Source organism: Streptosporangium sp. NPDC050148 (genome assembly GCF_055586505.1).
Genome location: NZ_JBVJIA010000006.1, coordinates 271,562 through 329,232, shown reverse-complemented (window position 1 = coordinate 329,232; position 57,671 = coordinate 271,562). Strand labels below are relative to the sequence as shown.

General features: G+C 72.4%; 48 protein-coding genes, 2 tRNA genes and 1 pseudogene (2 of these 51 running past the window's edge). 13 read left to right on the top strand and 38 right to left on the bottom strand.

What is annotated here, in order from left to right:
• From ACZ6RT_RS09310 to ACZ6RT_RS09280, 7 genes are all read right to left on the bottom strand, one after another.
• Nucleotides 1-86, bottom strand: the beginning of a protein-coding gene (locus ACZ6RT_RS09310; protein ID WP_470152744.1) for a PH domain-containing protein. 343 nt of this gene lie to the left of the window's left edge; only the first 86 of its 429 coding nucleotides appear in the window; the start codon lies at nt 84-86; the stop codon falls past the left edge of the window.
• 224 nt (nt 87-310) lie between these two features.
• A tRNA-Met gene (locus ACZ6RT_RS09305) sits at nt 311-387 on the bottom strand.
• 243 nt (nt 388-630) lie between these two features.
• Nucleotides 631-704: transfer RNA gene (locus ACZ6RT_RS09300), tRNA-Met, on the bottom strand.
• Between the two features lie 74 nt (nt 705-778).
• The gene (locus ACZ6RT_RS09295) at nt 779-3,730 is read right to left on the bottom strand and encodes a UPF0182 family membrane protein (protein ID WP_470152743.1); all 2,952 of its coding nucleotides are present in this window, start codon (nt 3,728-3,730) and stop codon (nt 779-781) included.
• A gap of 327 nt (nt 3,731-4,057) precedes the next feature.
• The gene (locus tag ACZ6RT_RS09290) at nt 4,058-5,104 is read right to left on the bottom strand and encodes a YlbL family protein (RefSeq protein WP_470152742.1); all 1,047 of its coding nucleotides are present in this window, start codon (nt 5,102-5,104) and stop codon (nt 4,058-4,060) included.
• 92 nt (nt 5,105-5,196) lie between these two features.
• Complete coding sequence (locus ACZ6RT_RS09285) at nt 5,197-5,622, bottom strand: molybdenum cofactor biosynthesis protein MoaE (protein ID WP_399187781.1); 426 nt, start codon at nt 5,620-5,622, stop codon at nt 5,197-5,199.
• 176 nt (nt 5,623-5,798) lie between these two features.
• Nucleotides 5,799-6,887 (bottom strand): NAD-dependent epimerase/dehydratase family protein, encoded by a 1,089-nt coding sequence (locus tag ACZ6RT_RS09280; RefSeq protein ID WP_470152741.1) that lies wholly within the window; start codon nt 6,885-6,887, stop codon nt 5,799-5,801.
• A gap of 130 nt (nt 6,888-7,017) precedes the next feature.
• On the opposite strand from ACZ6RT_RS09280, the gene ACZ6RT_RS09275 reads away from it, so the two are divergent.
• The 3 genes from ACZ6RT_RS09275 (at nt 7,018) to ACZ6RT_RS09265 (ending at nt 10,051) form a co-directional block, all read left to right on the top strand.
• A complete protein-coding gene (locus tag ACZ6RT_RS09275; RefSeq protein ID WP_470152751.1) occupies nt 7,018-8,304 on the top strand; it encodes a zinc-dependent metalloprotease in 1,287 nt (428 codons plus the stop codon).
• The gene (locus ACZ6RT_RS09270; protein ID WP_470152740.1) at nt 8,301-8,846 is read left to right on the top strand and encodes an NUDIX hydrolase; all 546 of its coding nucleotides are present in this window, start codon (nt 8,301-8,303) and stop codon (nt 8,844-8,846) included. Before ACZ6RT_RS09275 ends, ACZ6RT_RS09270 begins: the two co-directional genes overlap by 4 nt.
• 182 nt (nt 8,847-9,028) lie before the next feature.
• Nucleotides 9,029-10,051: an endonuclease/exonuclease/phosphatase family protein gene (locus ACZ6RT_RS09265; protein ID WP_470152739.1), complete on the top strand. Its 1,023-nt coding sequence runs from the start codon at nt 9,029-9,031 to the stop codon at nt 10,049-10,051.
• Between the two features lie 142 nt (nt 10,052-10,193).
• On the opposite strand, the gene ACZ6RT_RS09260 is transcribed toward ACZ6RT_RS09265, so the two are convergent.
• The 3 genes from ACZ6RT_RS09260 to ACZ6RT_RS09250 all read right to left on the bottom strand — a co-directional run bounded on the left by ACZ6RT_RS09260 (nt 10,194) and on the right by ACZ6RT_RS09250 (nt 12,250).
• Nucleotides 10,194-10,793, bottom strand: coding sequence for a DUF2064 domain-containing protein (locus ACZ6RT_RS09260; RefSeq protein ID WP_470152738.1), 600 nt, complete (start codon nt 10,791-10,793; stop codon nt 10,194-10,196).
• Nucleotides 10,790-11,323, bottom strand: a complete 534-nt coding sequence (locus ACZ6RT_RS09255; RefSeq protein WP_399187792.1) for a M48 family metallopeptidase — start codon at nt 11,321-11,323, stop codon at nt 10,790-10,792. The genes ACZ6RT_RS09260 and ACZ6RT_RS09255 overlap by 4 nt, the downstream gene beginning before the upstream one ends.
• A gap of 141 nt (nt 11,324-11,464) precedes the next feature.
• Nucleotides 11,465-12,250: an enoyl-CoA hydratase/isomerase family protein gene (locus ACZ6RT_RS09250; RefSeq protein ID WP_470152737.1), complete on the bottom strand. Its 786-nt coding sequence runs from the start codon at nt 12,248-12,250 to the stop codon at nt 11,465-11,467.
• Between the two features lie 259 nt (nt 12,251-12,509).
• Between ACZ6RT_RS09250 and ACZ6RT_RS09245 the strand changes: the two genes are divergently transcribed.
• Together ACZ6RT_RS09245 and ACZ6RT_RS09240 are read left to right on the top strand one after the other, a co-directional pair.
• Nucleotides 12,510-13,610: a ThiF family adenylyltransferase gene (locus ACZ6RT_RS09245; protein ID WP_399187796.1), complete on the top strand. Its 1,101-nt coding sequence runs from the start codon at nt 12,510-12,512 to the stop codon at nt 13,608-13,610.
• Between the two features lie 62 nt (nt 13,611-13,672).
• Complete coding sequence (locus tag ACZ6RT_RS09240) at nt 13,673-15,007, top strand: ABC1 kinase family protein (RefSeq protein ID WP_470152736.1); 1,335 nt, start codon at nt 13,673-13,675, stop codon at nt 15,005-15,007.
• A gap of 562 nt (nt 15,008-15,569) precedes the next feature.
• Here the strand turns inward: ACZ6RT_RS09240 and ACZ6RT_RS09235 are convergent.
• The 5 genes from ACZ6RT_RS09235 to ACZ6RT_RS09215 all read right to left on the bottom strand — a co-directional run bounded on the left by ACZ6RT_RS09235 (nt 15,570) and on the right by ACZ6RT_RS09215 (nt 19,626).
• The gene (locus tag ACZ6RT_RS09235) at nt 15,570-15,764 is read right to left on the bottom strand and encodes a hypothetical protein (RefSeq protein ID WP_399187800.1); all 195 of its coding nucleotides are present in this window, start codon (nt 15,762-15,764) and stop codon (nt 15,570-15,572) included.
• A 74-nt stretch (nt 15,765-15,838) separates the two neighbouring features.
• Nucleotides 15,839-16,108 (bottom strand): WhiB family transcriptional regulator, encoded by a 270-nt coding sequence (locus ACZ6RT_RS09230; protein ID WP_329085648.1) that lies wholly within the window; start codon nt 16,106-16,108, stop codon nt 15,839-15,841.
• A gap of 128 nt (nt 16,109-16,236) precedes the next feature.
• Complete coding sequence (locus tag ACZ6RT_RS09225) at nt 16,237-16,566, bottom strand: hypothetical protein (RefSeq protein ID WP_399187802.1); 330 nt, start codon at nt 16,564-16,566, stop codon at nt 16,237-16,239.
• Nucleotides 16,567-16,681: 115 nt separating this feature from the next.
• Nucleotides 16,682-17,548, bottom strand: coding sequence for an acyl-CoA thioesterase II (tesB, locus tag ACZ6RT_RS09220; RefSeq protein ID WP_470152735.1), 867 nt, complete (start codon nt 17,546-17,548; stop codon nt 16,682-16,684).
• On the bottom strand, nt 17,545-19,626 hold the full coding sequence (locus ACZ6RT_RS09215) for an ATP-dependent DNA helicase UvrD2 (protein ID WP_470152734.1): 2,082 nt from the start codon (nt 19,624-19,626) through the stop codon (nt 17,545-17,547). The genes tesB and ACZ6RT_RS09215 overlap by 4 nt, the downstream gene beginning before the upstream one ends.
• Nucleotides 19,627-19,815: 189 nt before the next feature.
• Between ACZ6RT_RS09215 and ACZ6RT_RS09210 the strand changes: the two genes are divergently transcribed.
• Both ACZ6RT_RS09210 and ACZ6RT_RS09205 read left to right on the top strand, forming a co-directional pair.
• Nucleotides 19,816-20,997, top strand: coding sequence for an alpha/beta hydrolase (locus tag ACZ6RT_RS09210; RefSeq protein WP_470152733.1), 1,182 nt, complete (start codon nt 19,816-19,818; stop codon nt 20,995-20,997).
• A gap of 57 nt (nt 20,998-21,054) precedes the next feature.
• A complete protein-coding gene (locus ACZ6RT_RS09205) occupies nt 21,055-21,309 on the top strand; it encodes a glutaredoxin family protein (RefSeq protein ID WP_344902224.1) in 255 nt (84 codons plus the stop codon).
• 145 nt (nt 21,310-21,454) lie between these two features.
• Here the strand turns inward: ACZ6RT_RS09205 and nudC are convergent, their stop codons facing one another.
• Nucleotides 21,455-22,423: an NAD(+) diphosphatase gene (nudC, locus tag ACZ6RT_RS09200; RefSeq protein WP_399187810.1), complete on the bottom strand. Its 969-nt coding sequence runs from the start codon at nt 22,421-22,423 to the stop codon at nt 21,455-21,457.
• Between the two features lie 379 nt (nt 22,424-22,802).
• Here nudC and ACZ6RT_RS09195 point away from each other — a divergent pair, with 379 nt between their 5' ends.
• Genes ACZ6RT_RS09195 through ACZ6RT_RS09185 form a run of 3 tightly spaced genes read left to right on the top strand, consistent with a single transcriptional unit; the run spans nt 22,803 to nt 27,537 of the window.
• Nucleotides 22,803-23,960, top strand: coding sequence for a siderophore biosynthesis protein (locus ACZ6RT_RS09195; RefSeq protein WP_470152732.1), 1,158 nt, complete (start codon nt 22,803-22,805; stop codon nt 23,958-23,960).
• On the top strand, nt 23,957-25,909 hold the full coding sequence (locus ACZ6RT_RS09190; RefSeq protein ID WP_470152731.1) for an IucA/IucC family protein: 1,953 nt from the start codon (nt 23,957-23,959) through the stop codon (nt 25,907-25,909). The genes ACZ6RT_RS09195 and ACZ6RT_RS09190 overlap by 4 nt, the downstream gene beginning before the upstream one ends.
• The gene (locus ACZ6RT_RS09185; protein WP_470152730.1) at nt 25,906-27,537 is read left to right on the top strand and encodes an IucA/IucC family protein; all 1,632 of its coding nucleotides are present in this window, start codon (nt 25,906-25,908) and stop codon (nt 27,535-27,537) included. The genes ACZ6RT_RS09190 and ACZ6RT_RS09185 overlap by 4 nt, the downstream gene beginning before the upstream one ends.
• A gap of 223 nt (nt 27,538-27,760) precedes the next feature.
• On the opposite strand, the gene ACZ6RT_RS09180 is transcribed toward ACZ6RT_RS09185, so the two are convergent.
• The 11 genes and pseudogenes from ACZ6RT_RS09180 to ACZ6RT_RS09130 form a co-directional block, all read right to left on the bottom strand.
• Complete coding sequence (locus tag ACZ6RT_RS09180; protein WP_470152729.1) at nt 27,761-31,072, bottom strand: penicillin acylase family protein; 3,312 nt, start codon at nt 31,070-31,072, stop codon at nt 27,761-27,763.
• A 230-nt stretch (nt 31,073-31,302) separates the two neighbouring features.
• Nucleotides 31,303-32,097: an SAM-dependent methyltransferase gene (locus ACZ6RT_RS09175; protein WP_399187820.1), complete on the bottom strand. Its 795-nt coding sequence runs from the start codon at nt 32,095-32,097 to the stop codon at nt 31,303-31,305.
• A 77-nt stretch (nt 32,098-32,174) separates the two neighbouring features.
• A complete protein-coding gene (locus ACZ6RT_RS09170) occupies nt 32,175-32,816 on the bottom strand; it encodes a hypothetical protein (RefSeq protein WP_470152728.1) in 642 nt (213 codons plus the stop codon).
• Between the two features lie 45 nt (nt 32,817-32,861).
• Nucleotides 32,862-34,058: a cytochrome P450 gene (locus tag ACZ6RT_RS09165; protein ID WP_470152727.1), complete on the bottom strand. Its 1,197-nt coding sequence runs from the start codon at nt 34,056-34,058 to the stop codon at nt 32,862-32,864.
• A 31-nt stretch (nt 34,059-34,089) separates the two neighbouring features.
• Nucleotides 34,090-34,782, bottom strand: coding sequence for a TetR/AcrR family transcriptional regulator (locus tag ACZ6RT_RS09160; RefSeq protein WP_470152726.1), 693 nt, complete (start codon nt 34,780-34,782; stop codon nt 34,090-34,092).
• 243 nt (nt 34,783-35,025) lie between these two features.
• Nucleotides 35,026-35,403 (bottom strand): hypothetical protein, encoded by a 378-nt coding sequence (locus ACZ6RT_RS09155; protein ID WP_470152725.1) that lies wholly within the window; start codon nt 35,401-35,403, stop codon nt 35,026-35,028.
• A gap of 71 nt (nt 35,404-35,474) precedes the next feature.
• Nucleotides 35,475-36,233 (bottom strand): annotated as a pseudogene (locus tag ACZ6RT_RS09150) (IS5 family transposase).
• A 74-nt stretch (nt 36,234-36,307) separates the two neighbouring features.
• The gene (locus ACZ6RT_RS09145) at nt 36,308-36,736 is read right to left on the bottom strand and encodes a DUF6941 family protein (RefSeq protein ID WP_470152724.1); all 429 of its coding nucleotides are present in this window, start codon (nt 36,734-36,736) and stop codon (nt 36,308-36,310) included.
• Nucleotides 36,736-36,930 carry a hypothetical protein gene (locus tag ACZ6RT_RS09140; protein WP_399187829.1) on the bottom strand — a complete coding sequence of 65 codons (195 nt, stop codon included), beginning with the start codon at nt 36,928-36,930 and terminating at the stop codon, nt 36,736-36,738. The genes ACZ6RT_RS09145 and ACZ6RT_RS09140 overlap by 1 nt, the downstream gene beginning before the upstream one ends.
• Nucleotides 36,931-36,963: 33 nt before the next feature.
• Nucleotides 36,964-37,230 carry a hypothetical protein gene (locus ACZ6RT_RS09135; protein WP_470152723.1) on the bottom strand — a complete coding sequence of 89 codons (267 nt, stop codon included), beginning with the start codon at nt 37,228-37,230 and terminating at the stop codon, nt 36,964-36,966.
• A gap of 198 nt (nt 37,231-37,428) precedes the next feature.
• Nucleotides 37,429-38,376 carry an EamA family transporter gene (locus ACZ6RT_RS09130; protein ID WP_399187833.1) on the bottom strand — a complete coding sequence of 316 codons (948 nt, stop codon included), beginning with the start codon at nt 38,374-38,376 and terminating at the stop codon, nt 37,429-37,431.
• A 35-nt stretch (nt 38,377-38,411) separates the two neighbouring features.
• Between ACZ6RT_RS09130 and ACZ6RT_RS09125 the strand changes: the two genes are divergently transcribed.
• Complete coding sequence (locus ACZ6RT_RS09125; protein WP_399187835.1) at nt 38,412-38,894, top strand: Lrp/AsnC family transcriptional regulator; 483 nt, start codon at nt 38,412-38,414, stop codon at nt 38,892-38,894.
• Between the two features lie 76 nt (nt 38,895-38,970).
• On the opposite strand, the gene ACZ6RT_RS09120 is transcribed toward ACZ6RT_RS09125, so the two are convergent.
• From ACZ6RT_RS09120 to ACZ6RT_RS09080, 9 genes are all read right to left on the bottom strand, one after another.
• On the bottom strand, nt 38,971-42,834 hold the full coding sequence (locus ACZ6RT_RS09120; protein WP_470152722.1) for an ATP-dependent helicase: 3,864 nt from the start codon (nt 42,832-42,834) through the stop codon (nt 38,971-38,973).
• Between the two features lie 28 nt (nt 42,835-42,862).
• Nucleotides 42,863-46,303 carry an ATP-dependent helicase gene (locus ACZ6RT_RS09115; protein WP_470152721.1) on the bottom strand — a complete coding sequence of 1,147 codons (3,441 nt, stop codon included), beginning with the start codon at nt 46,301-46,303 and terminating at the stop codon, nt 42,863-42,865.
• Nucleotides 46,304-46,581: 278 nt separating this feature from the next.
• Nucleotides 46,582-49,485, bottom strand: a complete 2,904-nt coding sequence (locus ACZ6RT_RS09110; protein ID WP_470152720.1) for a CDP-glycerol glycerophosphotransferase family protein — start codon at nt 49,483-49,485, stop codon at nt 46,582-46,584.
• 113 nt (nt 49,486-49,598) lie between these two features.
• Nucleotides 49,599-49,907, bottom strand: a complete 309-nt coding sequence (locus ACZ6RT_RS09105; protein ID WP_344902269.1) for an MGMT family protein — start codon at nt 49,905-49,907, stop codon at nt 49,599-49,601.
• Entirely contained in the window at nt 49,895-50,263 is a 369-nt protein-coding gene (locus ACZ6RT_RS09100; RefSeq protein ID WP_399187843.1) for a hypothetical protein, read from the bottom strand. Before ACZ6RT_RS09100 ends, ACZ6RT_RS09105 begins: the two co-directional genes overlap by 13 nt.
• A 111-nt stretch (nt 50,264-50,374) precedes the next feature.
• Nucleotides 50,375-51,856, bottom strand: a complete 1,482-nt coding sequence (locus ACZ6RT_RS09095; RefSeq protein WP_470152719.1) for a S8 family serine peptidase — start codon at nt 51,854-51,856, stop codon at nt 50,375-50,377.
• On the bottom strand, nt 51,850-52,647 hold the full coding sequence (locus ACZ6RT_RS09090) for a hypothetical protein (RefSeq protein ID WP_470152718.1): 798 nt from the start codon (nt 52,645-52,647) through the stop codon (nt 51,850-51,852). The genes ACZ6RT_RS09095 and ACZ6RT_RS09090 overlap by 7 nt, the downstream gene beginning before the upstream one ends.
• A gap of 320 nt (nt 52,648-52,967) precedes the next feature.
• Nucleotides 52,968-54,260 (bottom strand): S8 family serine peptidase, encoded by a 1,293-nt coding sequence (locus ACZ6RT_RS09085; protein WP_399187849.1) that lies wholly within the window; start codon nt 54,258-54,260, stop codon nt 52,968-52,970.
• Nucleotides 54,254-54,988 carry a hypothetical protein gene (locus ACZ6RT_RS09080; protein ID WP_399187851.1) on the bottom strand — a complete coding sequence of 245 codons (735 nt, stop codon included), beginning with the start codon at nt 54,986-54,988 and terminating at the stop codon, nt 54,254-54,256. The genes ACZ6RT_RS09085 and ACZ6RT_RS09080 overlap by 7 nt, the downstream gene beginning before the upstream one ends.
• Before the next feature lie 129 nt (nt 54,989-55,117).
• Between ACZ6RT_RS09080 and ACZ6RT_RS09075 the strand changes: the two genes are divergently transcribed.
• Entirely contained in the window at nt 55,118-55,600 is a 483-nt protein-coding gene (locus ACZ6RT_RS09075) for a hypothetical protein (protein WP_470152717.1), read from the top strand.
• Complete coding sequence (locus tag ACZ6RT_RS09070) at nt 55,597-55,902, top strand: winged helix-turn-helix domain-containing protein (RefSeq protein WP_344902289.1); 306 nt, start codon at nt 55,597-55,599, stop codon at nt 55,900-55,902. The genes ACZ6RT_RS09075 and ACZ6RT_RS09070 overlap by 4 nt, the downstream gene beginning before the upstream one ends.
• 178 nt (nt 55,903-56,080) lie before the next feature.
• On the opposite strand, the gene moeZ is transcribed toward ACZ6RT_RS09070, so the two are convergent.
• Together moeZ and ACZ6RT_RS09060 are read right to left on the bottom strand one after the other, a co-directional pair.
• Entirely contained in the window at nt 56,081-57,262 is a 1,182-nt protein-coding gene (gene moeZ, locus ACZ6RT_RS09065; protein ID WP_399187855.1) for an adenylyltransferase/sulfurtransferase MoeZ, read from the bottom strand.
• A gap of 88 nt (nt 57,263-57,350) precedes the next feature.
• Nucleotides 57,351-57,671: the 3' portion of an alpha/beta fold hydrolase gene (locus ACZ6RT_RS09060; RefSeq protein WP_399187857.1), read on the bottom strand. It continues 591 nt past the right edge of the window; only the last 321 of its 912 coding nucleotides appear in the window; its start codon lies beyond the right edge, outside the window — the gene reads right to left on this strand; it ends in the stop codon at nt 57,351-57,353.

The window sequence follows — 57,671 nt, the reverse complement described above, 5'->3', positions numbered from 1 at the left end:
GCCAGGGCGAGCGCGGCGGCGGCCTTGATGATGAGGAGATCGCGGCGTACGCGCCAGCGCAGGACCGGTCCGGACGTTTCACTCACAGCGGCACGCTACCTCTCGGCCACCCGCCGCGTGCCGTCCCGGAGCGGTCGGCGCCCGCATGATCCGTGTCCGGCGCCGGGACGGTCGGGGGTGGGGCTCCCGCCGGCACGCGGGAGAGACCTGTATGCCTGAAGCGGGGCCGGGTGTCCGTAGGTGCCGACAGGGCAGGATAGGGGTGGAAAAACCGAGAGGCCCGGATCTCTGTGAGATCCGGGCCTCTCTCTGGTAGCGGGGACAGGATTTGAACCTGCGACCTCTGGGTTATGAGCCCAGCGAGCTACCGAACTGCTCCACCCCGCGTCGGTGTGTTCAAAGACTATCCGTAATTCGGTCGCGACGGCAAATCGGAGCGGGAACGAGCGCGCCGGAAGAGGCGCCGGGAAGAAACCGCGAGCCCAGGGCCCGACGGGAACGTGGAGCCCGGCACGCACAGGGGCGGCCGGCCGCGGAACGGGGCACTGTCACGATTGACCGGAAGTGCGGGAAAAGACCAGGAAATGCAGAGACCCCGGTCGCCGTTTCCGGCGACCGGGGTCTCGTTCGTAGCGGGGACAGGATTTGAACCTGCGACCTCTGGGTTATGAGCCCAGCGAGCTACCGAACTGCTCCACCCCGCGTCGGTGTATGCCTGAAGCTTACCCGGCTTTGGGGGTGGACGCGAATCAGATGACGCCCGGCCCGATGACCTCCGCTAACTCGGTGACGGTGAGGGTGTCACCGAGGGAGCGGGGGGCGCGGACGGGGACACCGACGGGGACGCCGAGGGCGCGGGTGTCCCGGACGTCGGTGACGGCGTGGGGGTCGCTCCCGCCGCCGCGGCGCGGCCCTTGAGCCTCTCCAGGGCCGCCTGGAGCTCCTTCTGGGCGGTGCCGTACTCGACCCAGTTCGGCGGGTCCTCCTTGAGAGCGTTCTGTGCCTTGTCGTAGGCCTTCTGCACCTCGTCGATGGCCACGGCGAGCTCGCCCGTGGGCTTGGTCTCCGCCTGCTGGTTCTCGTTGGGCTTGGTCTCCTGCGGCACGGTCTGGGTGCCGCCCCCGAAGACCTGTTCGAGCGCGCCCTTGAGCGTGTCGGCCGAGCCGACCTTGCCGCCGTAGGCCACCAGGACCCGGCGCAGGATCGGGTACGGCTCCTGGCCGGAGGCGGCCGCGATCTCCACGTAGACCGGTTCGACGTAGACCAGGCCGTCGGCGAAGGGCAGGGTCAGCAGGTTGCCGTAGCGGACCTTCGCCTGGCCCAGTCCGAGCAGGTTGAGCTCGCCGGAGAACTTGTTCTGGAAGTTGTTCTGCACCTGGCCGGGACCCGGGATCGTGGTGTTGGAGGGCATGCGCAGGATGCGCAGCTTTCCGTAGTCGGGCCCGGGAGTGGCGTCCACGGCCATGAACGCCGCCAGGTTGGGTCCCTGGCGCGGCACGAACGTGGTCGTCAGGGAGAACGACGGTGCCGCGGTGTTCGGCATCTTGACCGACAGGTAGTACGGCGGCTGCTTGACGTTCTGCTCGCCCGAGGAGGGGTCGTTCGGGACGTTCCAGAAGTCCTGGCCGCTGTAGAAGGCGTTCGGGTCGGCGATGTGGTACTGGGAGAGCACGTCACGCTGGACCTTGAACAGCGCCTCCGGGTAGCGCAGGTGCTGCTTGAGCTCGGTGGACATCTGCGTCTGCGGCTTGATGACGCCCGGGAAGGCCTTGCGCCAGGTCTGCAGGATGGGGTCCTTCTCGTCCCAGGCGTACAGGCTGACGGTGCCGTCGTAGGCGTCGACCACGGCCTTCACCGAGTTGCGCATGTAGTTGATCTGGTCGCGCGGCTGCGGCACCACCAGGCGCGGGTCGGTGATGGTGTCCCGCGTCATCGCCTCCAGGCTCTTGCTCTGGGAGTACGGGTAGGCGTTGGACGTGGTGTACGCGTCGGCGATCCACACGACCCTGCCGCCGACGATGGCCGGGTAGGGGTTGTCGTCCAGGCTCAGGAACGGCGCCACCTTGGCGATCCGCTCCTGCGGGTTGCGCTCGTAAAGGATCTTGGAGTTCACGTTGACGTCGCCCGAGAGCAGCAGGTTGATCTCGCTGTACTTGGCGGCGTAGAGCATCCGGTTGAGGAACGAGCCGACCGGGACGCCGCCCTTGCCGTCGTAGGTGGTGTTCTTCTGGCCGGTGCCGCCGCTCTCTGGGTAGTCGAGCTCCTGCTTCTGCTGGCCGGTGCCGCCGACGATGACGTACTCGGTGGAGCCGGGCGCCTCGCCGAAGTAGATCCGCGACTCGGTGAGCTTGGTCCGCTCCACCAGGGCGCCGGTGACCGGCATGTCCTTGGCGTCGAAGTTGGGCAGGCCCTCGCTGTCGACCTCGTTGCCGGGCGCGGCCACGAAGCCGTTGCCGTGGGTGTAGACGAGGTGCCGGTTGATCCAGTTGTTCTGCTCGGCCGGGGGGCCGGTGAGCTCTCGCACGGCCACGACGGTGTCGCGCATGGTGCCGTCCGCGTCGGGGTAGCGGTCGACGTCGAGCGGCTCGTGGAAGTCGTAGTAACCGCGGATCCGCTGCTTCTGCTGGTAGGTCTTGGCGACCAGGCTGGGGTCGAGCAGGCGCACGCCGGAGATGGAGCTGTCGGCGGTGACGTTGACCTTGCTCGGGTCGCCCTGAGCCGTGTAGTCGATCACCTCGGCGCCGTTGACGCCGTAGGCTTTTCGTGTCGCGTCGATGTTGCGCTTGATGAACTCCTGCTCCTTGCCCTGCTGGTTCGGCTTGACCTGGAACTGCTCGACCAGGGCCGGGTAGACCCCGCCGATCAGGACGGCCGAGAGCACCAGCAGGCCGAAGCCGACCCCGGGCAGCATGCCACCGGGCCGCACGACCCCTGCGAAGAACAGGACGGCGCAGATCAGGGCGATGATCGCCAGAATGGTCTTGGCGGGCAGGACCGCGTTCACGTCGGTGTACGACGCGCCGTGCCTGAATCCCCGGTCGGAGAAGACCAGCCCGTACCGGTCGACCCAGTAGGCGACCGCCTTCAGCAGCACGAAGACGCCCAGCAGCACCGACAGGTGCGCCCGGGCGCCGCGCGAGGCGTGCACCCCGGGCGACTGGAGCCGGAACCCGCCGTACAGGTAGTGGACGACCGCCGCCAGCAGGGCCGACAGCACCACCGCGACGAACAGGAAGTTCAGCACCATCCGGATGAAGGGATAGGTGAACATGAAGAAGGAGATGTCCCACTTGAACAGCGCGTCGGTCTCGCCGAACGGCGTCGCGTTGACGAACTCCAGCCAGGTCTTCCACTGACTCGAGAACGTGGATCCCGAGAACAGGCCGAGCATCGCCACGCCGATCAGGAAGATCAGCTTGCGGTGCGGGTCGAGGGCCATCCGGTACCGGTCGGCGCCGCTGGCGCCGCCGAACATCCCGGGCCCGAACATCGGCCGCATCCGGTACGCCAGCAGCATGTTGCCGCCGACGATGCCGACCATCAGCAGGGCACCGACCACGAACAGCAGGATCTGCGTGACGATCACACCGGAGAAGACGGTCGTGTAGTCGACCGAGTCGTACCAGAGGTAATCAGTGAAGATACCGGCGAAAAGGAAGAACAACGCCACTATCGCGACCAGCGCGATCGCGACGGGAAGCAGCAGTCGCGGCCGGCGGGGCAAGCGCATTGCCCTGCCGGCTCCGGGGGTCCGGAAGCTCAAGGCCAACCCCTTGTCGTAAGAGCACGGTCCGTGTCTGGCAACCTACACCGGCGGGAGTTGGGGCGGGCTCAGCCTCTCGGGCACGGTCCGGCCACAACCCCCGCACGGTCTCGGGTCCACCGGTCCCAACGTACGAGGGGCCCGATGAGTGCCCCGTGGCGCGCTTCGGAATGAAGCCGTGCCTTCCGGGGGGCCGACGGACCTGCCGCGCGGGTCGCCGCGGCGGAGCGGACACGAGACCGGAGGGGGCGGCGGCCGGAGAGGTCCGGCAGGGCGGACGCGGGACGGGAAAGGTCAGCCGGCCGGGCAACTCGGCACGGTGCCCGTGCCGGTGCGGATCGCCTCGACCGCCCGTACGGCCTCGTGGAGGGTGTCGACCTTGACCAGCCTGAGCCCGTCCGGGATCGCCCTGACGGCCTCGGCGCAGTTGTCGGCGGGGGTGAGGAAGACCGTCGCGCCGGCCTTCCTGGCGCCGACCATCTTCTGCTGGATGCCGCCGATGGCCCCGACGTCGCCCTCGGAGGTGATCGTCCCGGTCCCGGCGATGGAGGTGCCGCCGGTCATCGACCCGGGGGTGAGCTTGTCCACGATGCCCAGGGAGAACATCATCCCCGCGCTCGGCCCGCCCACGTCACCGACGTTGATCTTGACGGTGAAGGGGAAGCGGTACCCGACGCGCATGGTGATGCCCACGATGGGCGTGCCGTCCTTGCCGGCCGTGGTCGGGACGTCGACGGTCACGTTCCGCCCGCCGCGCCTGACGACGAAGGAGACCTGCTCGCCGGGCTTGTGGCGGCGGACCGTGGTGGAGACGGTCTCCCGTTCGGCCACCTGCGTGCCGTCCACCGAGACGATCTCGTCCCCGTTCTTGAACCGGCCGTCGGCCGGCAGTCCCTTCTCGATCGAGTTCACCGTCACCACCGAGGTGTAGGGGATCTTCAGCTCGGTCAGCGCCGCCGCGGTGGCGTCGTCCTGGGAGCCGGTCATCTCCTGGGTGTTCTGCTCCTCGACCTCCTTCGCGGTGGTCGCCGGAGGAAAGATCGTCTCCTCCGGCACGACCGCGATGGTGGGGTCGATCCATCCGCGCAGCGCGCTGAACAGGTCGATCCTGGTGCCCGGCCCGCCCTGGTAGGCGACGGTGACGAGGCTGAGCTTGCCGTCGGTCGGGTACGTCGGGCGCCCCTCGATGCTGATCACCGGCTTGCCGCCGAACTCGCCGATGGTGTTCTCCGTCGGCCCCGGGCTCAGCACCACGTACGGCACCGGCAACAAGGCGCCGACCAGCGCGAGCGTGAGTGTGAGGAAGCCCGCCACCATCAGGGTCAGCGCTCGTCGGGACATGGACAAAGCCTATGCCGTACGACAGGTCCGGACACCGCACCCGCGCACCGCCGCGCCGAAGGCCGCGAACCCGGCGGATCCGGTGGACGATCTCACTCGCAGGCCCCCACCCACTCCGAGGATCCGTCGGTGAAGAGCTGGTTCTTCCAGATGGGGACCTGGGCCTTGAGGTCGTCGATCAGCCTGCGGGAGGCCTCGAACGCCTCGCCCCGGTGGGGGGCGGCCACGGCGACCACCACCGCTATGTCACCGAGCCTGAGGTCGCCGACCCGGTGCACGGCGGCCAGGGCGGTCACCGGGAAGTCCGCGGCGATCTTCTCGGCCACCCGGCGCAGCTCGTCGGTGGCGCTCGGGTGGGCCGAGTAGGACAGGGCCGTGACGGGCCTGCCGTGGTCCTGGTCCCGCACCGTGCCGATGAAGACGGCCGTGCCGCCCGCGGCGTGGTCGCCGACGGCGGCGAGCACCTCGTCCACGGAGAGCGCGTCGTCGCGAATGTCGAGCAGCCGGATGACGTCCACGTCCCAAAGCGTACCGCCCCGGAGAAACGGCCCCCGGTAGCGCATCCTGCCCCTATCCCCTCCCGGGGCGGCCTTCCGGGCACCGCCGCCTTTCTCGCCGGCCGCGTCCCCGGCGCTCCCCCGTGACCTTGCCCCGCGTTCGTCCCGACCGCCCGTGCCGCCCTGCTCCGCGGCCGTCAGGTGCGGCGCTTCTTGCGGGCGGCGCGGACGATCGCCGCGGTGCCCAGGACGGCGACGGTGGCGCCGGCCGCGGTGAGCGTGGCCTCCTTGCCCGACAGCCTGCGGCCCACCACCGTGTGCCTGCCGCCGCGCAGCTCCAGGAGCTGCTTGAACGTGGCCTCGTTGGTCCACAGCGGTCTCCAGCCGGCCTCGCGCAGCGCAGCGCAGTCGACCACCCACGGGTAGACCACATAGTGCAGGTCGGTGGCCGGGGCCGGGGTGACGCCGATGCGGTGCAGGCGCTGGGCGGTGCCGAAGGTCAGCCCGGCGGGCAGCTCCAGCCGGCGCAGCCCGGAGATCTCCTCGACCTGCTCCTGCTCCAGCCAGCCGTCGCCGCCGACGGCCACCACGCCGGAGACCGTGCCGAGCGCGGCCATCTCCAGCGCCGATACCAGGTCGTCCACGTGGCAGAACTGCCAGCGGGGGGTGCATCCCTTGACCGTCAGCAGCCGGGGGGACTCGAAATGGCGGGTCAGCACGCTGTCGATGCCGGGGCCGACGACGGTGGCGGGCCGGATCACGGTCACGTCGAGACCCGGATGGCTGCGCAGGGAGCGCCGGACCAGCGCCTCGATCTCCAGGTGATCGCCGACCACGCCGGTGTCGGACTCGGCGGCGACCGCCGAGTCCTCCGGCAGTGGGACGGGGTTGTCGGGAGCGGCCCCGTACACCATGGCGCTGGTGACGAGGACGACCCGCCGCACCCGGGCGGCGGCGCTGGCGGTGAGCACCGTCTGGGCGGCCCGCAGGTTGTAGGCGCGCCGTTCGGCCGGGTCGGCGCCGAGGGTGTAGTCGACCGAGAGATGGACGAGGACGTCGATGTCAGATATGCGGTTCGCCAAGAGCGGATCTCGGACGTCGATCACCCGCCACGTGACGTCGGGCACGTCGCCGCGCTGCTCGTCGATGGCCACGACCCTGCGGAAATCCGCAGACGAGGCGACCTTCGTGAGGAATGCGCGGCCTAGGCCCGAGGCCGCGCCGGTGACGGCGACGACGGGGGGCCGGGAGCGTTTCGAGGTAGGCACCGGGTCCTCACTTTGCACTGACCCGCCATGAGACGGATAACGTGGCGGATGTGGACTTCCTCCATCGTCCATCCTCCATCCTGCACGAGGTAGAGCGGTGACTGACTTGCCAGGTCGGGAAAACGACCCCAACGAGAACCCGTTCGCCATGTTCGGCGACCCGGAGCAGATCGCGGCGGCGATGCGCCAGTTCGCCGACATGCTCTCCGCCCCGCCGAGCTCAGGTCCCGTCAACTGGGACATGGCGAAGAACGTCGCACGGCACGTCGTGGTCGCCGAGGGCGATCCCAGTGTCATGGAGGGCGAGCGACGGCAGATCGTCGACGCCCTCAACCTGGCCGATCTATGGCTGAACGAGGCCACGGCCCTGCCGAGCGGGGTGAACAACCCGCAGGCGTGGAGCCGTTCGGAGTGGATCGAGAAGACCGTCCCGGTCTGGCAGAAGCTCTGCGACCCGATCGCCGCCCGCATGGTCGAGACCATGAGCGGCACGCTCGGCGCCGCGGGCCTGCCCGCCGAGGCCCAGGCCATGGCCGGGCCGCTGATGGGCATGATGAAGCAGATGGGCGGCATGATGGTCGGCCAGCAGATCGGCCAGGCCGTCGGCTCGCTCGCGCTCGAGGTGATCGGCTCCACCGACATCGGCCTGCCGCTCTCCGACAGCGCCGCCCTGCTTCCCGGGGGTGTCGCGGCCTTCAGCCAGGGGCTGGAGACGCCCGCGGAGGAGATCCGGCTCTACCTCGCCCTGCGCGAGGCGGCCCACCACCGGCTGTTCCAGCACGTGCCGTGGCTGCGCGCGCACCTGCTCGGCGCCGTGGAGGAGTACGCCAGGGGCATCACGGTCGACGCCTCCGCGCTGGAGGAGCAGCTCCGCGGCCTGGACATCAACAACCCCGAGCAGCTCCAGCAGGCGCTGAGCGGCGGGAATCTGCTCAAGCCTGAGGAGACCGAGCGGCAGAAGGCCGCCCTGTCCCGGCTGGAGACCATGCTGGCCCTGGTCGAGGGCTGGGTCGGCACGGTCGTGGACGGGGCCGCGGAGGGCAAGCTCCCCTCGGCGACGGCCCTGGCCGAGACCGTACGGCGCCGCAGGGCGACCGGCGGTCCCGCGGAGCAGACCTTCGCCACGCTCGTCGGCCTGGAGCTGCGGCCCCGGCGGCTGCGCGAGGCCGCCGTCCTGTGGCAGGCCCTGGAGGCCGACCGGGGCGTGGACGGCCGGGACGCGGTCTGGGACCACCCCGACCTGATGCCCACCGCCGACGACCTGGAGGCCCCCGAGCGGTTCGTCCGGGGCGAGCCCGAGCTGGACCTGTCGTCCCTCGAGGCGTCCCTGCGGGACGGCGAGGACGCCACCGGGGACCGGACCGGCAAGGCCGACGACGAGGACGGCAAGGGCGGCGACGAGGACGAGGACGGCCGGAGGGACGGCGGCGCGTGAGCCTGCGCACCGGAGCGCGTGACCTGCTCACCGGCTGGGCGGCTCCCACCGCGGAGGAGGAGATCCTCCGCAAGGAGTTCCTCGATCACCTGGACGCCAACGAGGACGCGATGTGGCGCGAGTGCGTCAGCGGCCACCTGACGGCCACGACCGCGGTGCTCTCCCACGACGGTGAGCGGGTCCTGCTGACGCTGCACCCCAAGGCCGGGATGTGGCTGCCGATGGGAGGCCACTGCGAGCGCGCCGACGCCTCCCTGGAGGCGGTGGCGCTGCGGGAGGCGGTCGAGGAGTCCGGTATCGCGGGGCTGCGGCTGCTGCCCGGCCCGCTGGCGCTCGACCGTCACGTGGTCTGGTGTCACCCCCCGCACACCTACCACCTGGACGTGGAGTACGGGGCGGTCGCGCCGGCGGACGTGGAGGCGGTGATCAGCGCCGAGTCGCTCGACCTGCGCTGGTTCCCGGTGGAGGAGATCCCCGAGCTCTCGGACGAGGCGACCCGGCGTCTGGTCCGCCGTACCCGCGAGGTCCTGCGCTCCGGCTGAGCCTCGGCCGGGCCCAGGGCTCGGGCTGAGCCTCGGCCGGGCCCAGGGCTCGGGACCGGAGCAGGTGCGGGCCGGTTTCGGGGATGTGCCGGGCTTCCGCCGGTCTTGGACCGTTTTACGCTTGTCTCACCCTGTGCTGGATATCTTCGTTCCGTCAGCCGGGCGTAGTGGATCGGGGCACCGTGAGCGTGGACATCGTGGCCGACAGGGGTGTCGGGAAGACCAAGGGCCCCGTCCCGGGAAGCCCCCGGCGGCGCTGGCGGATCTCCAGTGCCCTGGCGTGGGCCGCGGTGACGCCGTTCGCCGCCTGGGCGGTGGCCCGGGTCGCCGGGCTCGAACGCGACTCGCTGACCACCCAGCTCATGACGGGCACCCCGTACGTGGCGGCGGGTTCGCTGCTGCCGCTGCTGCTGGCCGCGCTGTCCCGCAACCGGGCGGCGACCGCGGTCGCGCTGATCACCACCACGGCGCTCGGTCTCAGCGTCCTGCCCCGGGCCTTCCGCTCCGCCGAGCCGGTGGCCGGGACGCCCCTGCGGGTCCTGACGATCAACACGCTGTTCGGGCGCGCCGAGACCGACGCGGTGATGGACCTGGTCAGGAGGCTGCGGCCCGACGTGCTCAGCACCCAGGAGCTGACCCCGGGGATGGTCGAGAAGCTGGACGCGGCCGGGCTGGGCGAGATCATGCCGTACCGGGTGCTGGAACCGGAGTGGAGCGCCGGGGGCAGCGGCCTGTACGCCCGGTATCCGCTCACCGCCAGGAAGGGCCTGTTCGAGGCGATCGGGCACAACATGCCCGCCGCCCTGATGACCGTTCCCGGCGCCCCGCCCGTCGAGGTCGTCGACGTGCACCCCTTCCCGCCGCTGGGCAGGCAGGTGTACGACTGGACCGCGGCGCTGGACGCGCTGCCGTCGGCCGTCCCCGGCACGATCCGCATCCTGGCCGGCGACTTCAACGCCAGCCTCGACCACGCGGCGATGCGGCGTTTCCTGGGCCGTGGCTACCTGGACGCGGCCGACGGCGCCGGGGAGGGGCTCACCCCCACGTGGCCGGTGAACGACCGCGTCCCGCCGCTGATCACGATCGACCACGTGGTGGTGGACCGGCGGGTGGGCGTGAACGAGGTCAGCGTGCACACCGTCCCCGGCACCGATCATCGGGCCGTCTTCGCCGACCTGCGGCTCCCCCGTCCCGAGGCGTCCTGACGAGCCCTGACGGGCGCTGACGGGCGCTGACGTCCGTGGACGGCGCAGGCCGGGGCTTCTGCGCCATGGCGAGCCACGAGGCGTTCGCGGGCTTCGTGGCGCGCGTATGGTCCTGCCTTCGTCCCGGCGGCCCCGGGAGGGCTCAGGCGGACAGCAGGGCCCGGGTGTTGTCCCAGCCCTCGAGGCCCGGATCGAGGAGGCCGATGTCGGCGGGGGTGCGCAGCCGGTGCCAGCCGGGCCCCTTGGCGACCATGCGCCTTCCGGGCGCCGAGGCACGGAGCGTGGTGACCGGATCGGGGTCGTCGAGGCCGGCCTCGGCCCAGGCCGGGTAGGGCAGGTGGGCGGCCAGCGCCACGGCGCCGCCCCCCGCGGCCGGGCAGACCGCGATCCGGGCCCGGCCGAGCTCGCGGAAGAGCTTGCCGATGAGCAGCGGCGGCAGGTCGGGCGCGTCCGCGCTCAGCAGCACCGCCTGCTCGCCGTGGGGCAGGGCCGCGAAGGCGGCCCGGACCAGGGCGCCCCCGGACAGGTCGGGGATCCGCACGACCGGCGTGCCCGGCCAGACGATCTCCTCCATGCCCGGGACGCTGCTGACGACGACCGGGGAGACGAAGTCGAGCCCGGCGACCAGCTCGTAGGCGTCCTCGGCGACCGCCGTCAGGAAGGCGGCGGCGTCGACACCGGGAGGGGCCGCGGCCGCGGCCGAGGGCGTGACCAGGACGGCCACCACCCGATCCTCCGTCACCACTCCTCCGGGGAGCCGTGCTCCTCCTGGAAGCCGTGGGTCGCGGTGGAGAACCCCTCCAGGAAGCCCCGGGCCCGCTCGGCCCTGGGATAACGTTCCACCAGCGCCCAGAACCGGGGGCCGTGACTCGGCACCAGCAGGTGGACGAGCTCATGCATGATCACGTAGTCGACCACCCACGCCGGCATGCCCCGCAGCCGGGTGGAGATCCTGATGGTCCCGTGGTCGGGGGTGCACGACCCCCAGCGGTGCTGCTGGTTCTCCACCCAGCGCACGCTCGACGGTGTCGCCTGCCCGTCCAGGTAGCGGTTCGAGAGGTCGGTGGCCCGTTCGAGGAGGTCGTCGTCCGAGGGACGCCTGCGCTGCTCCTTGGCCGCGAGTCGATCGAGCATGCGACGCACCCATTGTTCCTCGTCGGTGCTGCTCAGACCGGCGGGGAGGAGCACGATCGTTTTCTCGCCGTCGCGGTACGCAGAAACCGTCCGCCGGCGGCGAGAACTTCGGCGGACCTCGACTGTCTCGGGGGGCACATATGAACGGTAGCCGAGAATGGCGAATTCACACCAGAGGGTAGAACACGTTCCCGCTGGTCAATCACTGTTCGCCGGTTGTTCGGCATGAGTGATCGACTATGGCCGCGTCTTATCGAATTAACCTGGATATCGGCCGTCTCACGCGTTGCCGAATCGCGGGGGCCGTCGTTCTCTCTGGGCGGCCAGCCCTTCGATCATGTCGTCCGAGGCCATGGTGACCGGCTGCGCCAGGGACTCCCAGCGCAGCGCGGCCCCGAGATCCGCGTGTCCGCCGCCGGCCAGGGCGACCTTGGTGAGCCGGGTGGCGATCGGGGCGTTGGCCGCGGTGCGCGACGCGATCTCCATCACCTCGGCCATCAGGGACGCGCGGGGGAAAGCCCTGGTCACCAGCCCGGCGGTCGCCGCCTCGCGGCCCGTCAGGGTCCGGCCTGTGAGCAATATCTCCCTCGCCAGGCCCACACCGGCCACCCTGGGGAGCAGGTAGGTGGCCGCCATGCCCGGGTGCAGGCCGAGCGAGGTGAAGGGGGCGAGCAGCTTGGCCTCCTCGGCGGCGTAGACCAGGTCGCACGCCAGGGCCAGGCACAGACCCGCTCCGACGGCCGCCCCGTTGACGGCGGCCAGGGTGGGCACCTCGAGGTCGGCGACGGCCAGCCAGGTCCGGTAGAAACCGAGCATGCGCTCGCGCAGGGCGGGCACGTCCTCGGCGCCCCGCTCGGCGAGCCAGGACAGGTCCCCTCCGGAGCAGAACGCGTTCCCTGCCCCGGTGACGACCACGCACCGCAGGTCCTCGTCGGCCGCGAGCCCGGCGATGGTCTCCCGCCAGCGGGCGGTCATCCCGTCGGTCATCGCGTTGCGCCGGTCGGGGGCGTTCAGGGTGAGCACCACGACACCGTCGTCGTGCCGTTCGACCAAGAGCTCGTCCATGCCGGGGAGCGTAACCCACGACCGGCCGGCGCCGGGGGTGTCGTCCGCTGGCGTGCACGGGTGTCCATGGGCGTCCGGGCGTCCGGGCGTCCACTGGCGTCCGGGGGTCCGGGTGCCCGGGTGTTCAGGGGTGGAAAGTTATCCACAGGCCGGGGAGAAGTCGTCCGGGATCTTCCGTGGGCGTGGCACGCTGCACGCCCGGCCCGCTTCATGGATCTCCCAGCGGGCCTTCCTCCCCCCGACCAGGAAGGACCCTTCGATGAGACCACGCCTGAAGCCGGCCCTGCGACGTGTCGCCCGGGACGGGCGCACCCTGCAGTTCGGCCTGCACTCACGGCACTCGGTGATGCTGACCGATCTCGATCCCGAGGTCCGCCGCTGGGTGGAGAGCCTCGACGGCGTACGGGACGTCGCGGGCGTGCTGGCCGGTGCCGCCGCGGCGGGGCTGGGCGAGGAGAACGGCCGGGTCCTGCTCGATCTGCTGGTCAGCCGGGGCGTGGTGGAGGACGCGGCCGCCGGTCCCGGTCCGCTGCGCACGCTCGAGATCGCCGAACGCGACCGGCTGCAGCCCGATCTCGACGCGCTCTCCCTCTCCCCCGGCACGATCGACGGCGGGCTCTCCACGCTGGAACGCAGGCGCCGGGCCCGGATCCGGGTCTACGGGGCCGGCCGGGTGGGCGCGCAGGTCGTCGCCCTGCTCGCCGCGTCGGGCATCGGTCACCTCTGCGTCGTCGATCCCGGCACGGCCCGGCGCCGGGACGTCGTGCCCGGCGGGCTCGGCTGGCCGGAGGTGGGGATGAGCAGGCAGGACGGCGCGGTCGCGGTGGCCAGGAGGCTGGCCCCCGGGATCACCGCGTGGACCGGCGACGGGGCGGCACGGCCGTCCGACGGAGCCCCGCCGCCCGACCTGGCGGTGCTCGCGCCCGTGGTGCCGCTGGACGGCCTCCTGGTCAGGGAGCTGCTGGAGTGGGAGATCCCGCACCTTCTGGTGACCGCCTTCGAGGGGTCGGGCTCGGTCGGCCCGCTGGTGCTGCCCGGGCGGAGCACCTGCCTGAACTGCCTGGAGCTGACCCGGCGGGATCGCGACCCCGGCTGGCCGGTCGTCAGTGCCCGGCTCGGAGGCTTCCCCGCGGGAGAGCACGCGTGCGGGGCGGCGCTGTCGGCGCTGGTGGCGGCGTCCGCCGCCGGTCACGCGCTCGCCCTGATCGACGGCTGCGAACCGGCTGTGACCAACAGCACAGTAGAAGTATTGCCAGATTGGAGCTGGAAGAGGCGATCCTGGAGTGTTCATCCTCAATGTCGTTGCTTTCGAAACGAGTTGGGTTCGCTAACAATGGTCGCGTCGGCCACCTGTCGCTGACGACACCACAGCGAAGGGAGGGAGCGGCGTCTCGCTGTACGGGGGACACGCCGCTAATCAAGGTGAGTGACCTTCCGCGCCGCGCCGTTGCGCGCTCCGCCAAGCTGGCGGCTCTTCCCATCGGGTTCGCCGGCCGCACCGCCATGGGCCTGGGGAAACGGATCGGGGGCAAGTCCGCCGAGATCGTCGCCCAGGAGATCCAGGAACGCACCGCCGAGCAGATCTTCAAGGTCCTCGGAGAGCTGAAGGGCGGGGCGATGAAGCTCGGCCAGGCGCTCTCCATCTTCGAGGCGGCACTGCCCGCCGAGGTCGCCGGCCCCTACCGGGCGACCCTGACCAAGCTTCAGGACGCGGCCCCGCCGTTGCCCGCGGCGACCGTGCACAAGGTCCTGATCGAGCAGCTGGGCGACGACTGGCGGGAGAACTTCCTGTCGTTCGAGGACACCCCGACCGCGGCCGCGTCGATCGGGCAGGTGCACAAGGCCGTCTGGCACGACGGCCGCACGGTCGCGGTCAAGATCCAGTATCCGGGGGCGGGGAAGGCCCTGCTCTCCGACTTCAACCAGCTCGCCCGTCTGGGCAAGCTCTTCGGGGTGCTCCTTCCGGGCCTCGACATCAAGGCCGTATTGAGCGAGCTGCGCGAGCGGGTGGCGGAGGAGCTCGACTACCTGCGCGAGGCCGAGGCGCAGCACGCCTTCGCCCTGGAGTTCAAGGACGACCCCGACTTCCTGATCCCCGACGTCATCGCCGCCAACGAGCAGGTGCTCGTCTCCGAGTGGGTCGACGGCATCCCGCTGTCGCGGATCATCACCGGCGGCACCCAGGAGGAGCGCGACCGGGCCGGCCTCCAGCTCGTCCGGTTCCTGTTCTCCTCGCCGGCACGGGTGGGCATGCTCCATGCCGACCCGCATCCGGGCAACTTCCGGATCGTCGAGGACGGCCGGATGTGCGTGCTCGACTTCGGCGCGGTCAACCGGATGCCCGACGGCTACCCGCCCGTCTTCGGGAAGCTGACCAGGATCTTCAACAACGGCGACATGGAGGCCGTGCTGCGGGGCCTTCGTGACGAGGGGTTCATCCTGCCGCACATCGAGATCGACGTCGAAGCCCTGCGGGGTTTCCTCGCCCCCTACGTCGAGCCGACCCAGGTCGAGGAGTTCTCCTTCAGCAGGGAATGGCTCCAGCGGCAGGCCGCGACGGCCACCGACCTGCGCCCGGGAAACGTGGTGCGCCAGCTCAACCTGCCCCCCTCCTACGTCCTCATCCATCGGGTGCACGCGGCGGGGGTCGGTGTGCTCTGCCAGCTCGGCGCGACCGCCCGCTTCCGCGAGGAGGTCATCCGCTGGGTGCCCGGCTTCGCCGACGAGGACACCGGGGAGCCCCTCACGAACGCCTGAGGGAGATCGATGACCGGGCGACGGCGGGCCATCGGGCCCGATCAGGGCTCGGTCAGGGCCTGACCGGCTCTCGGTCGGCTCCGGGTCGGCTCCGGGTCGGCCCCCGGCGAAAAGGGCCGGTGGCGGGGCGGCGTCGGGTCACCGCCCGGGGCCGCGAAAGATCGGGTCACCTTCCGGAGTCGCAGGAGATCGGGAGGCCCCGGGGGACGTCCCGCCTGGGGCATCGGCACCGCCCGGAGCCGCGGGAGACCGGGTCACCGCCCGGAGCCGCGGGAGACCGGGTCACCGCCCGGAGCCGCGGGAGACCGGGTCACCGCCCGGAGCCGCGGGAGATCGGGAGGCCTCGGGGGACGTCCTACCTGGGACGTCGGCGCGCGGTGATGTACGGCTCGGGGTGAGACCCAGGGTGATCCGGAAGGCTCATCCGAGGGAAACGAAAACGATCGAGGGGCGACCCCGGTGCGGGCCACCCCTCGATCATCATGCTGTCCCTCTATGTTCCTCTATGCCTCCGCCTACGCCTCAGCCGATCCTCCCTGATCAAACGCTGATCAGACGCGGATCAGATGAGGCGCAGGATCGCGGTGCGCAGACGGGCCGAGGCGCGCTCCGCATCGCGCTCGGCGCGCCGGAGGCGCTGGAGACCGGCCGCCCTGCGATGTTCCTCCGCCTCACGGTGGAGGGTTTGTATTCGGTCCCGGACCAGTTCTTGGTGCATAGACGACAGGTCGAGGCCGCCGGTGGAGAGGTAGCTCATCAGAGTGATCCTTTCGGGAACGTTCTGTGGTGGTCGATCGGGTTCTCGGTGGTACCGGTCGGTGACCGGGTCGTTCAGGCAGCGACCGGGTTCTTGCGCGGACGCCCGCGCGGACGCTTCCGGGGGACGATCGCCCCACGCAGGACGAGCTCGCCACCCCAGACCCCCCACGGCTCCTCGCGCTCCAGAGCGCGAGCCAGGCAGGCCTCACGGATCGGGCAGCCCCCGCAGAGCGCCTTGGCGAACTCCACGTCCTCCGGGGACTCGGCGAACCACAGGTCGGGGTCGGTACGACAGGGGATTGTGGCTTCGTCGATCAGGTCCATGACCGTCTGGGCCCCCATCTGTTTCACCTCTCAGCTAGGCGTTGATCTTTGGTTACCTCTTGGGGTGGGGGTCAGGAACGACGCGGACAAACAAGAAGGCCGCGGATCCTGGTGCGGATCCGCGGCCTGAAGGCTTTTTTCCTCGGTCAGGTCATGACCGGAGGATGCCTCCAGGGTTGCGGACCGCGCAGTCCACCGTTTCCGATGTGCTGGGTCATTGCTGCGTAGCTGTCGCCCACCCGGGTCTCGGCAGCCGGGACGAACGCCACCGGCTTGGCCGTCGCCGGAGCAACCGTCGCCGGGAAGGCGGCGGGCGTGGCCCAGCGTCGGGCTTCGATCTGGAAGTGGGCAGAATCGTCCTGCGAAACCGGAGCTGCCGCACCAACGGTGAGGAGGGTCCGGACGGCGCAGGGCAGAACGGTGTTACGGCGCGCGGAAGCGAGTCCCATCTGGGACGGCATCAGGATGCTTTTCACAGCGGACTCACCTCCATTCGTTGATCGTCGGACAGTAGAGCCCGACTTGCATGACCATGACCCTAAACCCCTGCCGGGGAAGTGGGCAACATATTTTCTACCTGCGGTGTTGCGACTATCTCACGCGAATCATGGCCTCCTGAACTACCGACACGGCCAGGTCTCCGGACCGGGTGAACATCTCGCCCCTGGCGAGTCCCCGCGCCGCCCCCGACCACGGCGACTCCTGGGCGTAGAGCATCCACTCGTCCACCCGGAAGGGGCGGTGGAACCACATCGCGTGGTCCAGGGAGGCGCCGGAGAGGTTGGAGGCGCCCCACGCCAGGCCGTGGGTGAGCAGCACGGTGTCGACGAGCGTGAAGTCGGAGGCGTAGGCGGCCAGCACGACGTGCAGCAGGGGGTCGTCGGGCAGCTCGGTGTCGTAGCGGAACCAGACGTTGGTCTTGGAGCCGCGAAGCTCCGGGTCGCGGTGGGCCTCCCAGGTGAGGGGGGTCACGTAGCGGGCGTCCACCGGCCTGGGCTTGGCGAGCCACTCGCGCATCGGCGAGTCGTTCCCCACGACCTGGAGCATCCGGTCCCGGAAGAGCGGCAGGGTCTCCGGGTCGACCACCTCGGGCATGGTGGTCGCCTGGTGCTCGACGCTGGTCTCGGTCACGTGGAAGGAGGCCGACATGGTGAATATGGCCTTGCCGTGCTGGACGGCCACCACCCGCCGGGTGGTGAAGGAACGGCCGTCGCGGACCCGTTCGACGTTGTAGACGATCGGGATGGCCGGGTCGCCCGGCCGGATGAAGTAGGCGTGCAGCGAGTGGACGTTCCGGTCATCGGGCACCGTCCGGCCCGCGGCGACCAGTGCCTGGGCGGCCACCTGGCCGCCGAAGACACGCTGGATACGCTCCTCGGGGCTGCGGCCCCGGAAGATGTCGAGCTCGATCTGCTCCAGGTCGAGCAGGTCCAGGAGCTCCTTGAGCGCCTCGTTCACGCGTCCTCCGTCCGGTTCGCGGCGGTGCGGCACAGTTCGAGCACCGCTTCGCCGTAGCGATCCAGTTTGACGCGTCCTATTCCGGTGATCGCCAGCAGGTCCTGTTCCGAGAGGGGGGCCCGCTCGGCGATGGCCTGGAGGGTGATGTCGGTGAAGACGGCCCACTGCGGCAGCTTCTCGTTCTTCGACACCGCCGTACGCCAGGTCTTGAGCTCGTCGAGCAGCCTCTCGTCGTGGTCGGCGGGGCAGGTGGCGCACCTGCCGAGCTTCTGCTCGGCGGCGACGGCCAGGGTCTTGCCGCAGACCCGGCAGCTGATCGGCGAGGCGACCCGGCGGCGATCCGACGGGGAGGACCCGGCGCGGCCCTTCTGCGCGGAGCGGGCCTGGGGGGAACGGCCGGTGAGGCCGTCCAGGAAGGTGGAGGGCCTGCGGGAGCGCCGGCCCCCCGGGGAGCGCGCCAGCGCCCAGGAGAGCGCCAGGTGGGCGCGGGCCCGGGTGATGCCGACGTAGAGCAGCCGGCGCTCCTCCTCGATCTGCTCGGGCGTCTCGGCGTAGACGATCGGCAGCATGCCCTCGGTGACGCCGACCAGGAAGACCGCGTCCCATTCCAGGCCCTTGGCGGCGTGCAGCGAGGCGAGGGTGACCCCCTCGACCGGCGGCGCGTGCTGCTCGCTGGCCCGGCGCTCCAGCTCGGCCACGAACGCCGGCAGGTCCGCTCCGGCGGCGGCCAGGTCCTCGGCGAGGTCGGCCAGGGCCTTGAGCGACTCCCACTTCTCCCGGGCCTTGCCGCCCCCGGGGGGCTGGGGGGTGAGGCCGATGCCGGACAGGATGTGGTGCACGGTCGAGGCGAGGGTGTCCCCGGGCTCGGCCGAGCGGGCGGCGCCGCGCAGCAGCACGACCGCCTGGCGCACCTCGGGGCGTTCGAAGAACCGGTCGGCGCCGCGCAGCACGTACGGCAGGCCGGCCTTGGCGAAGGCCTGCTCGTAGGCCTCGGACTGGGCGTTGACCCGGAAGAGCACGGCGATCTCACGGGTGGGCACCCCGCTGTCGGCGAGCTTGCGCACCGCGCGGGCCACGCCCTCGGCCTCGGCGGTCTCGTCGTCGTACTCGGTGAAGACCGGTTCGGGGCCGTCCGGGCGCTGGGCGATCAGGGCGAGCTTGTGCGGGGTGCGCGCTTTTTCGAGCACCCGGTTGGCCAGCGAGACGACCTGGGGGGTGGAGCGGTAGTCGCGGACCAGCCTGATCACGGTGGCGTCGGGGTACTCGACCGGGAAGCCGGTCAGGTAGCGGGTGGTCGCGCCGGTGAAGGAGTAGATCGTCTGGTTGGGGTCGCCGACCACGCACAGGTCGTCGCGGCCGCCGAGCCAGGTGTCGAGCAGCAGCTTCTGCAGCGGGTTGACGTCCTGGTACTCGTCGACCACGAAGTAGCGATACTGCTGGCGGATCTGCGAGGCGACCTCGCGGTGCTCGGTCATCACCGCGGCGGTGAGCTCCAGGATGGTCTCGAAGTCGACCAGGTGCCGGTCGCGGCGGAGGTTCTCGTACTCGTCGTAGAGCCGGACGACCTCCTCGACCGGGACGGGCGGCGTCCGCCCGGCCTTCCTGGCCGCGGCCACGTAGTCCTCGGGGCCGATCTGGGTGACCTTGGCCCACTCGATCTCCGAGGCGATGTCCCGCAGCTCCGAGCGGTCCTGGTTCCTGCGCAGGGAGCGGCAGGCGTCGATCAGCAGCGGCAGCTTCGACTCGATCACCCTCGGCGGGTCCCCGCCGATGACGCGCGGCCAGAAGTAGGTGAGCTGGCGCAGCGCCGCGGCGTGGAAGGTGCGCGCCTGCACGCCCGGCGTGCCGAGCTGCCGCAGCCGCTGGCGGAGCTCGCCGGCCGCGCGTGTGGTGAACGTCACGGCCAGCACGCCCTGGGGGTCGACCACCCCGCTGCGGACCGCGTGCGCGATGCGGTGGGTGATGGCGCGGGTCTTGCCCGTGCCCGCTCCGGCGAGGACGCAGACCGGTCCCCGGACGGCCTCGGCCACCTCACGCTGCTCGGGGTCCAGTGCCGCCAGGACGTCGTCGGGCTCCACGGAGGCTCCTTCACGCAGTCGAACACACGCGGTCGTACGGACCGGGCGGCCCCATCCTCCCAGCCGCCGGCCGGCACCGCTCATTCTGGCAACACGCCGCCGTCAACCTATGTGGTTCGCCGAGATGCACAAAGCACGTCCTTTGCTCCACAATGGGGGCTGATTGCTCCCAGGGAAGGAAAAAGGCCCGTGCGAACTGGGGTAACCGCGGGTGCGCTCGCTCTCGCGGCGGTGATGCTCGGACCCGCGGTGATGCACACGACCGCGCACGCCCACGCGACCGCCGCTCCGGCCCGGCTGGACGGCGTGACCGCCGCCACGGGCACGAGGACGCCCGTGACCGGCCCGACGTCCTCGACCGGCATGGTCTCCGCGACCCGGAGCACCGTGACCCAGGCCCGGAGTGACGCGGGCGACGCGGGCGACGCGGCCACGGCCGGAGGCGCCGGGATCGGGAGCCGGGGCGGCACCGGCGGCGAGACCGGACGCGGCACGGGGGGCGGCGCCCGCACCGGCGGGGCCGCGGAGCGCACCCCCGCGCCGACCCCGACCCCCACCGCGACGGCCACGCCCGACCCGTCGAGCCAGGGCACCGTCGTCGACACCGTCTCCTACGGCTCGCACCCCCGCCAGCGGATGGACGTCTGGTACCAGTCCGACGAGATCAAGCGGCCCGCCGTCTTCCTCATCCACGGCGGCTGGTGGTCCTCGGGCGACAAGAAGTACATGACGGAGATCAGCCGGAGCTACGCCGAGCAGGGCTACGTCGTCTTCAACCTCAACTACCGCCTGTCCGGCGACGCCTCCTGGCCGGCCCAGCGCACCGACACCCTCGACGCCATCGCCACGGCGCGCAGGCACGCGGCGCTGTGGTCCTTCGACCCGAACAACTACGTGATCATCGGTTTCTCCGCGGGGGGTCACCTGGCCACCGCGGCGGGCACCTACAAGAGCCGCCTGCGGGGCCTGCGGGGCGTGGTCGGCATCTCCCCGGTGGTCTCCCCGCTCACCGCGTACACCGAGGGCGCCGACACCTTCGACCTGAACAAGCGCAAGCTGCGCCAGGCCGCCATCAAGCTCGCCGGAGGCTGCGAGCCCACCGGCAGGTGCGCCAAGATCTGGTCCAGCATGGAGGTGCCCTGGCACGCGAGCCGGGGCGACGCGCCCATGCTGGTGGTGCACTCGGAGGACGAGTTCGTGTCGCCCGAGCACGGCAACCAGCTCAAGGACCACCTGCGCCCGTTCGGCGTGTCGGTGACGGTGCTCACCGAACCGGGCATCGAGCACAGCGCTCCCCTGTACCGTCTGCCGGGCGTGGCCGAGCAGACTCAGGAGTGGGTCGCGCAGAAGCTTCTCGCTTCGGGAAGCTGAACGCCTCTCACGTTGTTGGCAATGGCGCCGGACATCACACGAGGGGATTTCTCAGACATGGCGCTGACTGTGTACACCACCACCTGGTGCGGTCCCTGCAAGCGGCTGAAGAGCCAGCTGGGCCGCGAGGGCATCGCCTTCACCGAGGTCGACATCGACAGTGACCCCGACGCCGCCTCGTTCGTCATGAGCGTCAACAACGGCAACCAGACCGTGCCCACCGTGGTGGTGGACTCCCCCACCGGGCGGATCGTCAGGACCAACCCCTCGGTGATCGAGCTCAAGCGCATCCTGGCGGGCGCGGGCGTGTAACCGCCCGGCACCACCGACGCATCCGGCCCCGGCCCGCGGACGCACGCCGTCCTCGCGGACACCGGGGCCCTCGCGTGCCCGGCCCCTGCGGGGTCCGCTCGAACGCGCGGACGGCCGGGCCGTACGGGGAACCCTGGACCAGGGGTCACCAGTCGCCGTGCAGCGGTTCTCCGTACCAGGTCTCGATGAGCCTGCGGGCGATCGAGAGCGAGGACGGCAGGCGGACCTCGCCGCTCTCCAGCGCGGCCAGCAGCTCGGCGCGGCTGAACCAGTGCGCCTCGGCGATCTCCTCGGGCTCCAGGACGAACTCCGTCGTCGTGGCCCGCGCGAAGAAGCCGATCATCAGGCTGCGCGGGAAGGGCCAGGGCTGGCTGCCCATGTAGCGCGCGTCGACCACGCGCACGCCGACCTCCTCGGCCACCTCGCGGGCCACGGCGTGCTCCAGCGACTCGCCCGGCTCGACGAACCCGGCCAGCACCGACAGCCGCCCCTCGGGCCACTGCGGCCCCCTGGCCAGCAGGCACCGGTCCCGGTCGTCGTGGATCAGCATGATCACCGCGGGGTCGACCCGGGGGAAGTGCTGGCTGCCGTCCACGGGGCAGACGCGGACGTGCCCGCCCGCCCGTACCTCGGTGCGGCTCCCGCAGCGGGGACAGAACTCGTGGGTGGAGTGCCATGCCTCCAGGGCGACCGCGTACACCAGCAGCCCGGCGTCCAGATCGCCCAGCAGCGAGCCGACCTGCCGGAGCCCGGCCGCGGACACCTCTCCCCGCCCGGCGGGGAGCGTGGCGGCGAGCCGGTCGAGGAAGGCGGGGCCGGAGCCGGCGGCGCCCGTGACCGCCACGGCGAAGTAGGCGACCCCCTCGGCGTCCACGCCGAGCAGGTAGCGCTCCCCCTCGGGCGCCTCGGCCGTGGGCAGCAGCACCAGCCCGGCCTCCTCGCCCGCGCGGCGGACCAGGGCCCGCCCGTCGTCGACGACCACGACCCTGGTCGTCCCGTCCGCCCAGGCCCGCTCCAGCCATCCGGCGTCACCGCGGAACGCGGCCGACCGGTCGATGGCGGTGCGCGCGAGCAGCAGGGGGCCCAGCAGTCCTTCTTGTGCGGTGATCTCCACGCCGTTCCGTCCTCCCGAACCGAGTGCACATCCTATGCGCCGTGACCGGCCCTGCCCCGTGGCCCGTTCGGGTAGCCTCCCTCCCGACGGATCCCGTACGCGCCAGGGCGACCGGCCGCTCCCGTCCTGCCGCCGGAGGGCCGGACCCGGGACGGGACCGTCCCCGCGGAAAGATCGCCGCTCCCGCGAAAGGACCGCCCCGCGGCGGGCACCGGAACGGGCGTCTCCACCGGCACGGCGTACAGGGATGAAGGAAGACCCCGATAGGCGGGCGACACGGGTATACGCGGTCAATACCCCGGTCCCCCGCACGCGATGATCGCCGTCTGACTAGGATGCGGACGGTTAGGTTAGCCTTACCTGATATGGGGGGTCTGCATTGCGGCTGTACCTCACCGCGCTGAAACCGACGGACTCGGTGACCGACGGTTTCCTCCCGGCGGCACGCGCGCTCGGCTGCGAGGTCACCATCCTCACCGACCGTCCCGAGCACCACCGCGACGCCGGGACGGAGGTGCTCCACTGCGACGTACGGGACCCGCGAGCGGTGATCGACACGGTCGCGCACCACGTCCCCCCGGACGCGATCTTCTCCAACTCCGACCACGTCCAGGCCGAGACCGCGCTCGCGGCGGCCTACTTCGACCTCCCGGCCAAGGACTGGCGGGCCTGCGTCGACACCAAGAACAAGGCGCTCACCCGGCGGAGGCTGGCCGCGGCCGGGGTCGAGACCGTGTGGTCCCGGCGGCTGGGACCGGCCGACCTGCTGCCCGCCGACCCGCCCTTCCCCGCCGTCGTCAAGCCCCGCGAGGGCGTGGCCAGCGAGGACGTGGTGCTGGTCCGGGACGCGGGCGAGCTCGCCGGGGCCGTGGCGAGGATCAGGGCGCGGCGGCCCGGTGAGGCGCTGGTGGTCGAGGAGTACCTCGACGGGCCGCTGCACACGATGGAGACGCTCGGCGACGGCGAGCGGATCCAGGTGCTCGGCGGTTTCCGCACCGTCCTGGGCCCGCTGCCGCACTTCGTGGAGGAACGCCTCGACTGGGAGCCGCCTCCCGGCCGCGACCACGTGCTGCGGGCCCTGGAGGCGCTGGGGGTGGGGCTGGGCGCCTGCCACACCGAGTACGTGATGACCCGGCGGGGACCGCGGATCGTGGAGGTCAACTACCGGGTGATCGGCGACCACTGCGAGTTCCTGCTCGCGGACCTGCTGGGCGTGCCGCTGTTCGAGCTGATCCTCGGCGTCCATCTCGGGTCGGGGCTGCCGGCTCCCGGCCGGGCCCGGGGGCACGGGACCGCGCTGAGCCTGGTCGCCGGACGTCCGGGGACCGTGGCCGCGGCCCCCGGGACGGTCGTCCCCGCGGGCGGCGAACCGGTCAGGGTCTGGCACCGGCCGCTGCGCGCCGTGGGCGACCGGATCGAGCCGAACCACACCAACCGCGACTACCTGGGGATCGTCCGCGCGATCGGGCCGGACCGGGCGAGCGTGGACGCGGCCATCACGGGCTTCACCACCGCGAACCCGTGGGTGATCGCATGACCGGTTCCGGCCAGGGACCCGCCTCCCCCGCCTCCCCCTCCGACGTCGTCACGGCCTCCGGCCTCGGCCCGAGGTCCGGCCCAGGCTCGAAGTCCGGCCCAGGCTCAGGTCCCGGCCCGGACTCGGGGGCCGGTCCGGACTCGGGGGCCGGCCTCGGCTCGGGTACCGGCCCGACGAGCCCGCGGGAGCCGTACCTGGCGGCCCGGGTGCTCAACGCGCTGCTGCGCGAGGACTACGGCGGCCTGGCCGGGCGGATGACCCGCGGCAAGGACGGTGTCGCACTGCTGCTGCCCGGCGGCAGGCGGGTACGGCTGGTCCCGGGCTCGCTGTTCCAGGACTTCGTGACGGCCCCGCAGGAGGCGCTGCGCCTGGAGGAGGTGCTGCACGCGCTGCGAGAGGTCTCCGCCCCGGCCGACGCCGCAGGGGTGGAGTCCTTCGTCCGGGAGTGCCGTGAGGCGCTGCGCGCCCTGGACCTGCACGACGCCCGGCGCGAGGAGGTGCTCGCCCGGCTGGCCCCCGTTCCCGGCGGCACGACCGTTCCCGGCGGCACGACCGTCACCGGGGGCACGCGGTACGAGACGTTGGCCGCCTTCGTCGACCACCCGGTCTACCCGACGGCCCGCTGCCGGTTCGGACTGTCCGACGAGGAGCTGGTGGCGTACGCGCCGGAGTTCGCGCCCGTCTTCGCGCTGCGCTGGGCCGCGGTGCCGCGCGAGCGGCTGACCGGGCCGGAGGTCCCGTGCGCGCCCGCCTTCGAGGCCGTCGGGCTCGCGCCGGGCCTCGCGCGGACGCACGCGCTGTTCCCCGTGCACCCGCTGACGGTCGGCGAGGTCGAGCGGGTCGGGTGGGCGGCCGTGGCGCCGGAGGCGTACCTGAAGGTCAGGCCCACGCTGTCGATGCGCACGGTCGAGGTCTCGCCGGGCACGTACCTGAAGCTGCCGCTGGCCACCAGCACGCTCGGGCTGCGCAACCGCAGGTCGATCAGACCAGGCACGCTGGCCGACGGGGCACGGGCCGAGCTGCTGCTGCGCGCCATGCCCGACCCGCGGGTGTTCCTGGCCGACGAGCAGACCTACGGCCATGCCGGGCACGAGTACCTGGGCTGGCTGCTGCGGCGCCACCCCGCCGGGGAGGCCGTCACGGTCGCGGCGCTGCCGGCACCGCTGCCCGGGGGCGGGACGGTCGTGGAGGAGCTGGCCGGGCGGTGGTGCGGAGGGGACGTCGCCGGGCTGCTCGGTGAGTACCTGCGGGTCCTGCTCGGCTACCACGTGCGCCTCTTCGTCAGGTACGGCACCGCGCTGGAGGCCCACCAGCAGAACCTCTCGCTGGTGTTCGGACCGGTCACCGGCTCCCCCCTGCCCGGCTCCGGCGTCCCGGCGTCCCGCGAACCGGCCCCCGGCGCACCGGGCGCCCGCGAACCGCTCCCGCACGGACCCGTCCCTCGCGGACCGGGGCGGGACACCGGGCCCGGTGACGCCGCGGGCGGTGGTCTGGCCGGGGTGCTCGTCAAGGACAACGACGGCCTGCTCACCTCGCCCGAACGGCTGCGGGACGCGGGCCTGGCGGTACCGGACTTCACCGACCCCCGGATGCTGACCGACGATCCGCACGCGCTGGCCGACATGTTCGTGACCATCACCCTGCACCTGGCCGCCGCGGCCCCGGTGTTCGGCGCGCTGGCGCCGCGCCCGGCCTTCGAGCTGGTCCGCGGGACGCTGGCCGAGGCGCTCGACGAGTACGGGGAGGACCCGATGGCCAGGCTGCTGCGGGCCAGGACCCTGGACGCCGCCCGGCTCGTCGGGAAGTCGATGGTCACGGCCGGGACCCTGGTGGACAAGGCGCGCACCGGCGCGCGCGACGTGAACAAGTTCTACGGCACGAGCGGGCCGAACTACCTCCGCCAGCCGCCCCAGGCCGCACCGGCCACGACCACGCGAAGGACGTCATGACCAGCCTCGCCCTCGACTCCCCGGCGTCCGTCGCCGAGGAGGCCTCACTCGCCGCGCTGCTGCGCTGCTGCGTGCGGGAGATCTCGGGACCCCGCGGCCAGGTCGAGCACGCCCGGCCGTACGTGCTGCTGCGCGTCGCCGGCACCCTGCTGCGCGTCCGCGCGCACGGCGGCCTGGCGCTGCGCTTCGACGGGCGGGCCGAGTGGCTGGAGAACGGCTCCTGGCAGCCGCTCTCGGTGGAGAGGCTGGTGCGGCTGGTGGAGAGCGAGCTCGGCGAGGACAACGACGAGTTCGCCTCCCAGGTGGCCGAGAGCAGGGACGTCATGACCACGTTGCTCGCGGCGCGGCGGGACGCGTCGCCGCCCGCCGATCCGTGGCTGGCCTCGGAGCAGGCGCTGGTCTTCGGGCACCCGTTCCATCCCAGCCCCAAGGCGCGCGGCGGCGACGGCTGGCTGCGGTACGCGCCCGAGGCGCACGCGAGCTTCCCGCTGCGGCTGCTGGGGGTCAGGCGGGACGTGCTGGCCGGTGCCGGTGACACGGGCTCCCTGGACGCGCTCGGCCAGGCACCGCCGGGCTACGCGCTGCTGCCCGCGCACCCCTGGCAGCTGGAGCTGCTCACCGCGGACCTGGCCGCGCCCCTGGCCGACGGCCGCCTGATCGACCTGGGCGAGGGCTCGCGCAGGGCGGTCCCCACCTCGTCGGTCCGCACGGTCTACGAGCCGCTGATCGACCGGTGCCTGAAGTTCAGCCTGGACGTGCGGATCACCAACTGCCTGCGGAAGAACTCCTGGTACGAGCTGGCCGGGGCGGTCGAGCTGAGCCGCCGCCTCGAACCGGTCTTCCGGGACCTGTCGGCCGCCTTCCCGGGCACCCGCTGGCTGCCCGAGCCGGGTTACCGCTCGGCCGCCCTGGGGACCCGGCTGCTGGAGGGGCTGGGGGTGATCGTCCGGGTCGCGCCGTGGTCGGTCTGCCGGCCGGGGGTGACCCCGCTGCTCAGCGGCGCCCTGGCCGCCGCCGGGCACCCGGTGGCCGATCCGGTGGGCTGGTGGCGGGCGTACGTGGAGCGCGTGGCGCCACCGGTGCTGGAGGCCTACCTCGGCCACGGCGTGGTGCTCGAACCCCACCTGCAGAACGTCCTGATCGGCGTGGACGCGGCGGGTCTGCCGGTGGAGGCGGTCTTCCGCGACCTGGAGGGGACCAAGCTCGTCGCCGGGCGGCACGAGTTGTCCGGGCTGCCCGGCCGGGTCGCCGAGGCGCTCACCTACGACCCGGCCGCCGGGTGGGACCGGGTGGTCTACTGCCTGATGGTCAACCACCTCCCCGAGATCGCCGCCTCCCTCACCGGGACCGCCCCGGGCACCGGGGACGGGCCGGACGACGGGGACCGGGACGGGCTCGGACGCGAGCTGTGGGCGGTGGCCCGGGAGGTGCTGGCCGGGTACGCCGGGCCTCGCGGGTGGCCCCGGCCGGTGGCGGACCTGCTCTCCGGCAGGCCGCTTCCGGCCAAGGCCAACCTGTCGGTCAGGTGGGCCCGCTCGGCGGACCGCTCGGCCGGGTACGTACCGGTCGCGAACCCGCTGGCCCCGTTCCGACCGGTACCGGTCGCGAACCGGCAGGAGCCGTCCTGACCGGTACCGGTCGCGAACCCGCTGGCGCCGTCCTGACCGGTACCGGTCGCGAACCCGCTGGCGCCGTCCTGAGCGCACGGGTGCCCGGTCGCGGGCCCACCGATGCCCTCCTGAGCGCACGGGTGCCCGGTCGTGGACCGGCGGGCACCCTTCCGGGCGTGCGGAGAGGGGGCGGCCGCGGTGCGCGCGCCGCCGCCCCCTGCCCTCCCCGTCCGCGGCGGAGTCAGTGGGAGTGAACCTCCAGCTCGTAGAGGGAGTAGCCGTTCGAGGTGCCGCGGGTGACGCCCTGGACGCGCACGTGGCGCGCCTGGACCGGGGCGAACGTCACGTTGTCGACGCCGCCGTTCCCGCCGGTGACCGAGCGGACCGTGGTCCAGGCCGAGCCGTCGGCGGAGGTCTGGATCGAGTACGCCGACCCGTAGGCCGCCTCCCAGCGCAGCACCGCCCTGGCCACGGTCGCGCTCGTCCCCAGATCGACCTGGAGGTACTGGTCGTCACTGGACGAGCTGGACCAGCGGGTCCTGGGGTCGCCGTCGACGGCCCGGCTCGCCGGGTGGAGGAGCTGGCTGCTGGAGGCCCTGGCGCTCTTCCCCTGGGCGAGGTTGGCGGTCACGTCGCCCCGTCGCGCCGGGAACGACACGACCTCCTGGTAGGTCGGCCGGTTCTGCCAGGAGATCAGCGAGTGCTTGATCCCGCCGAGCGGGGAGTGCTCGATGGCGTCGGAGCACCACTGGTCGCCGGCCGAGCAGACGTCGTCGGCCGGGTAGGTCGTCGCCGCGGGCTCGGCGAGCGCCGCCGACAGGCTCTCCAGCAGCACGGTGCGGCACCCCGCCACGGTGCCGCCCCCGCAGTACCTGGCGGGCAGCGGGCCGGCGACCTGGTCCCCGAGCACCGCGCGGACGTCCTTGCTCACGTATCCCCACCAGCCGTACTGGAACGCCGAGCCCTTGTGGGCCTGGGCCTCGTTGGCGGAGGCGGGGAACGAGGACACGTCACCCTGCTGGTGTCCCGAGGGCGACTCGTTGATCTGCAGGGCGTTGACCAGCGACTGGTAGAGGCCGTCTCCCAGGCCGGGCCTGAACTGGGCCCGGACCAGCTTCGGCCACCACGCGTCGAACGCGCGGATCGCCTCGGCGTGGGCGTAGTTCTTGCTGCCCGGTGAGGTCTCCACCCGCTTGGCGCCGGACGCGGCCCAGGCCGAGAGCCTGGAGACCGTCGAGGCCAGGGCCGGGTCGGTCACCGCGGCGCTGTTGAGGACCCGCAGCAGGTCGGGCAGGACCCGGGTGCCGCGCAGGTCGGTCACGGCGGCCTCCGCCATGATCTTCACGGTGCCCGCCTTGTCGAGCTTGCCGGCACCGGCCAGCGCCGCCCTGACGGGCCGGTCCAGCAGGTCGGCCCGGTGGACGGGACCGAAGCTGAAGTTGCCGTCCGCGGCGCCGTAGTCCTTGGCCTGCTTGTTGTTCCAGCTGACGAAGTAGTCCTGGCCGGCCGACTGCGGGTGGGTGGAGGCGGGGGTGTAGGTCGCGGTGTTGGTGGCGGGGTCGAAGCCCGCCCACTCGTGGGCGGCGTCGGCCGTCATCGGCAGGTTCGGGTCGGAGACCGCGGACCTGACCGGGGTGTTGCCCGACATGAAGTACGCCGCGTCGCGGGAGTTGACGTAGAACCAGTTGAACGCGAAGCCGATGGTGGAGGCGGAGTTCATGAACGCCGCCGTGTCGCCCATCTGCGCGGGGTCGTTGAACATCTGGAACCCGATCGCGGAGTCCACCTCGTGCCGGTAGGTGGAGCGCAGGGTGGTGAAGGCGGTGGGCCGCCCGCCGACGGTCCCGCGCCAGCTCACCAGGCCGTACCGGGTGCGCTGGACGACCAGGTCGTAGGAGCCCTTGGCGGTGGAGTCCGCGACGGTGGGCTTCCAGGAGTTGGTCTTCCTCAGCGTCTCCATCGGGGTGCAGACGCCCTGGTGGAGGTAGTGGTTCGAGGAGACGGTGGGCGCGCCGCCGCCGGGCTCGCAGAGCTGCAGGGCGTAGGTGTCGGTGATGTCCTGGGCGCTGGAGGTGGCGTTCCAGGCGTAGTCGGTGCCCCGGCCGAGCAGCACGTAGAGGTTGAGCCCGGCGAAGGCGGCGCCGCGCGCCCGGACGCCGGGTCCGGACAGCTCCTGCAGCATGAGGAGCTGGGGGGCGAAGTAGCCGGTCTGCGGGCCGAACACCGCGATCGGGTGCCCGGTCGAGGACTCGGCGGCCGACACCACCACGGCGTTGGACATGCCGGGCTTGGAGTTGTCGACGAGCAGGCCGTCCATCATGCCCTTGGGGGCGGTGGCCGAGGGGGCGGCCGAGGACGCGGCCGAGCCGGTCTCGTTGGCGGTGATGTCCACCGGTGCCGTGGACGGGTCGGGAAGCACGACCCCGGTGGCGCCGGAGGGCGCGTTCCCCGACGGGAAGCTCTGGCCGTTGTGCAGGGTGAGCGTCGTCTCCGGGTCGTTCTGCGAGCGGAACGCGGCCCAGACCTGGTCGCCGACGGCCGTGCCGTACTTGGCGCGGGCCGCGACGCGGACCAGCGCGGACTGCATCTCGGCGCCGCCGCCACCGCCGAACAGGCCGCCGATCACGCCGGAGATCGCCACCAGGTCGGTCATGGTGAAGTCCACCGGCCCGCCCGCGTTGGTGATCGCGTCGAGGTGGCCGGTCAGCACGTACTCGCCGGGGCAGTTGCGGTCCGCCATGCAGCGGTCGATGTAGGCGTTGACACCGCCGATGTAGTTCTGCACGTCGTCGTAGAGCTGGGCGCCCCGCGGGCCGGAGGCCCTGACCCGGTCGATCTGCGCCTGCAGGTCGGCCTCGGTGTAGGGGGCGTTGCGCCAGGCGCTCTGCTCCAGCGCCCGGTTGCCCGGCGCGCCTCCGGCGAACGGGGTCAGCTCACCGCGTCCGACGTGCCGCATCAGGTCCATCACCCACAGGCGGTCCTGCGCGCCCGCGTACCCGGCGCCGAACATGGTGCCCGCGCGGGTGGTCCCGGTGATGTGCGGGACGCCGGTCGCCTTGTCGCGGACGATCGTCACGTCCGGGCGGGGGCTCGTGGTGCTCTCCACCTGTCCTTCGGGGACGCCGAACGAGGCGTCGTTGAAGAAGTCGGAGATCTGCTCGTTCGTCAGGCCGGTGTAGGCCGAGACGAGGCTCGCGTACCGGCCGAGCTGGTCGTCGCTGTGCCTGGGCTTGGTCCCCAGCGCCTGGTGGGCGAGGATCCCGGCCAGGGTCGCGTTGCCGTTCTGCCCGGGGGGCAGGATGTCGGCGCATTCGCCCAGGCAGTAGTCGTCGGGGGGGAGCGAGACGGCGGCCGCCCCCGAGGTGGACGCCGCCGTGGATCCCGTGGATCCCGTGGATCCCGTGGATCCCGTGGATCCCGTGGATCCCGTGGATCCCGTGGCGGACGCAGCCGTGGACGCCGATGCGGAGGCGGGGACGAGGGGGGATGCCAGCGCGAGGACCAGCAGCAGCGCGGGAGCCGCCGTGATCGTCCGCCTGAGGCGTGCATGCATAGGAGAATCCCTAAAACATGAGACATACTCGGATGTTGAGAGGAACATACGTTCCGTCCAACACCGAATCAATGGCCGCCGTGAGAATCGTCCGCGCCGATCCTCCGCCGCCCGGCGAGGCGGCCGAACGCCGTCCCGCCCGGCCTTTCCGGCCCTCGCGTGCCGCTCCGCCCGGCCTGCGTGCCCGGCTTCGCGTCCGGGTGTCGCCCGGACGCCGGGACGTCAGGATGTCAGGGCTTGAGCCCGACGCCGCCGAACGCGTCCACCTCCTCGGGCTCCCCCCACGAGCTGGGCTCCGGCCGCCACCGCGAGACCGACACCACGCCGGGGTCGAGCACCTTCAGGCCGTCGAAGAACCGGGCGATCTGCTCGGGGGTCCGCAGCCGGTAGTCGTAGGCGCGCCCCTCCTCGACGACCTGCTCCACCTGCTTGGCCGCATCCGGGATCACCACGTTCGTCCCGTCCTCGAAGACCAGGTAGCTCCCCGAGGGCAGCGCGTCCACGAACCTGCGGACCAGCGCGCGGGCGTCGTCGTCGTCGGGGACCGTGCCCAGCACCCCGAACATCATCAGCGCGATCGGCTCGTCGAAGTCCAGGGTCTCGGCCGCGCCGCGCAGGACCGTCTCCGGGTCGCGGGCGTCGGCCTCCAGGTAGGCGCACTCGCCCTCGGGGCTGCTGGTGAGCAGCGCCTGGGCGTGGACGAGCACCAGCGGGTCGTTGTCGACGTACACGATCCGGCAGGTGGGGTCGGACCGCTGCGCGACACCGTGGACGTGGTCGTCGGTGGGGAGCCCGGTGCCGATGTCGAGGAACTGCCGGATCCCGGCCTCCTCCACGAGGAAGCGGACGACGCGGCCCTGGAACGCGCGGGCCTGCCGGACGATGGCCCCCATCTGCGGGTAGCCCTGCAGGATGTACCCGGCGGCGACCCGGTCGGCGTCGTAGTTGTTCTTGCCGCCCCCGAGGTAGTCCCAGACCCGGGCCTGATGCGGAATGTTGGGGTTGATACCAGATATTTCCGTCATGGGGCTCTCTTTTGGTCTGATCATTTTCTGCCCAACATAGAGGATCTGTCCGTATCACGCCTCTCTTTCCGGAAAGATCATTCTTGTACGGCACCGGACTTGACGGCGCGGAACACCACGACCGTGCTGAACGTCGTGCCGTCGATCTGGTACGCGTAGCAGCCCGGCCCGCCGATCGTCGTGGTGCCCGGCATGCTGTTCGGCGGCGCGGTCACCTCTGCGTGGAACCCGTCGTCGCGCACCTCGCCGGTGTAGGAGAACCTGGCGCTCGCCGTGCCCTTCCCGTCGATCCGGTCGGCACGGATGAGGACCGGCCCGGCGTACCCCGAGGCGAGCCACCGGACCTTCTTCACGTACGAGCCTTCGGGGTCACGGTCGCCGGGGCGGAGCTCCAGGACCGTCCCCTTCATGAAGTAGTCGGCGATCGGGTACAGCGGCCCGTCGCCGAGCACCCCGGCCGCCTCCCCGGGTCCGGACCACGGGCGCCGGGGGGTGGTGGGGCAGGCGGCCCCCGCGCGGACGGCGGGGAGCCGGAGCGGCGGGGGCCTCAGCGCCACCGGGGACGGCGACGCCGAGGCGGAGACGGACTCCGGAGCGGACTCCGGCGCGGGCACCGGGGGCGACGCCGTCCCGCGCGGTGACGGGCCGGAGCAGGCCGCCGCGGCCAGGGCGAGCACGGCGAGTACCGACGCGCGCGTCAGCGATATCGGTGGCGTCATACGAGCCACTATCGGCCATCCCGCGCGCCGCGTCGACGCCGGCGGTCAGCCGGCCGAGGTGAGCAGCGGCAGCCTCCGTACCCCGGTCAGGTTGGGGCTGGCCAGGAACTGCGGCGGCTCGTCCGGGTCGGTGCGCAGGCGGGGGAAGCGGTCGAGCAGCATGCCGAGCGCGATCCGGCCCTCCAGGCGGGCCAGTGGCGCGCCCAGGCAGAAGTGGATCCCCCGGCCGAAGGCGAGGTGCGGGTTGGGGTCGCGGGTGGGGTCGAAGACACCGGGGTCGGCGAACTGGCGCGGGTCGCGGTTGGCCGCCGCGACCCAGACCATGAGCAGCTCTCCCGCGGGCACGTGCTCGCCGCCGAGCTCGACGTCGACGTCGGTGACCCGGCCGAGGGTGGCGAACGGGCTGAAGAAGCGCAGGGACTCCTCGATCACCGCGGGAATCGTCGACCGGTCCTCGCGGACCCGGCCGAACCACTCCGGGTGGGCGTCCAGGCAGAGCACCGTGTTGCCCAGCAGCATGGTGGTGGTGATGTGCCCGGCCAGCAGCAGGAGGTTCGCGAAGTTCACCACTTCTGTCTGGGTAAGGCGCTCGCCGTCCACCTCGGCCTCGACGAGCTTGGTGAGCAGGTCGGCGCGCGGCCTGCGCCGCCGCTCCTCGACGTGCTCGCCCAGGTAGTCGGTCAGGTGCGCGACCTGCTCCCTGACGTAGGCCAGGTCGCGCACCTGCTCCTCGCTCTGGTCGCGGAGGGAGAACTGCCGGGAGCTGTCGAAGATGCCGTCCACCCACTGCTTGAACAGGTGGCGGTCGCCCGCGGGCACGCCCAGCAGCTCCGCGATGACGATGACCGGCAGCGGGTAGGCGAGGTCGGCCACCAGTTCGAGCCGGTCCCGTCCGTCCAGCGCGTCCAGCAGTTCGCCGGTCACCTCGGCGATCCGCGGTTCGAGGTCGGCGACGACCTTGGGGGTGAAGGCGTGGCTGACGAGCTTGCGGAGCTTGCCGTGCACGGGCGGGTCCATCTGCACCAGGTTGCCCTCGGTGGGCTCCCGCATCCCCTCGGGCAGTGTCCGGGCGGTGTCGGAGGAGAACGTCCTCGGGTCACCGAGGATCCGCATCACCTCGGGGTAGCCGTAGACGTTCCACATCCCGGTGGTCTCGTCGAACCGGACCGGCCGGTCCGGGTGGTGGTCACGCAGCCAGAAGTGCCCCTCGTGCAGGCCCCATGCGTCGTCGATGATGGTCATGGCGTGCCTTCCTGGTCGGGACGGACCCGGGTCAGCCGGGCTCGTCTTGGCGTTCGTACGCGTAGATCCACTTACGGAAGGGCGGGATCAGGTCCTCGATGATCGCGGCCATCTCCGAGGCCGCGTCGGCCAGTTCCCGATCACCCGGCGGTACGGCGGGCTCCAGGGCGTTCCTGACCACGTACGCGATCGACTCCGCCTTGGCCGCGGCGTCGATCGGCTCCTCGGAAGGGTGGACGTGGAAGCCGGTCGCCACCGCCCCGAAGGTGAACGCCAGGTTCGGCACGTCGGAGCGGAACAGGCCGTGCCGGGTCATCAGGTCGTGGAACCGCTCGGCGATGAGCAGCTCGCGACCCCGCAGGGAGGCGTCGGCCCGCGTCGCGTGCGCCCCCTCCGTGAAACCGGTGACCATCGCCCCCAGCACCGGCCTGCGGGCGACGGCCAGGAACGTGGAGGAGACCAGGCGGTGCGGCAGCAGGGTGCGCGGGTCCCGGCGCAGCTCGTCGAGGAACTCCTCCAGGTACGCGATGGACTCGCGCAGCAGCACGGCCTCGAAGAGCTGCTGCTTGGTCCGCCAGTGCAGGTAGACCGTGCCCTTGCCGATCCCGGCCTCCCGGGCGACGTCCTCGATCGTCACCTTGCGGTAGCCGTGGCGTACGAGCAGCCCGGCCGCGGCATTGAGGATCCGGTCGGCCCGGCCGACCGGCCCGGTCTTCTCCCGCACCCCGTTCCCTCCTTCTGACGCGTTGACCAATTATGAAATCCGGTCAACACGTCAACGGTAACCCCCGCCCCGGCCCCGGACAAGCCCCCACGCCCGGACGGGTCACCTGTGTCGTCCGGATCGCCTTTTCGCGACCTCCTTCTCCCCGGCGCCCCTGTCCGGCCCAGGACCGGAACCGCGCGGGATCATCCGAGCGCCGTCACGGCCAAGGGCAAGCACAGCACGGCTCATGACTGGAAATGTTCAGATCCGATGGCACGTTTCGCACGACGGATTACAATGGAGCTTTTCGCAGCCCCACTCGTGCAAGGAAACCCGCCCGGCCTTGGACTCGAAGCCGATCTCCACGACATCCTCGTAGCCGTCGATGTCCGCTCCCGGGTCGTGGTCGGTCACTGTCACCGAGAAGCCGACCGTTCCCGTGTGCAGACCTGTGACCAGAAAGGCGCAGCCGTCTGCCACCCTTATGATCCCGACTGGATGCGTGGGATGGTCACCAAGTAGGTCGTCCGGGCCCATGGCGTCATCGGTCTCATCGACAAGGTACGCCTGCCGGTAGGAAACACGCAGATCGAACGACACGCTGCGAGAATCGGTCATGAGCGGCAAGTCTTCGATCATGACCTGACATTTTCTGGTCGGTGCCAGGAAATCCACGTGAGCCTACTGTGCACCGCAAACCCGTGGCTGTCTTACGTGGCCAGTCGGCGGTAGCAAATGAGGGCCGCGGCGATGGCGACGAAGGATGCAAAGTGGTCGGCTCGCCGTTCATAGCGGCGATGTAAGCGTCGGCGGTCGGCTAGCCAGGGACGGACGGTCCGCTCGACCACCCAGCGGTGGCGTCTCAGGCGCTGGCTGGACTCAACCCCTCGGCGGGCGATGCGCGGGATGATCCCGCGGCTGCGCAGGAAGGTTCGCATGTGCGGGTAGTCATAGCCCTTGTCACCATGTAGCTTCGCCGGTCGGCGGCGTCGCGGTCCTCGGCGGGATGCTGCGTGCCAGCGGTTCCAGCGCCAGGCCGTCGTGCGTGTTGGCCGCGCTGATTGCGACAGAGATCGGCAGGCCAGTCCGTTCGGTGATGAGATGGATCTTCACCCCGTTCTTGCCGCGATCGACAGGATTCGGACCTGCCAACTCCCCCCTTTGGCCGCTCGAACGCTGACCGAGTCGATCTCGCACCGAGACCAGTCCAGTTCTCCTCGGGCGCCGAGTTCATCCAGCAGGATCCGGTAGAGCTTGGCCCAGGCTCTAGCGGCGCTCCATTCGGTGAAGCGGCGGTGGACTGTCTGCCAGGAGGCGCCAAAGACCGGCGGGAGTTGTCGCCAAGCGCAGCCGGTAGTGGCCACGTACACGATCGCGGCCAGGATCATCCGATCGTTGATCCGCCGCCGCCCGCCGCCTTGCGGCCGAGTGGGTGCCAGCGGGACCACGCGCTGGAACAGCTCCCACAACTCATCGGGGACCGGTCACTGAAGAAACACATCCACGGACGATCTAATGACCAACCGCCAAATGAGTCGCGCTCTTATCGGCCCGTACGTGCCGTGAACGACTTGGTGACCACCTGGTCTCCTATCTCAAGACGCCAGTGGTAGCGGCCGGGTTTCAGGGAAAGGGCCGGGACGCTGAGGGAGAAGGCCGCGTCGAGCGTTGTCCCCGCGGCCAGCCCTGGCGGACGGCCGATCTCCACGCTTCCCGCATGGTTCACGGCCGCGATGTCATCACCGGGGGTGAGGATCTCCACGGGGTGACCGTCGTCGTCACGCAGTTCAAGACGCAGGGGAATCCGCTCGTCGGCGCGATCCCACGGAATGCCGAGCAGCACGGCGACGGCATGCGGGGCACTGGGAGCACCGGTGACGGACCAGCCCGCACCGAGCATGTGGACCTTACCGCTGGGGTCGGAGACGGCCGCATCACACAGGATGAGCTGGACGTCGATCGGTGAGACCATCAGCAGGAGCGGGTGACGGCGACGCCTGCGGTGCTGGTCTCGCCGAAGGAGGGAACACCGGCCAGGGTGATGTGCGCGTTGAAGCCCCGGCTGGGGTGCTTCGTGACCCGCTTCTCGCCGCGTTCGAACGCTGCGACGATCTTCTCGACGGGCTCGTCGTCCTCGTAAAACTCGTTGGCGTCCATGTTCGCCATGATGCCTCCTCGCTCCCTGCCTGCCAACGGTGATCAGATGGGATAAGCGCTTCCAAGGTTGTACACATCATCCGAATCACTCGTCGGGTAGAGGACGACGAGCACGGTCATCGACCGGATCCGCGTTCGCACCATGGCTCTCCACCCTCGATCAGGATCATGGTTCCACACGTATTCCAGGCCCTCGCGACAGACGACCGCATCTCTGACTTCGCCTTCGTAGAGCCCATGACGGTTCTGGATCTTCTCTGCGGTGCGCGCACTGACATTCAGCCATGCCACCCACAGATCTTTCCGCATGCCACTCCGTCACCCGCATGGATACCCGTTCGCCTTCATCCTTCGTTGCCTCCGTGTGACGGTTACGCGAATGTACTGGTTGTCGATAGAAGCTTCTGGAGTTCCAGGTGGATTGAAAATTATGATTGAATTCAACCCCCTTTAATATGTTTAGTTGATATACCTCCCCTCTTCGCGGTCAGGCCACGGACGAGCCCGTCAGGCCCGCTCCGGGGTGGGGCGGTGCAGGACGACCGCCAGCACGACGAGCGCGACCCCGGCCAGTTCGACGGCCGAGGGGAACTGCCGGAGCACCACGACGCCGATCACCGTGGCCGTGGCCGGAAGCACCGCCACCAGCAGCGCGTAGGTGGCGCGGGTCATCCGCGCCATGGCGAGCTGGTCGCAGACGTACGGGATCACCGACGAGCAGATCCCGACCCCGATCCCGGCGGCGAGCACCATCGGGTCGGCCAGTGCGGGGGCGACCTGCCACAGCGCCACGGGCGCGACGAGGACCGAGGCGACGAGCATGGCCGCGGCCAGCGCGTCGATGCCTCCGACGTCACCACCCGCGCCACCACTTGAGCCACCACTTGAGCCGCTGCCGGTGTCACCGGTGGTGTCCCCCTCGGCGGCGCTCAGCCGCCGGGACGTACGGTGGGCCAGCACGATGTAGGCGGCGAACAGCAGCGCGTTGGCGAAGGCGAACACGAGCCCGAGCCCCTCCCCGACCGGCCGGACGTCGGTCAGCGCGTAGACGCCGCCGACGGCCGCCACGAGCGCCAGGAGGTTGCGAAGGGTCCGGGCGCCGAACGCGGCCAGCGCGATGACGGGCAGGAACTCGATCGCGGCGACGGTGCCCAGCGGGACGCGGTCGATCGCCAGGTAGAAGCAGACGTTCATGGCGGCCAGCACCGCGCCCCAGGCGACGATCGTCCGGCGGCCTCCAGCGTCGAGACGGGCGAGGATCCGCCAGGGGCGGCGCCAGAGCGCGAAGACCAACGCGGCGCTCCAGATCCTCAGGCCCGCCACCCCGAGGGGCGCGAGCCGGGCGAACAGCAGCACGGCGAAGGCCGGGCCGAGGTAGTGGAAGACGGCGCTGCCCATGAAGTAGGACCACGGGGGCACCGTCGCGATGAGGGCACGCGGGCCCGCGGACGACATGCCCCCCATCGTCGACCGGCCCGTAGATTGGCAAAATGGCGAATCGAAGGATCAGGCCCGAGCGGGCGTACGAACCCAAGGGAATCGACGACCTGGACCTTCGCATCCTCACCGAGCTGCAGACCGACGCCAGGGCCGGCCTCGCCGAGCTGGGCCGCAGGGTCGGCCTGTCGGCGCCCGCGGTGGCCGAACGGGTACGGCGGCTGGAGGAGACCGGTGTGATCACCGGCTATCGCGCCGAGATCGACCCGCGGGCCCTGGGCTTCCCCGTCACGGTGATGGTCCGGATCCGCCCGGCGATCCGGGAGCTGCGGCGCATCGCCGAGATCGCCGAGAAGGTCCCCCAGATCGTCGAGTGCCACCGCATGACCGGCGACGACTGCTTCTTCTTCGTGATGCACCTGCGCACGGTCGCCGAGCTGGAGCCGATCCTCGACCTGTTCACCCCCTACGGCCATACGACGACGTCCCTCATCCACACCTCTCCCGTGCCGCGCCGCCCTCTGCCCCTGGGCTGAGCCGCCCCCGCGAAAAGGCCGCCCGGAGGCCCCGGACCGGTCTCCGAGGGCCCGGGCCGGCCTCCGCGGGCCCGGGTCAGCCGAGGACGGGCACCGACTCGACCAGGGCGACCAGGCCGCGCTCGTCGAGCAGGTCGACCGGCCGGACGGTCTCGTTGAGCAGGACGTAGTGGAAGGCCGCGCCGACCTGCGCCAGGGGGACGCCCGCCAGGTGGGACCAGGCCAGCCGGTAGGCGGCGAGCTGGACCGAGGCCGCGGCCTCGGCCTTCCCGCCCGTGGGACGGCGGCCGGTCTTCCAGTCCACCACCTCGTAGCGGCCGTCGGAGATCTGGAAGACCGCGTCCATCCGGCCGCGGACCACCCGGTCGGCGATCATCGTCTCGAAGGGGACCTCGACGTCGAGCGGTTCCCGCTCCACCCACTCGCTCTCCTCGAAGCGGGCGCGCAACTCCTCGAGGTGGGCGTCGGTCTCCTCGAAGTCGTCGGACGCGCCCGGCAGCTCGAACTCGTCCATCAGCCGCTGCTGCCCCCAGCGTCCCTCCAGCCAGCGGTGGAAGGAGGTGCCGCGCCGGGCCAGCGGGGCGGGCTTCTTGGGCACCGGGCGGCGGATCTGCCGGGCCAGCGCCTTGGGGTCGGAGGCCAGCGTGACCAGGGCGGAGACGGTCAGGTGGGCGGGCAGCTCCACCCGTCCGGTACCGCGCCTGCGGTTCAGCTCCCGTTCCCTGAGCAGGAGCTCGATGTCGCGCTCCCACGCCTTCGCCCGTTCCCTGTCCCATCCCCGCAGGTCGGCCACGGGCACCGGCCGCTGCTCGTCGGACTCGAAGGCCACGGGCGCCGTCCGCTCCACCGCCACGGGCGGCGCGTCCCCGTCCGCGGGAAGACCCTCCTGCGCGGTCACGAGGTCACCCGCCTTCCCGTCCGCGGGAACACCCTCCCGCGCGGGGTCACCATCCCGCGCGGTCACGGGGGCACCCTCCCGCGCGGTCGCGGGGTCACCCTCCCGCGCGGTCGCGGGAACGACGTCCCGGGGCGGGGGGAGGGACGGCGTCGCCTCGCCCCCGGGGTCGCCAGGGAAGGGGACGTCCTGAGGGTCCCCGAAGGGGACGTCCCGGGGATCCCCGTCGAACGCGTCCTCGGGGCCGTCCGGGAAGGGCACCTCCCCGGGGTCGTCCCCGAAGGACCCGTCGTCCGGGGCGTCGGGGAAGGGCACCTCGGAGAAGGAGGCGTCGGGGAGGGGCAGGTCGGGGAGGGGCACGTCCTCGTACACCGCGTCGTGCACCGGCCCGGAACCGGCCGGCACCGCCCGCGCGGACCCCGCCGAGCCGGAGGAGCCCGCGGGACCCGCGGCACCGGGAGAACCGGCGCGGGCGCCGTTCTCCGCCAGGGCGGCCAGGGCCGCCTCGACCATGGTCGCGCCGTCCAGGACGGCGGCGTAGCGGACGTCGTCCGGCGCGATCGGCCAGGCGGACTCGGGCGGCTCGGCCAGCAGCGGGTTGGTGGCGCCCTCCTCCGGCTCCGGGGCCCAGAACGCCACCCGGCCGCAGGTGTCGCGGATCTCCACCAGGAAGTCGGACGGCTCCAGCGGCTTGGCCGCGGTGCCCCAGCGGTACCCCGACGCGATCAGCAGATAGTGCGCGCGAGTGACCGCGACGTAGGCCAGGCGGCGCTCCTCCAGCAGGTCGCGGTCGCGGCAGCGCTCGTCGAACTCGGCCAGCTCCTCCTTGCTCAGCCCGGTCAAGACGGGCAGGTCGGAGGCGTCGCCGCGGAGCGGGTAGGGCAGCTTGCGGGGGTTCTCGGTCCACTTGGGGCTGGTCGTGGGACGGGCCGGGAACATGGTGCCGACGGTGAGCGTCCCGGCCTTCGACAGCGCCTGGGACAGGCCGGGCACCACCACCACCGGCCACTCCAGGCCCTTGGAGGCGTGCACGGTCATCAGCTTGACGCTGTTGCTCTCGCCCACCCGCCCGGCGTCCAGGCCGTTCTCCTCCTCGTCGGCCGCCTTCAGGAACGCCAGGAACGCGCCCAGCGTCGGGTCCTCGGAGTCCCCGGCGAACCGGGAGGCGGCGTCCAGGAAGGCGTCCAGGTCGGCGCGGGCCGCGAACGGGCCGACGGCCGTCCCCCGGGCCGCCACCTCGATGTCCAGGCCGAGCCGGCGCTCCACCTCCTGGATCAGGTCCGGGAGCGGCTGGCCGGTGTGGGCGCGCAGCAGGCGCAGCTCCTGGGCGACGGAGACCAGCCGGACCCGCGCCAGCGGGGAGAACAGGTCCTGCCACTCCGGACGGTCGGGCAGCTCGTCGAGGGCGTCGATGAGGCTGCCGCGCTCCTCGGCCATGTCCGCCACCACCTGGTCCAGCGGATCGGCCACCGGGGAGGCGCCCTCGCGGGTCTCCCGGTTCAGCTCGCGGGCCCGCTCCCCCAGCTCCCGCAGGTCGGCGGGGCCGATCCGCCAGCGGGGACCGGACAGCAGCCGCACCAGGGCGTCCCCGGCGCTCGGATCGTAGATCACCCGCAGCGTGGAGACGATGTCGGCCACCTCGGGCACGGTCAGCAGGCCGCCCAGCCCGACGATCTCCACCGGGATGCCCCTCGACTCCAGCGCCCGGCGCAGCGCGGGGAACTGCGAGCGCTTGCGCGCCAGGATCGCCACGTCGTGGGGCTGGAGCGCCTGCGGGCCGCCCCAGACGCTCTGCTTGGCCCGCTTGCGCTCCCCCTCGCCCCAGGGCATGCCGTCGGGCGCGCTCTCGGCTCCCAGCACCCGGGCGATGCCCGCGGCGATCCAGTCCGCCTCGTCGTCGGCGGTCTCGTGGAAGGCGCACACCACCCGGCCGCGCTCGACCCGGTTGCCGCCGGGCACCAGGACCGGCACCTCCCTGGCCTCCATCCGCAGCGGCAGCTGGAGCCGGGCGGCGACGTCCAGCACGGCGTCGCCGTTGCGGAAGCTCACCGACAGGCGGCGGATCGGGGCGAGCTCCCCGGCGGCGGTCCTGAAGTCGCGGGGAAAGCGGGTCAGGTTGCCCGCGGAGGCGCCGCGCCAGCCGTAGATGGACTGGCAGGGGTCGCCCACGGCCGTCACCGGGTGGCCGCCGCCGAACAGGGCGCGCAGCAGCACGAGCTGGGCGTGGCTGGTGTCCTGGTACTCGTCCAGCAGGACGACGGCGAACCGGCCGCGCTCGATCTCGCCGACCTCGGCGTGCTTGGACGCGATCCGGGCCGCGAGCGCCATCTGGTCGCCGTGGTCGACGACCTCCCGGCCCCGCTTGAGCCGGTCGTACGCCTCCACCAGCGGCAGCAGCTGCTCCCTGGCCCGCTGGGTGAGCAGCGGCCTGCGCTGGTCCTTGATCGGCGTTCCGGGCAGCTCGGCGAAACGGGCGTCCAGCCAGGCGCCGACGTCGCGCACGTCCTGCGGGGTGCGCAGGTGCTCGGCCATCTCCCCGGCCAGCTCCAGCACCGCGCGGGTGACGGTCGCCGGGCTCCACTCGACCTCCGCCATCGGCCCGTCGTAGGCGCTGACCACCCGCACGGCGAGCTGCCAGGCGACGGCCGGGGAGATCAGGCGCATGGTCGGCTCCAGCGCCTCGCGCAGCGCGTGGTCGGTGACCAGGCGGGCCGCGTACGCGTGGTAGGTGGAGATGGTCGGCTCGCCCTCCATCTGCTGGGCGGGCACCTGGCCGGTCTCGACCAGGCCGGTGAGCCGCTCGCGCACCCGGGCGGCCAGCTCGCCCGCGGCCTTCCTGGTGAAGGTCAGGCCGAGCACCTGCTCGGGGCGGACCAGCCCGTTGGCCACCAGCCAGACGACGCGCCCGGCCATGGTCTCGCTCTTGCCCGACCCGGCCCCGGCCATCACGACCATCGGCTCCAGGCCGGCCTCGATCACCTCGGCCTGTTCCGGGGTCGGCGGCAGGATGCCCAGCTTGGCGGCCAGCTGGACCGGACTCAGCACGCGGCGCCCCCGCGGCGGTCGGCGGGCCTCAGCACACCTGGTCCCCGTTCTTGCTGACCGGGCAGCTCGACCGTACGGCGCAGGTACGGCAGCCGTCGTTGACCTTCGCCTGGAAGAACGGCCCCGACATGCCGGTCGCGACGGTGTCGACCATGTCGCGCGCCCAGCCGGGGTCGGGGTCCTCCGACAGGGGCGGCTGCGCCTGCTCCTTGGCGCCCTTCTTGCCCGCGGCGTCGCCCACCTGGACCAGGGCGGCACCGCCCGGCTCGGTCATGCCGTGCCGCTGGAAGGCTCCCAGCAGCGCGGCGAGCTGGTAGACCCCGAGCTGGGGGTGGCGCTCCAGGTCGGCGTCCCTGGGGCCGTTCTTGCCGGTCTTGATGTCGATGATCACCGCCCGGCCCTCGCCGTCGCGCTCGACCCGGTCGACCCGCCCCTTGATCTGCACCCCCTCGGAGACCGTGGCCGTGAACGCCTCCTCCAGGCCGACCAGCTCGCGGGGGTTCTCCTGGTGCCAGCGGACGAACTTGGAGATCATCTCCTCGGCGACCCTGCGCTGCTTGCGGTTGTACCAGACGCCGCCGAAGTCGAGCTCGTGCCAGACGTCGTCCAGGCGCTTGCCGAGGGTCTCCTCGGTGGGCATGCCGGTCGCGGCGAGCACGGCCAGCGCGTGCACGACCGTGCCCAGGCCGCGGGCCACGTCGGTGCCTCCCGCGCCGACCGAGGTCTCCAGCAGCCAGCGCAGGCCGCACTTGCTGAAGCTCTCCACCGCCGAGGGCGAGACGCGCACGATGTCGTCGGGCCAGCTCAGCGGGCGGTCGTCGGACAGGGGCGTCAGGGCGTACCAGTCGTTGGGGTGGGCGCCGGGCACGCCGGCGGCGGCGAGCCTGGCCAGGTGCGCGGCGGCGGACCTGCGCAGCGGTTCCGGCCGGGTGGAGTCGGCGACCGCCGACCGCAGGTCGGCCACGAGCGCGGACATGCTCAGCCAGCGGGAGCGCTCGTCCATGCCGCTCTCCTCGGCCGAGCCGGGCACCAGCTCGGTCAGGAAGCGCGAGGGCCGCTCTTCGGTGTCGTCGCCGCCCACCGCGGTGACGACGAGCCGCTTCCTCGCCCGGGTCGCGGCCACGTAGAACAGTCGGCGCTCCTCGGCCAGCAGCTGGGAGGCGAGCGCGGCGTGGACGGCCGCCGGGTTCTCGTGCTCGGAGCCCTCGGCCCTGGCGACCATGTCGTCGGTGCTCAGCATGGACCCGCGCAGCCGCAGGTCCGGCCAGGCGCCCTCCTGGACCCCGGCCACGACCACCACGTCCCACTCCAGGCCCTTGGCGCGGTGCGCGGTCATGATGCGGACCGTGTCGCCGTCGGGGGCCCGTTCGGCCAGGGAGTCCCCGGGGATCTCCTGGGCGACCAGGTCCTCGACGAACACGTCCACCCCGGCGTGCGGGAGCCGGTCGACGAACCGGGCGGCCTGGTCGAAGAGCGCCACCACGGCGTCCAGGTCGCGGTCGGCCATGGCGCCCCTGACACCGCCCCGCAGGCTGGTCTCGGTCCACCGGGAGGCGAGCCCGGTGGCCTGCCAGACGGCCCACAGCACGTCCTCCGCGGTGCCGCCGCGCCGTACGGCCTCGGTGGCGGCGGAGAGCAGCCCGGCCACCCGCTCGGCGGGCGCGGCCACGTGCGGCTCGACCCGCACCAGCTCCCGCGCGTCCTTCAGGGCCGCGACCAGCAGCTCGCCCGAGGAACGCGGCCCGGTGGCCTCCCGCTCGACGGGCAGGTCCGCCATGCCGTCCGCCCCGTCCGCCCCTTCCGCGGTTCCCTTCGCCGGCCCGTCCCCGTCCGTTCCCTCCGCGGGCCCGTCCCCGTCCGACGTTCCCCGCGCCGCGGTCCCGGCGTCGCCGGTCGCGTTCCCGTCGCCGGGAACGGTCTCGCTTTCGTCGCCGGAACCGCCTTCGGCCTCGGTCCCGGTCCCGTCCGTGGAATCGTCCGTGGAGGCGTCGGTGGATCCGCCGGCCGGTCCGGTGCCGCCCCCGTCGGCCGTGCTCCCCTCGGCCCCCTCGGGCCCGTCTGCCGGTACGCCTCCGGGGTGGGCCAGCGCCTCGTGCTCGGCGACCCGCAGGGCGCGGCGCAGCCGACGTACGCCGATCATGTCGGTGCCGCCGAGCGCGCCGGTCAGCAGCTCCTCGGCCATCCCCTCGTCCAGGTTCTCCGGGTGCAGCGCCACCTGGATCAGCCTGATCAGCGGCCGGACCCCCGGCTCCTGGAACGGCGGCACCTCGCCGCCGGTGACCATGACCGGCACCCCCGCGGTGACCAGGGCCCGGCGCAGCAGCGGCACCTGGCGGGTGGCGGAACGCACCAGCACCGCCATCCGCGACCAGGGGACGCCGTCCAGCAGGTGCGCCCGGCGGAGCGTGTCGGCCACGATCGCCGCCTCCTGGGGGGTGCCGTCGGCCACCAGCACCTTCACGTCGCCGGGAACGGCGTCCGGCAGCGCGCGCAGGTCGCGGTGGGCGGCCCCGCCCGGGGTCGCGGGCAGCCGGGAGGTGATCCGGCGGGTGGCCCGGAGCAGTTCGGCGCCGCTGCGGCGGCAGACGCGCAGCGCGACGACGGGCGCCTTGGCCCCGGCGGCGTCGCGGAAGCGGTCGGGGAAGTTCATGATCCCCCGCACGTCGGCGCCGCGGAACCCGTAGATCGACTGGTCCGGGTCGCCGACCACGACCAGGTCACGCCCCTCCCCGGCGAGCTGCTGGAGCAGGAACTCCTGCGCCGGGTCGGTGTCCTGGTACTCGTCGACGAAGACGGCGTCGTACGCGGACCGCTCGCGGGCCCGGACGTCGGGGTCGGAGAGCAGCGCACCGGCGGCGCGGATCAGCTCGGCGTAGTCGAGCACCGGCTCGACGTCGAGGTCGAACCTGGCCTGGTAGCGGCCGGCGAACCTGCCTGCGGCCACCCAGTCGGGACGGCCGTGGCGGCGGCCCAGCTCGACCAGCTCGGGCCCGTCGAGGCCGCGTTCGGCGGCACGGGCCAGGAAATCGCGCAGCTCCCCGGCGAAGCCCCGGGTCTTGAGGGCCTCGTGCATGTCCTGCGGCCAGTGCACGGCGCCGTCCTCCAGCTCGCCGTGCAGCAGGCGGCGGATCTCCAGCAGCTGCTCGGGGCCGGTCAGCAGGCGCGGCGGCACCTGCCCGGCGAGCAGGGCCTCGCGGCGGAGCAGGGCGTAGGCGTAGCTGTGGAAGGTGAGGGCCAGCGGGGTGCGGGTGGTGCGCCGCAGCCGGGCGGTGATGCGCTCGCGCAGCTCCTCGGCGGCCTTGCGGCTGAAGGTGAGGACGATCACCCGCTCGGGGTCGGTGCCGCGGCGCTCGATCCGGTCGACCACGCTCTCCACGATCGTGGTGGTCTTCCCCGTACCGGGCCCGGCGAGCACGAGCAGCGGGCCTCCCCCGTGCGCCACCACCGCCCGCTGGTGCTCGTCGAGCACAGGGGCAACAGCCCTCCCTGCATCCTCACGACGTACCAGCCGCCAGTCCCGACCACTCACAACTCGCCATTCCACCAGATCCCGGACGATGATCGTGCCGAGTCCGGGGGTACGGCATGGCGGATTCCGCGCCGGGCGTGGCGGACGGCGGGCGGGTGCGGGACGGCGCGGCCCTCGGGGCACCGCCCGGACCTGGGCGGAAGCGCCGCAGGGCGCCGGAGGCGGGGGCTCCCGGGAATCCGTTCGAGAAAACGGTGCCCGGGAGCCCGCCGGGCGGGTCAGGAGGCGAAGACGTGGTCCACGAGTCTCGCGGTCGCCTTGCCGTCGTCGCGGGGCGCGTAGGTGCGCTGGAAGAGCTCGTAGCGCTCGGCGTGGGCGGCGGCCACCTCGTCGATCGCACTCAGGGCACCGACGACCTCGGCCGAGGTGGACAGCAGCGGTCCGGGCGCCTCGGCGGCCAGGTCCAGGTACAGGCCCCGCTTGGAGGAGTAGCGCTGCAGGTCGTAGGTGAAGAAGAGCATCGGGCGGCCGGTCGCGGCGAAGTCCACCATGACCGACGAGTAGTCCGTGATCAGCACGTCCGCGATCAGCAGCAGGTCCGTGACGTCCGGGTACGTCGTGACGTCGCGTCCGAGGCCGGCGGGCACGTTCGGCGCCGCCTGCATCGAGTGCGCCCTGATCAGGAACTCGTGGCCGGGGCCGAGCGCCCGTCGCGCCTCGCCCAGGTCCAGGCGGACCGAGGCGTTCCTGCGGTCGTAGTCGCGGTAGGTCGGCGCGTAGAGCACCACCCTGGCTCCTTCGGCGATGCCGAGCCGCTCCCGCACCCGCGCCGCCAACTCCTCGCGGTCCGGGGCCACCAGCACGTCGTTGCGCGGGTAGCCGCTCTCGAGGACCTCCCCCTGGTAACCGAAGCCCCGGCGCAGCACCGGGGTCGCCCAGGGGCTCTGCGAGATCAGCAGGTCCCAGCCGCGCACCTCGGCGGCCTGCCGGTGCCAGGCCGGCGGGCGGGGGTCGCGGGACATGTGCGGCAGGTCGTTGCCCATCCGCTTGAGCGGGGTGCCGTGCCAGGTCTGCACGACCGTCTGGTCGTCGCGCGCCCGGAACCACGGCGGCAGGAAGCCGTTGGTCACCACGTACCGCGAGCGGGCCAGCACCGCGTAGTGCTCGCGGCTGCCCGCGCGCACCACGGTCGGCGCGGCGCCCTCGGCCCCCAGTTCGGCGGGGCCGGGGGGCGTGAACGCGCCGTCCTTGACCACCCAGATGTGCTCGCCGCCGTCACCGCGCCGCACCCGCTCCTCGTAGATCGCGCGGACGTTGCCCTCGTACTGCCGCCCGTCGTAGGCGACGTAGACGGTCGCGTCGGTGAGCTCGCGGGCCCGCTCGGCGGGGTAGAAGCCCCGGCGCAGCGCGTACAGGCCGCCCGCGCCCTTCTCGTCGTCGGGCAGGTGCTCGGCCACGGAGAGCACCGGGATGTCGAAGCGGGTGGAGATCAGCCGGTACTCGCGGCCGTCGCGGATCTTCGGCTCCTCGTCCAGCCCGTCCAGGATGGCGTGGTCGACGCGGAACGGGACGATCTGGCCCTTGCCCGTCCCCGTGCGGACCGCCATGCTCCAGGTGCCGCTGCCCAGCGGGGCCGTGTCGCCGAACCTCGGCATCGCGGCGGGGGTGAACCGCACCGTGAACCGGGAGCCGTCGCGCTCCAGGGGGACGGCGTGGATCAGGCCGGTACGGTGCTTGAGGGTCAGCTCGGCCGCGCCGGAGCCGGGGAAGGAGCCCTCCAGGGTGAGCGCGCCCCTCTCGTCCCAGACGGCAGAGGTGATGACCGGCCGGATCCGGTGGGCGGAGACGATCACCCGGTCACGGCGGTCGCGCAGGACGGTGATCTCCCGGTCGCCGACGACCGTGCGGCTCTCCTCGGCCTTGCCGATCATGACGGAGGCCGCCGGGTCGCCCTTGGGCTCGATCCAGAGCCGGCCGCCGTCGCGTTCCTGCAGCAGCGAGTCGACCGCGAGCGGCACCACGACGGCGGTGCCGCCCTCGACGGGGGTGAAGTCCGCGGCGATCCGGTGACCGTCCAGGCGGGCCTGGCCCCTGGTCACCTCCTTGCCCGGCAGGAAGACGTCCACCTCCAGGCGCTCGCCCTCCAGCCGCACACCGGTCAGCTCGGCCCGGGTGGGCTGCAGCACGATCTGCAGCGCCCGGTCGGAGGTCCAGACCGGGCGGATCCACCAGCCCTTGCCGAGGTCCAGGCCCGAGGGCCGTTCGGTACGGCCGGTGCTGGGCCCGCGCAGCAGGCCGACGGAGCGGGCGCCCCGGCTCCAGATCACGATCTCGGCGCGCCAGGTGGTGGTGTCCTGCACGGCCTCGCGGTGGCGCAGCATCCGCTTGCCGCCGCGCACCACGGCCCGCACCGCCGAACGCCAGCGCAGCGGCCAGGGGCTCAGCTCGGCGACGAATCCGGACCAGTCGTAGTTGCAGCCGGCCTCCTCGGCCCCGTGGGTCGCCTCGGGGTGGAAGACCCTGCGGGTGCGCATCCGCACCGGCGGCAGCCAGCGCGGGCCGCGCAGCACCACGCTCGCCCGGTTGAAGCGGCGGCTGCGCACCGACAGGCCCGCCAGGTAGGCGTGCCCGCTGACGCGTAGCCGTCCACCCGACCAGGACAGGTCCTCGACCTGCGTCATCGGGATCAGGTCGGCGGCCCGCAGCCGGTACAGCGCCTCGGGCAGCTCGTCCTGGAGCGGCAGGTCGGCGTACCAGCGCAGGTTCTTGCGGACGCGCTTGGACGGCTCGGCCGCGGCGGTCACCAGCTTCTGCAGCGCGTCGCCGTCGGCGAGCTCGTCCACGGGGCGGTGCTCGATCAGGTGGAAGGCGATCCTGCGGGCGACCGGCAGCTCGCGCTTGACCTTCGGGTCGACCCCGGTCACGTACGGCTTCACCAGCGTGACGAACTCGCGGCGGCGGGCCGCGCCGCGCTTGGTCGCGATGTCCAGGCGGGTGCCCAGCGGCCCGGCCAGCACGTCGGCGTCGAAGCGGCGGCGTTCCTCCGGTTTCAGCCCGCCGGCCAGGACGGCGTCCATGACCGCGCCGAGCGGCTCTCCCCGGTCGCAGAGGTCCTGGACAGCCCGCAGCCGGTCAACGACGGGATCGCCGCTGGCTCGTACGGGGGTGGCACCGGTGGCCATGGGGAAAGCACCGCCTTTCGGACAGAGCGCTGTCCTTGGCCATGGTAGTGCGCCCCGGCGGAGGCGGTTACGCCGTGGAATACGGGCCTGAGCGATTTACAGGATTTCGTGATCTATGGTTTCCCGTCCCATCTGGCCGCGCGCATGTCCACGCGCACGCCCCGCAGCGGGGTCCGCTCCGCCCCCCAGCTCTCCAGGCAGCGTCGCTCGTGGCCGGGCGGGGCGGTGCCGTCCGCGTGCACCACGCGCCACCAGGGAACACCCCCGCCCCAGGTGGACATCACCCTGCCGACCTGGCGCGGGCCCCCCTCGCCCAGGTACTCGGCGATGTCGCCGTAGGACATGACCATGCCCGGCGGGATCCGCTCGACCAGGTCGAGCACCCGCTCGGCGTACGGCGTGGGGTGGCCTACCTGCTCCATACGGTCGGCCCGGCCGCGAGGATCTCGTCGAGCGTGCCGAACTCGTAGGCCGTCGAGCCGTTCAGCTGCTCGACCAGGCCGTCGCGGATCGCGTAGGACTCGCCGTCCTCACCGACCAGCCGTGCCCCCAGGAGCGCGGAGACGCGCGCCAGCTGGGCCACCTGCCAGTCGGAGCCCGGAGTTCCGGACAGGCCGCCGTTCCATACCGCTATGGCATGGACGACCCCGTCGTGCCGGGCCAGGATCTCTCCCGCCTCCTGCGTCCCCCTGAACTCGAACCCCGCCTGCCCCAGCACGGCCGCGAGCTCCGCGAAGGCGAGAGGCGCAGGGCGCTCCACGCGCAACTCGTACCCCATAGGGCGCGAGACTAGCGAACGCGGCCGACGTTCCGGGGCGGGAATTCAGACATCCGGGCTACCGCATCCGAACGTTGTCCAAAACGCAGTCGAATCGACGTCGAACGGTGCTCACGCCCGCGACCTCCGGCGCCATCTCCCCGCGGGCGCCACGGCCCCGGACGCGCCCTGGCCGGTGCTCCGGCCCGCGCTCCGGCCGGCACCCTCGCCGGTGTCGCGATCGGGGCGCCGGTTGAGCATCACCACGCCCCCGGCGAACGCCAGCAGGCCCCCGACGAGACCCGCCCCGTACAGCCAGAGCCGCGCCGGCTCGGGGCCGGGCGTGCTGGGTCCGGCGGAGGGCAGTCCCTCCCCGAAGTGCATGCCCTCGGGCACCGGGAGCGGCACCCGCACCGCGCCCGCCGTCAGCCGGCCCGCCTCGGCCAGGGCCCCGGCGGCGTTCACCACGCCGAACCCGAGGTGGTCGTCGTAGCCGCCCCGGGGACGGGCCGTGGCCGAGGAGGTGAGGGCGCGCGCCACCAGGTGCGGGGAGATCGTGGGATATTTCGCTTTTATCAGTGCGGCGACCCCGGCCACCAGGGCGGCCGCCGAGCTGGTCCCCTCCGACGAGCCGTACCCCCCACCGGGCAGGACCACCGGGACGCCGACCCCCGGCGCCACGATCTGCACCGACAGGTTGTCGCTGCTGAACTCCGCCGGCCTGCCCATCTCGTCCACCGCGCCCACGCCGATGACGCCGGAGTAGCCGGCCGGGAAGTTCCAGAAGGACGTGCCCTTCTCCAGGGTGTAGGCGGAGTCGCCGTCGTTGCCCACGGCCGCGACCAGCACCACGCCCTTGGACAGCGCGTACGCCACGGCCTCCCGCTCGCTCTGCTCCGGCCCGTAGGCCCCCAGTGACATGCTGACGACCTGGGCCCCGTGGTCGACGGCGTAGCGGATCGCCAGGGCCAGGGGGCTGCCCGCGTTCGAGCCCAGGTTCTCGTCGCGCAGGGGGGAGCGGCCGTCCGCCCGCTCCTCGACGATCAGCGGCAGCGAGAGGACCCGGGCCTCGGGGGCGGTCCCGAACACCCCCTGGGTGCCGCTCCTGCCGGCCCCGGCGATGAGCGAGGCCATGGCGGTGCCGTGCCGACCGGCGTCCGGCCGGTCCCGGTCGAACTCGATCGATCCCATGTCGGGACCGGAGATCACCCGCCCGCGCAGCTCGGCCACCCGGTCGTCGACCCCGCTGTCCACCAGCGCCACGGTGACGCCCGCGCCCCGGGTGACCTTCCACGCCTGCTCGACGCCGAGCATCTCCAGCACCCAGCGCTGGTCCCTGCGCGCGTTCGCGGCCTCGTCCGGCGGGGCCGAGGCGTCCGGGGAGGCCGAGACGCCGTCCGGGGAGGCGGGACCGGCGAGGGCACGGGCCGGAAGGGCGGGACCCTGAAGGACGGGCCCCTGAAGGGCGAAGACCTGAAGGGTGGAGGACCGAGGGGCGGAGACCTGGAAGGCGGAGGCCGCCGTGGCCGGGGACGCGACCGGCACGGCCAGCGCCGTCAGCGCGCAGAGCGCGGCCCGCGCTTTCGCGGCACGGAGCCGGAACGGCCTCAGCACACGTTCCCCTGGGTGCACTGGGGCACGGCGCTGGGCTCGTCGCCGAGGGCGCGGGCGATGCGCCCGGCGACCGCCTGGGCGGCGGGCCACAGCTCGCTGTGCAGGATCTCCTCCGGGGCGACCGCCTGGCGGGTGCGGCCGTCGGCGTAACCGGCGGCCGAGAAGACGAGGTAGGGGCCGACCCCGGTCCAGGCGTTGCGCTGGCGCTGCGCGGCCCCGAACAGCTCGCTCGCGGTGCCCGGGAAGGCCACCGGGCGCACCCCCACCCGGTCGTCCACGGCCAGCTGGCCGGACGCGGCGATCCGGCGGTCCTCGTCGCCGAGCACGGCGATGCCCACGGTGAAGACGAAGGTGGACGTCTGGTCGGCGTAGGTGGCGCGCAGCAGCGTGCGGCAGCCGTACTCGGTCAGCACCGAGCCGACGGGCGCGTCCGTGCCGGCCGCGCAGGAGACCTCGGGGGCCAGGCCGATCCTGCGGGCGTACTGCTGCACCCGGCCCAGGCCGATGTACTCCAGCTCGACGGGGAAGACCAGGTCCGCCGACCAGGTCCGCCAGCGGCCGGCGATGTCCTCCCGGATGTAGCGGGCCTGCTCGGCGGCGGTCAGCGGGCGCGAGCTCGTCTCGCGCAGCAGCCCCACCGCGCCGGTCAGCACGTTGGTCCCGGCGACGGCGAGGATGGTGCCGATCAGGATCAGGAAGATCGTACGGAAGCGGATGCCCTGTTCCAGGTCGGCCAGCTCGGCGCGCTGGATCGCCGCGCGGTCACGGCGTGTCGCGGGCCAGCTCCGCACCCGTGCCCGCCTGGCCCCGGCCCCGGGTCCTGCCCCGGCACCCGGCCCGGCGGCGCTCCGCCCGGGCACCCGGCCGGCACGGCCCGTCCCGGGACCGCTCACCCGGGAACCGGACGGCGGCCAGCCGCCGCGAGCGCGGGGGGCGGAGGCTCCCGGGCGCCGCTCCGGCTCCTGGGACCGCCCTGGCTGCGACATACTCCGATGCTACGTCGCGGCGCCTCCGCGCCCTATCGGCACGGGGTATTTTCACCTCGCCCGCTCAGCCCGCTCAGCCCGCCACGCGCCCGCTCAATCGTGTGCCCGCTCAGCCGTGCGCCCGTTCAGCCGCGCGGCACCGTCACCGGGTCGCGCACCGGCCCGCCCCGGGCCCTCGGCGGGCGCCTGCGGCCCACGGACACCGCGATCGCGACCAGGGAGACGACCGCGCCGAGACCCGCCGCCACCGCCACGCCGCCGTAGAGGGTGATCCTGGCGCGGTCGCGGTGGACGACGCGCACCGGCTCGGCCGACGGGCCCAGCGGGCGGGCGGGATCGTGGCCCCCGGCCCCCCTGGCGGTGAGGGTGTGCCCGGAGATCCTGGCCGCCGCGGCCAGGGCTCGGCCGGCGTTGACCACGCCGAACCCCATGCCGGTGTCATAGCCGCCGGTCGGCCGCCGGATGACCCCCGCGGTGATCGCCTGCACGACCAGCCCGGGCGACATCTTCGGATGTCTGCTCTTGATGAGGGCGGCGACGCCGGAGACCAGGGCGGTGGCCTGGGAGGTGCCGCGGCCGACCCAGTACTCGTCGCCGGGACCGGCACCGAGGATGTCCACCCCGGGCGCGGCCACCAGGACCGAGGGGTTGCGGTTGGAGAACGAGGCCCGGCGCAGCCCCCGGTCGGCCGCCGCGACCGAGACCACCCCGGGGAAGGCCGCGGGATAGGAGTAGGGGGCGTGGCCGCCGTCGGCGGGCTCGTCGGCGCCCTCGTTGCCCGCGGCCGCGACCAGCACGACCCCCTTGGAGATCGCGTAGCGGATCGCCGACCGCTCCTGCCGGGTCGCCAGGTCCTTGGAGATCGACATGTTGATCACGTCGGCGCCGTGGTCCACGGCGTACCGGATGCCCTTGGCCACCACGTTCTCGTAGCGCCGGGCGGAGTTGAACTCCTGGAAGCCGGGCTCCTCGTCCTCCAGGATGACCCGTACCGACAGCACCTTCGCCTTCGGAGCGACACCGATCACCCCGTCGGCCCCGCCGGGGCCGTGACCGTGACCGGCGATGAGCGAGGCCATGTACGTGCCGTGCAGCCGCAGGGGTCTCACCCACGGCGGGTTGGCCCCCGTCGTGAAGTCCCTGCCCTCGACGACCGAGCCGGCCAGGTCGCGGTGGGAGCGGTCCACTCCGGAGTCGAGCACGGCCACGGTCACGCCCCTGCCCTCGGAGATCCGCCACGCCGCGGGCAGGCCGAGCGTCCGCAGCACCTGCCGCTGGCTGTCCCGGACGTCGTCGGCCCGCGCGGCCGGTACCGGTGCCAGCGACACCAGCGCCAGCGTCGCCAGGGCCGTCATCACCGCCGTCGCGGCCGTCGCCGCCTTCACCGGCCCGGCGGGCGGCCGCGGCGCGCTCAGCACCGCCACTCCGCGGACAGGCAGTCGGGGCGGGCGGGCGTGGACAGGCCGGAGAGGATGTGGTCGGCGATGTCGCCGGTGAACGCGAAGAGGGTGGGGCGCTGCTCGCCGACCGCCTTGGCGGGGCGGCCGTCGGTCTGGCCCGCCGTGGCCATCACCAGGTACGGCCCGGCGTGGCGGGCCACGCTCGCCTGGCGTACGGCCGAGGCGAAGCGGTCGGTGACGGTGCCCGGGAAGGCCAGTGCCCTCAGGCCGGGCGACGGACGGCCCTTCGCGGGCAGCGCCGCCTTCACCCGGGCGGCGCCGATCTCGTCGTTGAAGACCGCGACGCCCACGGTGACGACGACCCCCTGGAGGGCGTCGATGTAGGTGGCGCGCAGGACGCCCAGGCAGCCCGCGCGCCGGAGGGTCCCGCGCAGGCGGGCGTCGACCGCGCCGTCACAGCCGGTCTCCGGGGAGATGCCCACCCGGCGGGCCCGCTCCTCACCACCCTGCTCGGCGGCGTACCGGACGGTCGCGGGGAAGATCCTTCCCGCGGGCCACGCCTGCCAGCGCCTGGCCACCTCGTCCAGGGCCGCCCGGTCCAGCTCCGCCCGGGTCGGGCCGCGGGTGAGCTCCGCCCCGGCGGCGCTGGTCGCCACCCCGGCCACGACCGCGCAGAACAGCGTCAGCACGGAGGCCACGAGCAGCGTCGGCCACGAACGGCGCCGCTGACGTGGGACTTCATTCACGCTCTCGACCTTAATGCGGCAAGGCTGGTGTCATCCTCCGTTCCGTCCTGATCCGTCGAAACGAAAAGTACTTGACGGTTTGGAAAGTAGAAAGTACTTTCCATAGTAGAAAGAGAGCGAGGAGCCCCGATGAGCATCTCCCCCGAGGACGCCGCCCGCACGCTGGCCGACGTCCGCACCACCCAGGCACAGGCCCTGCGCGCCGAGCCCTGGTTCCCCGCCTGGTACCCCGTCGGCGTGGCCCTCTTCGCCACCGGGGTCACGTTCGTCTCCGAACCCGGCACCGATCCGGCGGTGACGGCCGGTGGCATCGTCGTGCTGACGATCGCCCTGGTCGGACTGGTGCTGAGGCTGACCCTCACCGCCCGGATGCGCGCCCACCGGAGCCTCCTGGAGCCGGCGGCGCTGACGGGGTTCGTCGTCTGGGTGCTGGCGAGCGTGGGCGTGGCGTTCGCCGTCGCCTTCCCCCTGGACGCCGCCGGGGTCGCCTACTCCGGGCCGTACGGCTGCCTGGTGATGACGGCGTTCATGGCCGCCACCGGGCCGCTCGTCGGGCGCTGGATATCGAGCCGGCTCGCGGCGGGCGTGGAGCAGGCCAAGGAGACCCGGTGAGCGAGCTCGACCCCGTCATCCACGCGCCCGCCCGGTTGCGGATCGTCTCGCTGCTGGCCGCCGCGGAGGAGGCGGAGTTCGGGTTCGTCCGCGACCAGGTGGGGCTGAGCGACTCGGTGCTGTCCAAGCACGCCGCAGCCCTGGAGGCGGCCGGATACGTCGACATCCGCAAGGGGTACGTGGGCAAGCGCCCGCGCACCTGGCTCAGGCTCTCGGCCCCGGGACGGCGGGCCTACCGGGCGCACGTCTCCGCCCTCCAGGAGATCGTCGCGAGCTCGGGGCTCACCCTCGCCCCGGAGTGACCCCGATCGGCCCGCCCAGCCCCCGGTCCTGGCGGGCGTGGACCGGCCCGGCGGGCACGACGGCGGGACGGCAGGACGGAGACGCCCAGGACGAAAACGAAAGGCGCCCCGCGGAGCGATCGCTCCGCGGGGCGCCCGCGTACGGGTGGCCGTGCCCGCCCGGCCTTCGGAACAGGCCCTAGTAGGCCGGCAGGCTCGGGTCGACCGTCTTGATCCAGCTCAGCACGCCGCCACCGACGTGGACGGCGTCGGAGAATCCGGCGTTCTTGACGACCGCCAGCACCTCGGCGGAACGGGCGCCGGACTTGCAGTGCAGGACGATCTTCTTGTCCTGCGGGAGCCGCTCCAGGGCGGAGCCGTTGAGGAACTCGCCCTTGGGGATGAGCACGGCGCCCGGGATGGAGACGATCTCGTACTCGTTCGGCTCGCGGACGTCGATCACGTAGATGTTCTCGCCCCGGTCCTGCATGGACTTGAGGTCGGCCGCGGTGATGGTGGAGCCGGAGGCGGCCTCCTGAGCCTCCTCGGAGACCGCGCCGCAGAACGCCTCGTAGTCCTCCAGCAGGCTGGTGACCGTGGGGTTCTTGCCGCACAGCACGCACTCGGGGTCCTTGCGGACCTTGACCGAGCGGTAGTTCATCTCCAGGGCGTCGTAGATCATCAGACGGCCGACCAGCGGCTCGCCGATGCCCGCGAGGAGCTTGATGGCCTCGTTGACCTGGATGGAGCCGATCGACGCGCACAGCACGCCGAGCACGCCGCCCTCGGCGCAGGAGGGGACCATGCCGGGCGGCGGGGGCTCGGGGTAGAGGCAGCGGTAGCAGGGGCCGTGCTCGGCCCAGAAGACGCTGGCCTGCCCGTCGAAGCGGTAGATCGAGCCCCACACGTACGGCTTGCCGAGCAGGACGGCCGCGTCGTTGACCATGTAGCGGGTGGCGAAGTTGTCGGTGCCGTCCACGATCAGGTCGTAGCCGGAGAAGATCTCCATCACGTTGTCGGTGGTCAGCGCCTCGTTGTGGACGACCACGTCGACCAGCGGGTTGATCTCACGGACGCTGTCGGCGGCGCTCTCGGCCTTGGGGCGGCCCACGTCGGACTGGCCGTGGATCACCTGGCGCTGCAGGTTGGACTCGTCGACCACGTCGAAGTCGATGACGCCGAGCGTGCCCACTCCCGCGGCGGCGAGATAGAGCAGGGCGGGCGAGCCCAGGCCGCCGGCGCCCACACAGAGCACCCTGGCGTTCTTCAAGCGCTTCTGCCCGGCCATGCCCACGTCCGGGATGATCAGGTGGCGCGAGTAGCGGCGCACCTCGTCGACGGTCAGCTCGGCTGCCGGCTCTACCAGCGGTGGCAACGACACAGTTCTGCTCCCGTTTCAGGGGGTCTCGGCGAATGCGGCTAGCGGCTAGCACAGCACGCTCCCTGCACAAACCAAACCGGTGCCCGGCTCATTCCCCGACCGGCGCGAGGAGCGCCTCACGGATCAGGAGCCTGGCCTCGCGGGCCACCCTTTCGGGCAGTTCCATCTGGGCCACGTGCCCGGCGTCGGGCAGCAGCACCAGCCGTACGCGGGGGAAGGTCCGCCCGGCGCGGGCGGCCATCCGGGGGTTGACGAGCCGGTCGTGGCGGCCGTGGATCACCAGCGTGGGGGCGTTCACCGTGGCCGCCTGGCGCCACAGGTTCGCCTCGCCGCGCCGGAAGTACTCGGCGACGATGCCCCGGGCCGAGTTGACCAGTGCCGCCCCCGAGTACGGCAGCCCGTCCCTGCG

Coding starts and splice junctions, on each gene's coding strand:
- ACZ6RT_RS09110 (WP_470152720.1), bottom strand. CDS start 49,485: ATGGCCACCGGTGCCACCCCCGTACGAGCCAGCGGCGATCCCGTCGTT.
- ACZ6RT_RS09140 (WP_399187829.1), bottom strand. CDS start 36,930: ATGGCGAACATGGACGCCAACGAGTTTTACGAGGACGACGAGCCCGTC.
- ACZ6RT_RS09205 (WP_344902224.1), top strand. CDS start 21,055: ATGGCGCTGACTGTGTACACCACCACCTGGTGCGGTCCCTGCAAGCGG.
- ACZ6RT_RS09165 (WP_470152727.1), bottom strand. CDS start 34,058: ATGACCATCATCGACGACGCATGGGGCCTGCACGAGGGGCACTTCTGG.
- ACZ6RT_RS09230 (WP_329085648.1), bottom strand. CDS start 16,108: ATGGGGGCCCAGACGGTCATGGACCTGATCGACGAAGCCACAATCCCC.
- ACZ6RT_RS09290 (WP_470152742.1), bottom strand. CDS start 5,104: ATGTCCCGACGAGCGCTGACCCTGATGGTGGCGGGCTTCCTCACACTC.
- ACZ6RT_RS09135 (WP_470152723.1), bottom strand. CDS start 37,230: ATGCGGAAAGATCTGTGGGTGGCATGGCTGAATGTCAGTGCGCGCACC.
- ACZ6RT_RS09190 (WP_470152731.1), top strand. CDS start 23,957: ATGACCGGTTCCGGCCAGGGACCCGCCTCCCCCGCCTCCCCCTCCGAC.
- ACZ6RT_RS09185 (WP_470152730.1), top strand. CDS start 25,906: ATGACCAGCCTCGCCCTCGACTCCCCGGCGTCCGTCGCCGAGGAGGCC.
- ACZ6RT_RS09105 (WP_344902269.1), bottom strand. CDS start 49,907: ATGGAGCAGGTAGGCCACCCCACGCCGTACGCCGAGCGGGTGCTCGAC.
- ACZ6RT_RS09235 (WP_399187800.1), bottom strand. CDS start 15,764: ATGAGCTACCTCTCCACCGGCGGCCTCGACCTGTCGTCTATGCACCAA.
- ACZ6RT_RS09075 (WP_470152717.1), top strand. CDS start 55,118: ATGAGCATCTCCCCCGAGGACGCCGCCCGCACGCTGGCCGACGTCCGC.
- ACZ6RT_RS09100 (WP_399187843.1), bottom strand. CDS start 50,263: ATGGGGTACGAGTTGCGCGTGGAGCGCCCTGCGCCTCTCGCCTTCGCG.
- ACZ6RT_RS09155 (WP_470152725.1), bottom strand. CDS start 35,403: ATGATCGAAGACTTGCCGCTCATGACCGATTCTCGCAGCGTGTCGTTC.
- ACZ6RT_RS09180 (WP_470152729.1), bottom strand. CDS start 31,072: ATGCATGCACGCCTCAGGCGGACGATCACGGCGGCTCCCGCGCTGCTG.
- ACZ6RT_RS09175 (WP_399187820.1), bottom strand. CDS start 32,097: ATGACGGAAATATCTGGTATCAACCCCAACATTCCGCATCAGGCCCGG.
- ACZ6RT_RS09295 (WP_470152743.1), bottom strand. CDS start 3,730: ATGCGCTTGCCCCGCCGGCCGCGACTGCTGCTTCCCGTCGCGATCGCG.
- ACZ6RT_RS09275 (WP_470152751.1), top strand. CDS start 7,018: ATGTTCGGCGACCCGGAGCAGATCGCGGCGGCGATGCGCCAGTTCGCC.
- ACZ6RT_RS09130 (WP_399187833.1), bottom strand. CDS start 38,376: ATGTCGTCCGCGGGCCCGCGTGCCCTCATCGCGACGGTGCCCCCGTGG.
- ACZ6RT_RS09245 (WP_399187796.1), top strand. CDS start 12,510: ATGAGACCACGCCTGAAGCCGGCCCTGCGACGTGTCGCCCGGGACGGG.
- ACZ6RT_RS09250 (WP_470152737.1), bottom strand. CDS start 12,250: ATGGACGAGCTCTTGGTCGAACGGCACGACGACGGTGTCGTGGTGCTC.
- ACZ6RT_RS09170 (WP_470152728.1), bottom strand. CDS start 32,816: ATGACGCCACCGATATCGCTGACGCGCGCGTCGGTACTCGCCGTGCTC.
- ACZ6RT_RS09125 (WP_399187835.1), top strand. CDS start 38,412: ATGGCGAATCGAAGGATCAGGCCCGAGCGGGCGTACGAACCCAAGGGA.
- ACZ6RT_RS09145 (WP_470152724.1), bottom strand. CDS start 36,736: ATGGTCTCACCGATCGACGTCCAGCTCATCCTGTGTGATGCGGCCGTC.